The 50627-nt window shown below is 71.5% G+C and carries 44 protein-coding genes and 1 pseudogene; 35 read left to right on the forward strand and 10 right to left on the reverse strand.

The genetic code is table 11. From position 1 onward, the window contains the following. The 3 genes from GTY56_RS41010 to GTY56_RS37420 form a co-directional block, all read left to right on the forward strand. On the forward strand, nt 1-1923 hold a 1923-nt coding region (locus tag GTY56_RS41010; protein WP_237525215.1), incomplete at its 5' end, for a site-2 protease family protein. A gap of 53 nt (nt 1924-1976) precedes the next feature. Beyond that, a complete protein-coding gene (locus GTY56_RS37415) occupies nt 1977-2879 on the forward strand; it encodes a tRNA (adenine-N1)-methyltransferase (protein WP_107458194.1) in 903 nt (300 codons plus the stop codon). A gap of 318 nt (nt 2880-3197) precedes the next feature. Further along, the gene (locus GTY56_RS37420) at nt 3198-3776 is read left to right on the forward strand and encodes a hypothetical protein (RefSeq protein ID WP_161369719.1); all 579 of its coding nucleotides are present in this window, start codon (nt 3198-3200) and stop codon (nt 3774-3776) included. Between the two features lie 59 nt (nt 3777-3835). Here the strand turns inward: GTY56_RS37420 and GTY56_RS37425 are convergent, their stop codons facing one another. Next, nucleotides 3836-4141, reverse strand: coding sequence for a ferredoxin (locus GTY56_RS37425; protein ID WP_161369720.1), 306 nt, complete (start codon nt 4139-4141; stop codon nt 3836-3838). 245 nt (nt 4142-4386) lie between these two features. On the opposite strand from GTY56_RS37425, the gene arc reads away from it, so the two are divergent. From arc to prcA, 6 genes are all read left to right on the forward strand, one after another. Beyond that, entirely contained in the window at nt 4387-6153 is a 1767-nt protein-coding gene (gene arc, locus GTY56_RS37435) for a proteasome ATPase (RefSeq protein ID WP_161369721.1), read from the forward strand. Nucleotides 6154-6387: 234 nt separating this feature from the next. Then, complete coding sequence (gene dop / locus GTY56_RS37440; protein ID WP_344517937.1) at nt 6388-7899, forward strand: depupylase/deamidase Dop; 1512 nt, start codon at nt 6388-6390, stop codon at nt 7897-7899. A gap of 178 nt (nt 7900-8077) precedes the next feature. Next, nucleotides 8078-8296, forward strand: a complete 219-nt coding sequence (locus GTY56_RS37445) for a ubiquitin-like protein Pup (protein WP_019757212.1) — start codon at nt 8078-8080, stop codon at nt 8294-8296. A gap of 44 nt (nt 8297-8340) precedes the next feature. Then, a complete protein-coding gene (locus GTY56_RS37450; protein ID WP_161369722.1) occupies nt 8341-8952 on the forward strand; it encodes an endonuclease VII domain-containing protein in 612 nt (203 codons plus the stop codon). Further along, complete coding sequence (gene prcB, locus GTY56_RS37455) at nt 8904-9749, forward strand: proteasome subunit beta (RefSeq protein WP_161369723.1); 846 nt, start codon at nt 8904-8906, stop codon at nt 9747-9749. The genes GTY56_RS37450 and prcB overlap by 49 nt, the downstream gene beginning before the upstream one ends. Nucleotides 9750-9816: 67 nt before the next feature. Beyond that, complete coding sequence (prcA, locus tag GTY56_RS37460) at nt 9817-10560, forward strand: proteasome subunit alpha (RefSeq protein ID WP_161369724.1); 744 nt, start codon at nt 9817-9819, stop codon at nt 10558-10560. 213 nt (nt 10561-10773) lie between these two features. Here the strand turns inward: prcA and GTY56_RS37465 are convergent, their stop codons facing one another. After that, the gene (locus GTY56_RS37465; protein ID WP_161369725.1) at nt 10774-11790 is read right to left on the reverse strand and encodes a substrate-binding domain-containing protein; all 1017 of its coding nucleotides are present in this window, start codon (nt 11788-11790) and stop codon (nt 10774-10776) included. Nucleotides 11791-11878: 88 nt separating this feature from the next. On the opposite strand from GTY56_RS37465, the gene GTY56_RS37470 reads away from it, so the two are divergent. From GTY56_RS37470 to GTY56_RS37550, 17 genes are all read left to right on the forward strand, one after another. Beyond that, nucleotides 11879-13138, forward strand: coding sequence for an MFS transporter (locus GTY56_RS37470; protein ID WP_161369726.1), 1260 nt, complete (start codon nt 11879-11881; stop codon nt 13136-13138). Nucleotides 13139-13147: 9 nt separating this feature from the next. Next, the gene (gene pafA / locus GTY56_RS37475) at nt 13148-14509 is read left to right on the forward strand and encodes a Pup--protein ligase (RefSeq protein ID WP_031106199.1); all 1362 of its coding nucleotides are present in this window, start codon (nt 13148-13150) and stop codon (nt 14507-14509) included. A gap of 191 nt (nt 14510-14700) precedes the next feature. After that, nucleotides 14701-15681, forward strand: a complete 981-nt coding sequence (locus GTY56_RS37480) for an FKBP-type peptidyl-prolyl cis-trans isomerase (protein ID WP_161369727.1) — start codon at nt 14701-14703, stop codon at nt 15679-15681. 56 nt (nt 15682-15737) lie between these two features. Continuing rightward, the gene (locus GTY56_RS37485) at nt 15738-16109 is read left to right on the forward strand and encodes an FKBP-type peptidyl-prolyl cis-trans isomerase (RefSeq protein ID WP_010045336.1); all 372 of its coding nucleotides are present in this window, start codon (nt 15738-15740) and stop codon (nt 16107-16109) included. A 128-nt stretch (nt 16110-16237) separates the two neighbouring features. Then, on the forward strand, nt 16238-17215 hold the full coding sequence (locus GTY56_RS37490; RefSeq protein WP_161369728.1) for a helix-turn-helix transcriptional regulator: 978 nt from the start codon (nt 16238-16240) through the stop codon (nt 17213-17215). A 15-nt stretch (nt 17216-17230) separates the two neighbouring features. Further along, the gene (locus GTY56_RS37495) at nt 17231-18304 is read left to right on the forward strand and encodes a WYL domain-containing protein (protein ID WP_161369729.1); all 1074 of its coding nucleotides are present in this window, start codon (nt 17231-17233) and stop codon (nt 18302-18304) included. 100 nt (nt 18305-18404) lie between these two features. Beyond that, nucleotides 18405-18698, forward strand: coding sequence for a hypothetical protein (locus GTY56_RS37500; RefSeq protein WP_161369730.1), 294 nt, complete (start codon nt 18405-18407; stop codon nt 18696-18698). A 71-nt stretch (nt 18699-18769) separates the two neighbouring features. Beyond that, nucleotides 18770-18964 (forward strand): hypothetical protein, encoded by a 195-nt coding sequence (locus tag GTY56_RS37505; RefSeq protein ID WP_033311910.1) that lies wholly within the window; start codon nt 18770-18772, stop codon nt 18962-18964. 258 nt (nt 18965-19222) lie between these two features. Then, nucleotides 19223-19504, forward strand: coding sequence for a Sec-independent protein translocase subunit TatA (tatA, locus tag GTY56_RS37510; RefSeq protein WP_033311911.1), 282 nt, complete (start codon nt 19223-19225; stop codon nt 19502-19504). A 47-nt stretch (nt 19505-19551) separates the two neighbouring features. Further along, a complete protein-coding gene (gene tatC, locus GTY56_RS37515) occupies nt 19552-20514 on the forward strand; it encodes a twin-arginine translocase subunit TatC (RefSeq protein ID WP_033311912.1) in 963 nt (320 codons plus the stop codon). A gap of 31 nt (nt 20515-20545) precedes the next feature. Continuing rightward, a complete protein-coding gene (locus tag GTY56_RS37520) occupies nt 20546-21436 on the forward strand; it encodes a diacylglycerol kinase (RefSeq protein WP_161369731.1) in 891 nt (296 codons plus the stop codon). Nucleotides 21437-21476: 40 nt separating this feature from the next. After that, a complete protein-coding gene (locus tag GTY56_RS37525; protein ID WP_033311914.1) occupies nt 21477-24326 on the forward strand; it encodes a DEAD/DEAH box helicase in 2850 nt (949 codons plus the stop codon). A 346-nt stretch (nt 24327-24672) separates the two neighbouring features. Then, nucleotides 24673-26316, forward strand: a complete 1644-nt coding sequence (locus tag GTY56_RS37530; protein ID WP_161369732.1) for a sensor histidine kinase — start codon at nt 24673-24675, stop codon at nt 26314-26316. Then, on the forward strand, nt 26313-26720 hold the full coding sequence (locus tag GTY56_RS37535; protein WP_107458210.1) for a roadblock/LC7 domain-containing protein: 408 nt from the start codon (nt 26313-26315) through the stop codon (nt 26718-26720). Before GTY56_RS37530 ends, GTY56_RS37535 begins: the two co-directional genes overlap by 4 nt. Further along, nucleotides 26717-27115, forward strand: a complete 399-nt coding sequence (locus GTY56_RS37540; protein WP_161369733.1) for a DUF742 domain-containing protein — start codon at nt 26717-26719, stop codon at nt 27113-27115. Before GTY56_RS37535 ends, GTY56_RS37540 begins: the two co-directional genes overlap by 4 nt. Continuing rightward, nucleotides 27096-27716, forward strand: a complete 621-nt coding sequence (locus GTY56_RS37545; RefSeq protein WP_062925886.1) for a GTP-binding protein — start codon at nt 27096-27098, stop codon at nt 27714-27716. The genes GTY56_RS37540 and GTY56_RS37545 overlap by 20 nt, the downstream gene beginning before the upstream one ends. A gap of 64 nt (nt 27717-27780) precedes the next feature. Continuing rightward, entirely contained in the window at nt 27781-29325 is a 1545-nt protein-coding gene (locus tag GTY56_RS37550; RefSeq protein ID WP_161369734.1) for a cytochrome P450 family protein, read from the forward strand. On the opposite strand, the gene GTY56_RS37555 is transcribed toward GTY56_RS37550, so the two are convergent. The 3 genes from GTY56_RS37555 to GTY56_RS37565 all read right to left on the reverse strand — a co-directional run bounded on the left by GTY56_RS37555 (nt 29319) and on the right by GTY56_RS37565 (nt 32407). Further along, nucleotides 29319-30311, reverse strand: coding sequence for an RluA family pseudouridine synthase (locus GTY56_RS37555; protein ID WP_161369735.1), 993 nt, complete (start codon nt 30309-30311; stop codon nt 29319-29321). The two genes, GTY56_RS37550 and GTY56_RS37555, sit on opposite strands and share 7 nt — an antisense overlap. A gap of 220 nt (nt 30312-30531) precedes the next feature. Continuing rightward, nucleotides 30532-31374 carry a siderophore-interacting protein gene (locus GTY56_RS37560; protein WP_161369736.1) on the reverse strand — a complete coding sequence of 281 codons (843 nt, stop codon included), beginning with the start codon at nt 31372-31374 and terminating at the stop codon, nt 30532-30534. Nucleotides 31375-31477: 103 nt separating this feature from the next. Then, nucleotides 31478-32407 (reverse strand): 5'-3' exonuclease, encoded by a 930-nt coding sequence (locus tag GTY56_RS37565; protein ID WP_237525216.1) that lies wholly within the window; start codon nt 32405-32407, stop codon nt 31478-31480. A 170-nt stretch (nt 32408-32577) separates the two neighbouring features. On the opposite strand from GTY56_RS37565, the gene GTY56_RS37570 reads away from it, so the two are divergent. The 4 genes from GTY56_RS37570 to GTY56_RS37585 all read left to right on the forward strand — a co-directional run bounded on the left by GTY56_RS37570 (nt 32578) and on the right by GTY56_RS37585 (nt 37895). Continuing rightward, on the forward strand, nt 32578-33669 hold the full coding sequence (locus GTY56_RS37570; RefSeq protein WP_161369738.1) for a betaine/proline/choline family ABC transporter ATP-binding protein: 1092 nt from the start codon (nt 32578-32580) through the stop codon (nt 33667-33669). Continuing rightward, nucleotides 33662-36277: a glycine betaine ABC transporter substrate-binding protein gene (locus tag GTY56_RS37575; RefSeq protein ID WP_161369739.1), complete on the forward strand. Its 2616-nt coding sequence runs from the start codon at nt 33662-33664 to the stop codon at nt 36275-36277. Before GTY56_RS37570 ends, GTY56_RS37575 begins: the two co-directional genes overlap by 8 nt. 332 nt (nt 36278-36609) lie before the next feature. Continuing rightward, the gene (locus GTY56_RS37580; RefSeq protein WP_161369740.1) at nt 36610-37179 is read left to right on the forward strand and encodes a helix-turn-helix domain-containing protein; all 570 of its coding nucleotides are present in this window, start codon (nt 36610-36612) and stop codon (nt 37177-37179) included. Continuing rightward, nucleotides 37176-37895, forward strand: coding sequence for a helical backbone metal receptor (locus tag GTY56_RS37585; protein WP_161369741.1), 720 nt, complete (start codon nt 37176-37178; stop codon nt 37893-37895). Before GTY56_RS37580 ends, GTY56_RS37585 begins: the two co-directional genes overlap by 4 nt. On the opposite strand, the gene GTY56_RS37590 is transcribed toward GTY56_RS37585, so the two are convergent. Continuing rightward, complete coding sequence (locus GTY56_RS37590; RefSeq protein ID WP_161369742.1) at nt 37807-38958, reverse strand: TDT family transporter; 1152 nt, start codon at nt 38956-38958, stop codon at nt 37807-37809. The genes GTY56_RS37585 and GTY56_RS37590 overlap by 89 nt on opposite strands. Before the next feature lie 70 nt (nt 38959-39028). Here GTY56_RS37590 and GTY56_RS37595 point away from each other — a divergent pair, with 70 nt between their 5' ends. Beyond that, nucleotides 39029-39958 (forward strand): LysR family transcriptional regulator, encoded by a 930-nt coding sequence (locus tag GTY56_RS37595; protein WP_161369743.1) that lies wholly within the window; start codon nt 39029-39031, stop codon nt 39956-39958. Between the two features lie 120 nt (nt 39959-40078). Here the strand turns inward: GTY56_RS37595 and GTY56_RS37600 are convergent, their stop codons facing one another. The 3 genes from GTY56_RS37600 to GTY56_RS37610 all read right to left on the reverse strand — a co-directional run bounded on the left by GTY56_RS37600 (nt 40079) and on the right by GTY56_RS37610 (nt 43189). After that, nucleotides 40079-40753, reverse strand: coding sequence for a gamma-glutamyl-gamma-aminobutyrate hydrolase family protein (locus tag GTY56_RS37600; RefSeq protein WP_161369750.1), 675 nt, complete (start codon nt 40751-40753; stop codon nt 40079-40081). A gap of 37 nt (nt 40754-40790) precedes the next feature. Beyond that, nucleotides 40791-42236, reverse strand: a complete 1446-nt coding sequence (gene eat, locus GTY56_RS37605) for an ethanolamine permease (protein ID WP_161369744.1) — start codon at nt 42234-42236, stop codon at nt 40791-40793. Nucleotides 42237-42451: 215 nt separating this feature from the next. Continuing rightward, nucleotides 42452-43189 carry a FadR/GntR family transcriptional regulator gene (locus tag GTY56_RS37610; protein WP_161369745.1) on the reverse strand — a complete coding sequence of 246 codons (738 nt, stop codon included), beginning with the start codon at nt 43187-43189 and terminating at the stop codon, nt 42452-42454. Between the two features lie 98 nt (nt 43190-43287). Here GTY56_RS37610 and GTY56_RS37615 point away from each other — a divergent pair, with 98 nt between their 5' ends. The 4 genes and pseudogenes from GTY56_RS37615 (at nt 43288) to GTY56_RS37630 (ending at nt 47765) form a co-directional block, all read left to right on the forward strand. Next, nucleotides 43288-44652 carry a type I glutamate--ammonia ligase gene (locus GTY56_RS37615; protein ID WP_161369746.1) on the forward strand — a complete coding sequence of 455 codons (1365 nt, stop codon included), beginning with the start codon at nt 43288-43290 and terminating at the stop codon, nt 44650-44652. 8 nt (nt 44653-44660) lie between these two features. After that, complete coding sequence (locus GTY56_RS37620; protein ID WP_161369747.1) at nt 44661-46034, forward strand: aldehyde dehydrogenase family protein; 1374 nt, start codon at nt 44661-44663, stop codon at nt 46032-46034. After that, on the forward strand, nt 46031-46816 hold the full coding sequence (locus GTY56_RS37625; protein WP_161369748.1) for a 3-oxoacyl-ACP reductase: 786 nt from the start codon (nt 46031-46033) through the stop codon (nt 46814-46816). Before GTY56_RS37620 ends, GTY56_RS37625 begins: the two co-directional genes overlap by 4 nt. Nucleotides 46817-46864: 48 nt before the next feature. Then, nucleotides 46865-47765 (forward strand): annotated as a pseudogene (locus GTY56_RS37630) (DUF2510 domain-containing protein). A 13-nt stretch (nt 47766-47778) separates the two neighbouring features. Here the strand turns inward: GTY56_RS37630 and GTY56_RS37635 are convergent. Then, on the reverse strand, nt 47779-48981 hold the full coding sequence (locus GTY56_RS37635; RefSeq protein WP_161369749.1) for an amino acid deaminase/aldolase: 1203 nt from the start codon (nt 48979-48981) through the stop codon (nt 47779-47781). Between the last annotated feature and the right edge of the window lie 1646 nt (nt 48982-50627).

Below are 50627 nucleotides of genomic sequence, written 5' to 3' on the forward strand. Positions count from 1 at the left end.
GCCGGCGACGAGGCACCGGAAGCCGGCCCGGACGCGGCACCGGCCCACGCCGCCGCCGAGGCGCCACGACCGACACCGGCCCGCGCCGGGGGCGAGGGTGACGCTTCGCCGGAAACAGCCACACAACCCGACCGCACCCCCGCCGACGGCCCGCCCGCGGCCCCTGCCCCCGCCGACGGCGCCCCCGAGGCGCCGCGGACGGCACCTGCCCCCGCCGACGGCGCCGGTGATGATGCACCGGACGAAGCCGGCACGCACCGCGACGGCCCAAACGCGGCACCTGCCCCCGCCGAGGCCAGTGGCGACGCCTCACCGGAGGCGGACACGCACCCGGACCGGGCCTACGCCGACGGTCCGCGAGCGGCAGCCGGTGACACCGGGGCGGCGCCTGCGTCGTCGGCCTTCGCCCAGGGTGGCGGCGGCTCGCCGGAGGCCGGTACGCACCCCGACCGTGCCTACGCGGGCGACCAGCACGCGGCACCCGCCGCCGGTCGGCCCGCGGCGGATCAGCACACCGCACCCGCCGGTCGTCCCGAGACGGAGCGGCACGCCGCACCCGCAGCCGGTCGGCCCGAGGCGGACCCGCTGAGCAAGGCCCCGGCTCCGGGGCGCGTGCCGGGTGCCGGTGACGCGCATGACCGTGAGCAGCCCTCCGCCCCCGGCCCGGTTCCCGGTCACCCGAACCCCCGGTTCGACACCTCCGCCCCCGCGCACGGCGATCGGCCCCTCGCCCACTCCGCCGACGGCAAGGGCCCCGCCCCCCAGCGCCCGGAGCCTCGGGGCGGGCTGCTCATGGGGCGGCCCTTCGGCGTGCCTGTCTACGTCGCGCCGAGCTGGTTCCTCGTCGCCGCGCTGATCACCTGGGTGTTCGGTGGCCAGCTGGAGCGCGTGCTGCCCGAGCTCGGGGCCGCCCGCTACCTGGTCTCCCTCTTCTTCGCGGTCGCCTTCTACGCCTCCGTGCTCGTCCACGAACTGGCCCACACGGTCGCCGCCCTCCGCTTCAAACTCCCGGTCCGCCGCATCCAGCTCCAGTTCTTCGGCGGCGTCTCCGAGATCGAGAAGGAGGCCGAAACCCCCGGCCGGGAGTTCGTCCTGGCCTTCGTCGGGCCCCTGCTCTCCCTCGTCCTCGCCGGCGTCTTCTACGCCGCCGCGCAGACCGTGGAACCCGGCACCGTCCCCGGCGTCCTGCTCGCCGGCCTGATGATCTCCAACCTCATCGTGGCCGCGTTCAACCTCCTGCCCGGACTGCCCCTCGACGGCGGCCGCATGCTCCGTGCCGTCGTCTGGAAGATCACCGGCAAGCCGATGACGGGCACCGTCGCCGCCGCGTGGGTCGGCCGCGTCCTGGCCGTCTGCGTGCTCGTCGGACTGCCCCTGCTGACCCAGTCCGGCGCCCTCGGCACCGAGGCCGCCGACAACGTCGGCATGGACACCGTCCTGGACGCCCTCCTCGCCGCGATCCTCGCCGCGATCATCTGGACCGGCGCGGGCAACAGCCTGCGCATGGCGCGCCTGCGCGAGCACCTGCCCGAGCTGCGCGCCCGGGCCCTCACCCGCCGCGCGGTCCCCGTCGAGACCGACACCCCGCTCTCGGAGGCCCTGCGCCGCGCCAACGCTGCAGGAGCCCGCGCCCTGGTCGTCGTCGACGCCGACGGCCAGCCCCTCTCCCTCGTCCGCGAGGCCGCCATCGTCGGTGTGCCCGAGCACCGCCGCCCCTGGGTCGCCGTCGGCGGCCTCGCCCAGGACCTCACCGACGGTATGCGCGTCTCCGCGGAACTGTCCGGCGAGGAACTCCTGGACGCCCTGCGCGCCACCCCGGCCACCGAGTACCTGGTGGTGGAGGAGACCGGCGAGATCTACGGCGTCCTGTCGGCGGCCGACGTGGAGCGCGCCTTCGTGAAAGCGATGGCGAGGCCGTCCTAGGATCCGGCGCCCGAGTGGTCGGTGGCCCTCTCCGGGGCCGGTAGGCTGGTCACATGTCCGAACCGACCGGTGCCGCCCGCAGGCGCGGGCCCTTCAAGGTCGGGGACCAGGTTCAGCTGACCGACCCCAAGGGCCGCCACTACACGTTCACGCTCGAGGCCGGGAAGAACTTCCACACCCACAAGGGTTCCTTCCCCCACGACGAACTGATCGGTGCTCCCGAGGGCAGCGTTGTCCGTACCACGGGGAACGTCGCCTACCTCGCGCTGCGCCCCCTGCTCCCCGACTACGTCCTGTCCATGCCCCGCGGCGCCGCCGTGGTCTACCCCAAGGACGCGGGGCAGATCCTCGCCTTCGCCGACATCTTCCCCGGCGCGCGCGTCGTGGAAGCGGGCGTCGGCTCCGGCTCGCTCAGCAGCTTCCTGCTGCGGGCGATCGGCGACCAGGGCATGCTGCACAGCTACGAGCGCCGGGCGGACTTCGCCGAGATCGCCCAGGCGAACGTGGAGCGCTACTTCGGCGGCCCGCACCCCGCCTGGCAGCTCACCGTCGGCGACCTCCAGGACAACCTGTCCGACGCCGACGTCGACCGCGTCATCCTCGACATGCTCGCCCCCTGGGAATGCCTGGAGGCCGTCTCCAAGGCGCTCGTCCCCGGCGGCATCCTGTGCTGCTACGTGGCGACCACCACCCAGCTCGCCCGGACCGTTGAGTCCATCCGCGAGATCGGCAGCTTCAACGAGCCGAGCGCCTGGGAGTCGATGATCCGCAACTGGCACATCGAAGGCCTGGCCGTCCGCCCGGACCACCGGATGATCGGCCACACCGGCTTCCTGCTCACCGCCCGCCGCCTCGCCGACGGCGTCGAGCCGCCCATGCGTCGCCGCCGCCCCGCCAAGGGTGCCTACGGCGAGGACTACGCAGGCCCCAACGCCGACGGCGGCTCCGGCCGCTGAGGCAGCCCCTCACCGCATCCAACGCACCGGCGCCGTGCCGGAGTTCCCGGGCCCTTACCGGAACTCCGCCACGGCGCCGCCGCGTTGCCGCCCCGAGTGAATCCCGCCGCAACGCCGTTGACCTGCCGCGAAGCCCGCCGCGGCCGCGTCCCGCCGCAGCAGGGGCCCCGCCCGCACGAGCCCGCTGACACAGCGGCAGGAACCATAACCCTGCTGACTTCCCCGGCAGACGACGTGCACACCCCGCCGTTCCCTCACGGTGTGACGTGTGGCACCATGCTGGCCACCCCACCGGCACCGCCTCAGGAGACCCTCCTAGTGCAGTCTTCCGCCGTCCCGGAGCTCGCCCACACCCACACCCGCCCCATCCACTGGCTCGCCACCGCGACAGCCGTCGCGGGCGTCGTGGCCTTCTCCTCGGTCCTGCAGCCCGGCGCGGCGACCGCGGCCCAGCCGGCCGCCCCCCGGACCAAGAGCGCTCCGGCGCACACGACTCCACCCGACCCGGCCGCGGTCACCTTCCCCATCGAGTGCGGCCCGGTGAAGGCCGTGGTGAAGAAGAAGGCTTCCGGAGACCTCGACGGCGACGGCCGGCCCGAGACGGTGGCAGTCGTCCACTGCGACTCCCCGATGGGCACCCCGCCCGACGGCGTGTACGTCCTCACGCGCGGCGCCGGCGGCGGCAAGCCGCGCGTCGTGGCCACCCTGCTGGACCCCGAGGACGGCACCACCGTCACCGACTTCGCCGTCTCCCACGGCGCCGTCACGGCCACGCTCCTCGGCTACTCGTCGGCCGACGTACCGCGTTGCTGCCCCGACGTGAAGAGCGACGCGAAATGGCGTTGGCAGAACGGCTCGTTCGTCCGCTCGGCCCCGGCCGGAGCCCGCAGCGTGTGAGGCCCCTGCGACGGTGCGTGTGAGATATCAGACAGTAGTAACGGAACGTAGAGAAGTGGTCACTCTGCGTCCGGCCCGTAGACCTCGGCCCTGTCCGAAACCCGACGCACATGGATGCACTCGCCCGGACACTCCTTCGCGGAGTCGATCACGTCCGTGAGAAGCGGCAACGGAACGGGCGTTGTCGCACCCTTGTCCTGGAGCAACTCGTCGTCGGCACTCTTCACATAGGCCAGACCGTCGATGTCCAGCTCGAACACCTCCGGCGCGTACTGGGCGCAGATGCCGTCGCCGGTACACAGGTCCTGGTCGATCCAGACCTCCAGCTCCGCACCGTCGGCCCCGGCCACCTGCTGCACGCTCATCTCTCCTGCCGTTTCTCCGCCGAGCCGCATCGGGAATCCGGCCAGCTCCGGCGGGTGTTGAACAGTTCGACCCTACCTCCGGCTGGGTTCCAATCATGTTCGCTGGGTATTCCCCTGGCGTGAGGGAGAGCGCAAGGGTGAAGATCGGACACACCCCGACCGTCTTTGTGATCTAGGGGTTTCAATCGACACCCGCCCAGGTAGGGTCTGGAAGCGTCCAGCTCCCCTTGGAGGAGGTGAGGACCGTGGCAGCCCACGACGACGACATGAACCGCGGCATCCGCCCGGGACGCGGGTCCGACGACCCGGCCGGGCAGATCGCCTATCTTGAGCAGGAGATCGCCGTCCTGCGACGCAAGCTCGCCGACTCTCCGCGACACACGAGGATTCTCGAAGAGCGGATCGTCGAGCTGCAGACCAATCTGGCCGGCGTGTCCGCGCAGAACGAGCGACTGGCCAACACGCTCCGTGAGGCCCGTGACCAGATCGTGGCCCTCAAGGAAGAGGTCGACCGGCTCGCACAGCCGCCGGCCGGCTTCGGTGTCTTCCTGGCGGCCAACGAGGACGGCACCGCCGACATCTTCACCGGCGGCCGCAAGCTCAGGGTGAACGTCAGCCCCGGCGTCGAGCTCGAAGAGCTCCGGCGCGGCCAGGAACTGATGCTGAACGAAGCGCTCAACGTGGTCGAGGCCATGGAGTTCGAGCGCGTCGGCGACATCGTCACCCTCAAGGAGATCCTCGAGGACGGCGAGCGAGCCCTGGTGCTCGGGCACACCGACGAGGAACGGGTGGTGCGGCTCGCCGAGCCGCTGCTGGACGTCACCATCCGCCCCGGCGACGCCCTGCTCCTGGAGCCCCGCTCCGGATACGTCTACGAGGTCGTCCCCAAGAGCGAGGTCGAGGAACTCGTCCTCGAAGAAGTCCCCGACATCGGCTACGAGCAGATCGGCGGTCTCGGCGGCCAGATCGAGGCCATCCGCGACGCGGTCGAGCTGCCGTACCTCTACCCCGACCTCTTCAAGGAGCACGAGCTGCGCCCGCCCAAGGGCGTCCTGCTCTACGGGCCCCCCGGATGCGGCAAGACGCTCATCGCCAAGGCCGTCGCCAACTCGCTGGCCAAGAAGGTCGCCGAGGTCACCGGCCAGGCCGCCGGCAAGAGCTTCTTCCTCAACATCAAGGGCCCCGAACTCCTGAACAAGTACGTCGGCGAGACCGAGCGGCAGATCCGCCTGGTCTTCCAGCGTGCCCGTGAGAAGGCCAGCGAGGGCACCCCCGTCATCGTCTTCTTCGACGAGATGGAGTCCCTCTTCCGCACCCGTGGCTCCGGTGTCAGCTCGGACGTGGAGAACACCATCGTCCCGCAGCTGCTCGCCGAGATCGACGGTGTGGAAGGCCTGCAGAACGTGGTCGTGATCGGCGCCTCCAACCGTGAGGACATGATCGACCCCGCCATCCTGCGGCCCGGCCGCCTGGACGTGAAGATCAAGATCGAGCGTCCCGACGCCGAGGCGGCTAAGGACATCTTCGGCAAGTACCTCACCGAACGCCTCCCGCTGCACTCCGACGACCTCGGCGAGCACGGCGGCAGCAAGGCCACCACCGTCCAGAGCATGATCCAGACGGCGGTGGAACACATGTACACCGAGTCCGAGGAGAACCGCTTCCTGGAGGTCACCTACGCCAACGGTGACAAGGAAGTCCTCTACTTCAAGGACTTCAACTCCGGCGCCATGATCGAGAACATCGTCGGCCGCGCCAAGAAGATGGCGATCAAGGACTTCCTCGAGAAGAACCAGAAGGGCCTCCGCGTCTCCCACCTCCTCCAGGCCTGCGTGGACGAGTTCAAGGAGAACGAGGACCTGCCGAACACCACCAACCCGGACGACTGGGCCCGGATCTCCGGAAAGAAGGGCGAGCGGATCGTGTACATCCGCACCCTCATCACCGGAAAGCAGGGCGCGGACACCGGACGCTCCATCGACACGGTGGCGAACACCGGTCAGTACCTGTAAAAGGCAGGGCGGCTGCGGGTGCCCTCGGCGGGTACCCGCAGCCGACTGTTTTTCAGGCCACGGCTGGAGCAACGCAATGACGCAAATGATCTCCCCACCAGCGCAAAGGCGTTCTAGGCTCTTGCGTACCGCCAAGTCGCGCAGTGCGGGGACGGGCACCGCACACGCAACCGAGCGCCAGCGGTATCTGAGTGGCGCCCACGACCGAGGGTGCCGCCGGGCAAGGAGGGCCGCATGACCGTACGGCGAGTAATGGGCATCGAGACGGAGTACGGGATCTCCGTCCCCGGCCACCCCAACGCCAATGCCATGCTCACCTCGTCCCAGATCGTGAACGCCTACGCGGCGGCGATGCACCGGGCCCGCCGGGCCCGATGGGACTTCGAGGAGGAGAACCCGCTGCGGGACGCGCGAGGCTTCGACCTCGCCCGCGAGGCCGCCGACTCCAGCCAGCTCACCGACGAGGACATCGGCCTGGCCAACGTGATCCTCACCAACGGAGCACGGCTCTACGTCGACCACGCACACCCCGAGTACAGCTCCCCCGAGGTGACCAACCCCCGGGACGCCGTCCTCTGGGACAAGGCCGGCGAACGGATCATGGCCGAGGCCGCGGAACGGGCCGCCCAGCTGCCCGGTGCCCAACCGATCCACCTGTACAAGAACAACACCGACAACAAAGGCGCGTCCTACGGCACGCACGAGAACTACCTGATGAAGCGGGAAACCCCCTTCTCGGACATCGTGCGCCACCTGACGCCCTTCTTCGTCTCCCGCCAGGTCTTCGCCGGAGCCGGCCGCGTCGGCATCGGCCAGGACGGGCACGAGCACGGCTTCCAGCTCAGCCAGCGGGCCGACTACTTCGAGGTCGAGGTCGGCCTGGAGACGACGCTCAAGCGCCCCATCATCAACACCCGCGACGAGCCGCACGCGGACGCCGAGAAGTACCGGCGCCTGCACGTGATCATCGGCGACGCGAACCTGTCGGAGATCTCGACCTACCTCAAGCTGGGCACGACCTCGCTGGTGCTGTCGATGATCGAGGACGGCTTCATCGCCGTCGACCTGGCCGTCGACCAGCCCGTCCGCACCCTCCACCAGGTCTCGCACGACCCGTCCCTGAAGCGCCTGGTCACGCTCCGCAGCGGCCGCACACTCACGGCGGTCCAGTTGCAGATGGAGTACTACGAGCTGGCGCGCAAGTACGTGGAGGAGCGGTTCGGGGCCGACGCCGACGACCAGACCAAGGACGTCCTGTCCCGCTGGGAGGACACCCTCACCCGTCTGGAGCACGACCCGATGAGCCTGGCCGGAGAGCTGGACTGGGTCGCCAAACGGGAGCTCATGGAGGGCTACCGGCGCCGGGACAACCTCGACTGGGACGCGGCGCGACTGCACCTGGTCGACCTCCAGTACGCCGACGTGCGGCCCGAGAAGGGCCTGTACAACCGTCTGGTGGCCCGCGGACGCATGAAGCGGCTGCTCACCGACGCGGACGTGGAGCGGGCCCGTACGGTGCCGCCGGAGGACACCCGGGCGTACTTCCGCGGCCGCTGCCTGGAGCAGTACGCGGACGACGTCGCGGCGGCCTCCTGGGACTCGGTGATCTTCGATCTGCCGGGCCGGGACTCGCTGCAGCGCGTCCCAACCCTGGAACCGCTTCGCGGAACGCGTAATCACGTCAAGGAGCTCCTGGACCGCTGCCGCACCGCGGAAGACCTGGTCAGGGTCCTGTCGGGCGGGTGACCCCGATGAACGGGTACTCGTCCGTAACCAGCCGGACAGGGTGGAAAGTCCCTGGTCCGGGAATCATCGAGGTGGTCCCCGTACGTTGGAGCAACTGCGGGGCCACTGTCAGACCCGGCGAGTAGGGTCTGATCTTGACCGAGCAACTGTGTCGGGCGAACCGAGCGGGGTGAGGGATATGGCGACCAAGGACACCGGCGGCGGACAGCAGAAGGCCACCCGGTCCACCGAGGAGGTCGAGGAGCAGGCGGCGGAGACGCAGGCTTCCGAGGACCTCAAGGAGCGTCAGGAGAAGCTGAGCGACGACGTGGACTCGGTGCTGGACGAGATCGACGACGTACTTGAGGAAAATGCCGAGGATTTCGTTCGAAGCTTCGTGCAAAAAGGCGGGCAGTGAAGGTCGATTGCGTGCTCTAGCCTTTGATTTGAAGGTGGCGGGGGATGGAAGCGGTCAGCGAGCCGAATGCGAAGCAATGCAGGAAGTGTCGGCGGGATCTGCCGCCCGCTGCGTTCGCCCGCGACAAGAATCGGCGTGACGGCCTCCAGGTGCACTGCCGGGAGTGCGTGGCGAAGTACAGCGCCGCGCACTACCGGCGTCGCCGAGAGGCCATGGGGAAGCAGGTCCGGGAGCAGGTGAGTGTCCCGGCTGGATTCAAGATCTGCCGGACGTGTGGCGAGATCAAGCCGCACAGTGAATGGCACCGCAACGCGAGCGCATCCGACGGGCTGTCGACCCGCTGCAAGGCGTGCCGGGCGGTGCAGGGCCGGCAGGGGCACCTGAAGCGTCAGTACGGCATCACGGAAGCCGAACGCGACGGTCTGATCGCCTCCCAGGGAGGCGTGTGTTGTATTTGTCTGTCGGCTGTGCCCGAGCATGTGGATCACTGCCACAAGACGGGTAGGGTCCGAGGCGTACTGTGCTTCAGCTGCAATGCTGCGCTGGGGCAGTTCAAAGATCGGCCCGATGCCATAAGGCGGGCTGCTGCTTACGTGGAAGGAATCGCGTGGAAGCCAACACTCGTAGCACCGGGCGTCTACCGGCTGCCTTCCTGACGCCAGGGTCTTCCTCCTTCATGGACTTCCTGTCCGAGCACCAGCCGGAGATCCTGCCCGGCAACCGGCAACTGCCCCCCACCCAGGGCGTGATCGAGGCACCGCACGGGACCACGATCGTCGCCGTGACGTTCCCCGGCGGTGTGGTCCTCGCCGGTGACCGGCGGGCCACCATGGGTAACGTCATCGCACAGCGGGACATCGAGAAGGTCTTCCCGGCCGACGAGTACTCGGCGGTGGGCATCGCCGGCACGGCGGGTCTGGCCGTGGAGATGGTGAAGCTGTTCCAGCTGGAGCTGGAGCACTTCGAGAAGGTCGAGGGCGCGCAGTTGTCCCTTGAGGGCAAGGCGAACCGGCTGTCGACGATGATCCGCTCGAACCTCGGCATGGCCATGCAGGGCCTGGCCGTGGTGCCGCTGTTCGCCGGGTACGACGTGGACCGCGACAAGGGCCGCATCTTCTCCTACGACGTCACGGGCGGCCGCTCCGAGGAGCACAACTACGCGGCCACCGGTTCCGGCTCGATCTTCGCCCGCGGTGCCATGAAGAAGCTCTTCCGGGACGACCTCAGTGAGGCCGAGGCCACGACGCTGGTGGTCCAGGCGCTCTACGACGCGGCTGACGACGACTCGGCGACCGGCGGTCCCGATGTCGCCCGCCGGATCTATCCCATCATCACCGTGATCACCGACGACGGCTTCCGCCGGCTCACCGAGACCGAGGCGTCAGAGATCGCACGCTCGGTCCTGGAGCGGCGGCTGGAGCAGCCCGACGGGCCGCGGGCCGCGCTGCTGTAGCGGCGGTCGTCTTCGTGAGGGTGGTCCAGTGAACCGACGGAATCTTCAAGAGAGGGATGGATAACCGGTGTCGACGCCGTTCTATGTCTCACCCCAGCAGGCCATGGCCGACCGGGCGGAGTACGCCCGCAAGGGCATCGCCCGTGGTCGCAGCCTGGTCGTGCTGCAGTTCGCCGACGGCATCGTGTTCGTCGGCGAGAACCCGTCCCGTGCGCTGCACAAGTTCAGCGAGATCTACGACCGGATCGGCTTCGCGGCCGCCGGCAAGTACAACGAGTACGAGAACCTGCGGATCGGCGGTGTGCGCTATGCCGACCTGCGCGGTTACACCTACGACCGTGACGACGTGACGGCCCGGGGCCTGGCGAACGTCTACGCCCAGACGCTGGGCACGATCTTCTCCAGCGCCGCCGAGAAGCCGTACGAGGTGGAGCTGGTCGTCGCCGAGGTCGGGGAGACGCCCGAGGGCGACCAGATCTACCGGCTGCCGCACGACGGTTCCATCGTGGACGAGCACGGCTCGGTCGCGGTGGGCGGCAACGCCGAGCAGATCAGCAGCTATCTGGACCAGCGCCACCAGGAGGGCATGACGCTGGCGGAGGCGCTGAAGCTGGCGGTGCAGGCGCTGTCCCGGGACACCAACGGCAGCGAGCGGGAGATCCCCGCGGAGCGGCTGGAGGTCGCGGTGCTGGACCGTACCCGGCCGCAGAAGCGCAAGTTCAAGCGGATCAGCGGGTCTCAGCTGTCGCGGCTGCTCGATGCGGGTGCCGCCGGCGGTGACGCGGAGGGGGCGTCGGAGGACGCCGAGTAGTTCTTACGTGGTGTGACGCGCCCTGGCCGGCGGTTTTGTGGCCGGGGCGCGTCGCCGTGTGCGGGGGCGCGGGTGCTTGCGCCTACCGCCGGGTGGTGGGTCGGGGCCGCTCAGCCTGCGGGCATGCGTGCCGCCTGGGGCGGCACGGGTGGGCGCAGGCGGCACCCCGCTACGCCGGGCTGCGGACCCACCCGGCCTCAGCGGCCATGCCCGCTACGGCTGGCGAGGGGGCGCAGTGGAGCCCCGTAGCACCAGCTGTACGGGGATGTCCCCTTCCTCGGGAGTACGGCCCTCCAGGACGGCCAGCAGGGCCCCCATACCGTGCTCACCGAACAGCTCGGCGTTCAGGCGGACCGTGGTCAGTTCCGGGTCCATGGCCGTGGCCAGGGCCAGGTCGTCGATGCCCGTGACCGACAGGTCGTCCGGGACGCGCAGTCCGAGGCGCCGGGCCGCCTTGTACGTGCCGGCGGCGAGCTGGTCGTCGTCGCAGATCACGGCGGTGGGGCGGGCGCCGGGGGCCGAGAGGGCGGCTTCGGCGGCCGTCACCGCTCCTGCGATGGAGATCGGGGAGCGGGCTGTGCGGACCGACGTGCCCGGTACCTCCGCCAGCCGTGCGGCCAGTTCCCGGGCGCGGACCTCGAAGGTCCAGGAGGGGACGTCCGCGGCCAGGTGGAGGAAGCGGCGGTGGCCCAGGGCGAGCAGATGCGCCGCGGCCTGGCGGATCCCGTCGGCGATGTCCAGGTTGACCGTCGCGGCTCCCAGGCTCCCCTGCGGGTCGCTGTCCAGCATGACCAGCGGCAGCGCCTCGCCGCGGATCGCGGTCAGGGCGTCCGCGGCCATGGACGAGGCGATCACGCCGTCCAGCGCGGCCTGCGCGGAGGCGAAGGGGTCACGGGCGGGGCCGATTCCCTCGGGGGAGGGGTAGAGGACCACGCCGAAGCCGTGCTCGGCGGCGACGCGGGCCGCGCCCGTGTAGACGCCCGCGAAGAACTCGGTGGTGAGGGCCGGGACGACCAGGAGGACGGTGCGGGTGCGGCCCAGGCGCAGGTTGCGGGCGGCCAGGTTCGGGCGGTAGCCCAGGTCGCGGGCGGCCTCGCGGACGCGCTCGGCGGTCGCCTCCGAGACGCGGCCGCGCCACTTGTCGCCGAGGACCAGGGATACGGCCGCCTGGGAGACGCCGGCGGCCTGGGCGACGTCCCGGCTCGTGGGGCGGGTGCTGCCTCGTGCCACCGTCTGCCTGCTCCTTCGTCTGGACGCGTGAACAGCGGACATGGTACGTATGGAAGCCGACGTTATACGTAAAACTAAGGGCGGGGACATGGCCACGGGATACCTGGAGATCCTTCGGGCGCGACACGCCGCCCGGCTGCTCGTCGGCACGCTCGTGGGTCGGCTGCCCTGCGCCACGGCTGCCATCGCGATCGTGCTGTTCGTCCGGGCCGAGGGCGGCACGTACACCCTGGCGGGGGCGCTGGCGGCCGTCTACGGCGTCGCCAACGCCGTGGGCCAGCCCGTGCTGGGCAGGCTCGTCGACCTGCGCGGGCAGCCTCTTGTGCAGCTGCCGGCGGCCGTCCTGTCCGGGCTGGCGATGGCCGTCTTCGCCTTCTCCGGCATCGGGTCGCTGCCGCTCGCCTACGCCGCCGTCGCAGGGGCCGGGCTCTTCACGCCGCCGCTTGAGGGCGGGCTGCGGGCGTTGTGGCCGTCCGTGCTGCGCAGGGAGGACCAGGTGCACACGGCGTACGCCATGGACGCCGTGGCCCAGGAGGTGATGTTCACCGTCGGGCCGCTGCTCGTGACGCTGTGCGTGTCCCTGTGGTCGGCTCAGGCGGCGCTGCTCGTGCTGAACGTGGTCGGGGTGCTGGGTGCGCTGTCCGTCGTGGTGTCGGAGCCCTCGCGCGCCTGGCGGTCGGCGCCGCGCGAGGCGCACTGGCTCGGCGCGCTGCGCTCGCCCGGACTGCTCGCGCTGCTGGCGGCGTTCCTGTTCATCGGGATGGCGCTCGGATCCATCACGGTCGCCTCGGTGCCCTACGCGGACGACCACGGCGGAGACGCCGTGTACGGCTGGCTGATGGCTGCCCTGGGCTTCGGGGCCCTGGTCGGCGGCACCGTGTACGGCGCCCGGCAGTGGGCCGGTGAGCCCGCGCGGCGACTGCGGGTGCTGGTGGCCCTTCTGGTGGTGTGTTACCTCCCGCTGATGCTGATGCCGGACGCCGTGCCCATGGTGGCGCTCACCGCGCTCGCCGGGGTCTTCCTCGCGCCCGCCATCGCCTGCGCGTTCGTCCTGGTCGACCGGCACGCCCCGCGCGGCACGGTCACCGAGGCGTTCTCCTGGCTGGTGACGACGTTCACCGTGGGCCACTCGGTCGGGACGGGCGTCGCGGGGCCCGTGGTCGAGACGGGCGGGGCCCTGTGGGGCTTCGCCGTGCCGGCCGTCGCGGGTGGCGTGTCCCTGCTGGTTTTGACCGCCACAGGACGGGTAGTCGCAGCTCCCGGCCAGGGAGCGGTCGTTGCGGCCGGTTCGGAAAATGATCCAAACCGTGCCGTCGAACCCCGTTTCAGTTCAGGGGATCGGGCGTAATGTTCCCTCATGGACCGCCGCATTTTCGGGCTGGAGAACGAGTACGGCGTCACGTGCACGTTCAGGGGACAGCGCCGCCTGTCTCCTGACGAGGTGGCGCGGTACCTCTTCCGCCGTGTCGTGTCATGGGGCCGCAGCAGCAATGTCTTTCTGCGAAACGGCGCCCGCCTCTATCTCGACGTGGGATCGCATCCGGAATACGCGACACCGGAATGTGACAACGTGACCGAGCTGGTCACCCACGACAAAGCAGGCGAGCGCATTCTCGAAGGACTCCTGGTGGACGCCGAACGACGCCTGCACGAGGAGGGAATCGCGGGCGACGTCTACCTCTTCAAGAACAACACCGACTCGGCGGGCAACTCCTACGGCTGCCACGAGAACTATCTGGTGGCCCGGCACGGGGAGTTCTCCCGGCTCGCGGACATTCTCATTCCGTTCCTGGTCACACGGCAGCTGCTGTGCGGTGCCGGCAAGGTGCTGCAGACGCCGCGCGGCGCCGTGTACTGCGTCAGCCAGCGGGCCGAGCACATCTGGGAGGGCGTCTCCTCGGCGACGACCCGCTCCCGGCCCATCATCAACACGCGTGACGAGCCGCACGCGGACGCCGAGCGCTACCGCCGCCTGCACGTCATCGTGGGCGACTCCAACATGTCCGAGACGACCATGCTGCTCAAGGTCGGCGCCACCGACCTGGTGCTGCGCATGATCGAGGCGGGCACGGTGATGCGGGACCTCACCCTGGAGAACCCGATCCGGGCGATCCGCGAGGTCAGCCACGACATCACGGGCCGGCGCAAGGTGCGCCTGGCCAGCGGACGCGAGGCCTCGGCCCTGGAGGTGCAGCGCGAGTACTACGAGAAGGCCCTGGACTTCTGCGAGCGCCGGGGCATCCGCACCGGCACCGTCGAGCAGGTCCTGGAGCTGTGGGGCCGCACACTGGACGCGATCGAGGCCGAGGATCTCGACCGCATCGGCACCGAGATCGACTGGGTCATGAAGTACAAGCTCATCGAGCGGTACCGCGCCAAGCACAACATGACCATGTCGCACCCGCGGGTCGCGCAGATAGACCTCGCCTACCACGACATCCACCGCCGTCGTGGCCTGTACTACCTGCTCGAGAAGAAGGGCCAGGCGGCCCGTATCTGCAACGACTTGAAGATCTTCGAGGGCAAGTCCGTTCCGCCGCAGACCACTCGGGCCCGGCTGCGCGGCGACTTCATCCGGCGGGCCCAGGAACAGCGCCGTGACTTCACGGTCGACTGGGTCCACCTGAAGCTCAACGACCAGGCCCAGCGGACCGTGCTGTGCAAGGACCCGTTCCGTTCCGTGGACGACCGGGTGGAGAAGCTGATCGCCGGAATGTGAGCCGGCGCCGGCCCGTGCGAGAAGCGATGCCCGGAGGTTTTCGCACCTCCGGGCATCGGCCTTTTCCCGGCCGTGTCCGGCCGTTGCCGAGCGGCCCGGGCGACGCCGTGTCGCGCGGTGAGGCGGGTGCGCAGCGGGTACGCCGTAGAGTGGCGGCCATTGCCCCCACACCACCGATCCCAGTTGGACTGATGAACTACAACACGAAACGACGCGTGGCCGCGTTGCTGGCCGTTCCCGCCCTGTTGTTCACCGCCGCGTGCGGATCGGACGACGGGAACAACGGTGACACGGCGGGAGGCGTCGCCGAGATCAAGGGGAAGGTCGGGGCGAAGCCCGAGATCTCCGTGCCCAAGGACGGCAAGCCGTCCGACGAGACCGTGGTCAAGACGGTCTCCGGGGGCAGCGGCACCCCGATCAAGGGTTCGGACTTCGTCCGCCTGGACTGGACCGTCGAGAAGTGGAGCGGAGGCCAGGAGCTCGGCGGCACCTGGGCCGCGGGAGCGGCGGGTGACAAGGCTCCGCGCCGGCAGTCCATCGAGCAGATCGGCAAGCCGAGCCAGCAGCTCCCCGAGAAGGTCCTCGACGCGGTGAAGGGCAAGAAGCCCGGCAGCCGGATCCTGGTGCAGGGCACCGCGGGCGATCTGATCGGCCAGAGCCTGAACACCTCCTCCGGGATCTCCGCCAAGGACGTGCTGATCTGGGTGGTCGACCCGGTCGGTGCCGCGAGCGTCGACACCAAGGCCGAGGCGAAGGGCGAGCAGGCGCCCTCCGAGCCCGGTATGCCCGAGGTGGAGTCTCCGTCGCAGAAGGCCGCGGTCATCACCGTCCCCAAGGGCGAGAAGGCTCCCAAGGACCTCAAGGAGCAGGTGCTGATCAAGGGCGACGGCAAGAAGGTCGAGGCCGGCCAGGGGCTCATCGCCCAGTACACCGGCGTCAAGTGGGAGGACGGCAAGAAGTTCGACTCCTCCTGGGACCACGGCGGCGCCACGGCCTTCCAGATCGGCAACGGCTCCGTGGTGGCAGGCTGGGACAAGGGCCTCGTCGGCAAGCACGTGGGCGACCGGGTGCTGCTGGTGATCCCGCCCTCGCTCGGCTACGGCGCGAGCCCGCAGAGCGAGCTGTCCAAGAACACGCTGGTCTTCACCGTGGACATCCTCGGCACGGTCTGACCCGGCCGGTCTGTGAGACTGTCCCCGACGCAGGTCACGTAACAAGGAGAGATGAAGTGAGCATCGACAAGCCCGAGATCGACTTCCCGGGCGGCGAGCCCCCGGCGGACCTCGAGATCAAGGACATCTGGGAGGGCGACGGCCCGGTCGCGCAGGCCGGCCAGACCGTCACCGTGCACTACGTGGGTGTCTCCTTCAGCACCGGCGAGGAGTTCGACGCCAGCTGGAACCGCGGCACGCCCTTCCGCTTCCCGCTGGGCGGCGGCCGGGTCATCAAGGGCTGGGACCAGGGCGTGCAGGGCATGAAGGTCGGCGGCCGCCGCCAGCTGACCATCCCCGCCCACCTCGCGTACGGCAACCAGAGCCCGTCGCCTCTGATCAAGCCGGGCGAGACGCTGATCTTCGTGGTCGACCTGCTCGGGGTCTGAGCAAGCTCCGACAGACTCGATCATGTGGGGCCCATGCCTGTTCGGGCATGGGCCCTCGGCTTTTGCCGTGCCACCGTGTGGCGGTACGGTCATCGCTCGTAAGCACCATAGGGAGGCGAAGCGCGTCGATGGCCATTGCCAAGGCGGAGCGGCTCATGAATCTGGCGCTGTGTCTGCTCGGGACACGGCGACCGCTCAGCAAGCGTGAGCTGCGCGACTCCATCGAGGCCTACGTCGAGGCCTTCGGGCCGGGCAACGGCGCGTCCGGCTCCGATGATTCCTTCAACCGCATGTTCGAGCGCGACAAGGACGATCTGCGCGAGCTCGGTCTGGTCATCGAGACCGTCGAGAGCCTCGACGGCGAGATCGGCTACATGGCCCGCCGCGACAGCAACCGCCTCCCGCCCATCACCCTGGACGCCGAGGAGGCCGCCGCCCTCGGGCTCGCCGCCAAGGTGTGGCAGCAGGCCCGGCTCGCGGGTGCGGCCAGCGGCGCCCTGCAGAAGCTGCGCGCGGCCGGACTTCCCGAGGACGTCGACCCGTACGGCTCGCACGGCGCGCTGGAACCGCGCATCCCCGTGCACGAGGCCGCCTTCGAGCCGTTGATGCTGGCCTGCCGGGACCGCCGGCCCGTCGCCTTCGACTACCGCAAGGCCACCGCCGCCCACCCCGAGCAGCGGCACGTGGAGCCGTGGGCGCTGGAGTGCTGGCGGGGTCACTGGTACCTGGCGGGCTGGGACCGCGACCGGGGTGCCGAGCGGGTCTTCCGGCTGTCCCGCATCACCGGCAAGGTCCGCTCGCGCGGCGGCCGCTACACCGCTCCCGTGCCGGACGTCGTCACCGTCCGGGAGACCGTCGCGAGCTGGGCCGGGGAGATCGCCGACCGCTCGGCGCGGATCCGGCTGCGTGCGGGCGCGGGCTACCCCCTTCGGGCGAAAGCCACCTCCGTCCGGGAACTCGGCGACGGCTGGGACGAGTTGGAAATTCCGTACGGCCATGGGCTGGACGCCTGGCTGGTGGAGTTCGGGCCCGACGTGGTCGTCCTGGAGCCCGCCGAGCTGCGGGCCGACGTGGTGGACCGGCTGCGGGCCGTGGCCAAGGGCTGAGGGGGAGCGGAGACAGTGGCAGGCAAACCGGTCAGGCCCGTGAACGCCATCGACCAGACCCGGCGGATGCTCTCGCTGGTGACGTATCTGAGGGAGCGCCCCGGAGCCCGGGTCGAGGACGTCGCGCGCGCCTTCGGGATCAGCGAGGACGAGCTGGTCTCCGACCTCGACGTGCTGCCCATGTGCGGCACCAGCTTCCGCGGCGGCGACCTGCTCGACATCGACACCGACGGCGAGCGCATCTGGTGGCACAACCCGGCCGCCCTCGCGGCGGAGGCCGCCGAGCCGCTCCGGCTCGCCGCCGACGAGGCCACGGCCCTGCTCGTCGCCGCCCGGGCGGTCTCCACGCTGCCCGGACTGCGTGAGAGCGACCGGCAGGCGCTGCTGCGGGCGACGGCCAAGGTGGAGACCGCGGCCGGCGAGGCGGCGGGCGCCAGCTCGCGCCTGTCCGTGACCTTCGAGTCCGAGGGCGGTGTCTTCGCGGACGTCGACCGGGCGATCGCCGAGCGCCGCCGGCTGTGGATCCGCTACTACTCGCCGGCGCGCGACGAGGTCACCGAGCGGGAGATCGACCCCATCCGCCTGGTCAGCGTCGGGCACACGTACGTCGAGGCCTGGTGCCGCCGCTCCGAGGCGCGCCGCACCTTCCGGCTCGACCGGGTGGCCGAGATCAAGATCCTGGACGAGCCGTCGGCGCCGCCCGAGATCGAGCTGAGGGACCTCTCCGAGGCCCTGGTGCAGCCCGCGGCCGAGGACCCGGAGGTCGTGGTCGAGGTCGGGCCCGGCGGCCGCTGGGTCGCGGAGTACTACCCGCACGACAGTGCGGATGAGCTCCCCGACGGCGGGCTGCGTATCACCCTGCGGACCCCCGACCCGGCGTCGCTCCGGCGCCTGGCCCTGCGGCTCGGGCGGGACGGCCGGATCGTCTCGCCGCCCGAGCTCGCCGACAGCGCCCGGCAGGCGGCGCGGGAGGCGTTGACGGCGTACGACGGGATCGAGGAGCGGGCGGCGCGCGTCGCGGAGGCCGGCGCCCACGGGCCGCAGGCGGTGCACACGGTTCCGGACGGGCCCGGCGACGGACCCGGGTGAGCCGCGGGCGCCCGTGCGGGGTCCACGGCCGGCACGGCCGGACCGCGACACCGGCCGTGGCGCCCCGGAGGCGAACCACCCCAGAAAGAGGAGCGAGGGCTTGAGCGAGTCGGCGACGTCCGGTGTGCGGGGCATGACGGTGGAGTCCGCGTTCGCCGGGATGAGAAGCGTGGCCCCGGTCGTCTTCAAGGCGGGCTGCCCCGACTGCCGAGGGTGCTTCGAGCTCGCCGCGGGCGCCCTGCGCCTGGCCATCGGCGCCACGAGCCGCACCACCTTCTACTCCTTCACCTGCCCGGAGTGCGGCGCGTCGGTCCGCAAGCCGGCGGGGGAGCGGATCGTGGAGCTGCTCACCGGCGGCGGGGTGCGGACCCTCCGGCTGCACTCCACCGTCTAGCGGATCCTCCGGCTGCACCACCGTCCAGGGGCCGGCCGCCCGCGCGCCCGGGACGGTCTAGGCTCGGCGTCATGTTCTGGCCGATGTTCGCGGTTGCCGTGGGATTCGTGGGTCTTGTCGTGCTCGGGGTGCTCGCCGTGCGGGTGTTCGTGGAGGCACAGCGCCTGGGCAGGCAGGTCACGGACTCGGCGCGCCGTATCAACCGGGCCGCCGAGGACCTGGAGCGGGCGGCGGGGAGTGCGGCCCGGTCGGTGGACGCTCTGTGAGTCCCGAGGGCGGCAGTCATGAGTTGCTTTTGGGACACTTCGCCCTGTCACCCCGGCGGTTCGGACAGGTACTCTGCTGGTCGCGGCCCGGTTAACGAGGCACTGGTCGCGGACGGGAGTACGCACGGGGGATGCAGAGGGATTGCCTCACGTTCACCCCCGAGCGTTACGATCGCTGCCATCACGATCGTTCGGACATGTGTCCGACCGGTCGGACAGCACCCCACCACAGCCGCCTCGGTGAGAAGGTAAAGACTTATGTTCGGAAGGCTCGGAGCCCCCGAGATCATTCTCATCCTCGTCGTCATCATCCTGCTGTTCGGCGCGAAGAAGCTTCCGGACATGGCTCGGTCGCTCGGCAAGTCCGCCCGCATCCTCAAGAGCGAGGCCAAGGCGATGAAGGACGAGAACAAGTCCTCCACGACCCCGGCCGGCCCGCCCAACAACGACGAGCCCTCGCAGCGCACCATCCAGGCAGCGCCCGGTGACGTGACCAGCTCGCGTCCGGTCAACGAGCCCACGGACACGACCAAGCGCTGACGCAGGGCCGGTGACCTCCGGCCCGCCGCACGAGATGGGAACGTGGGTTGCTGAAGTCTGCCCGCAAGCAGGAGAAGGATCCCGAGGGGCGGATGCCCCTCGCGGAGCACCTTCGCGAGCTCCGCAACCGGCTCGCCAAGGCGATGCTGGCGATCGTCGCCGTCACGGTCGTCGCCGCCTTCTTCTACAACGACATCATCAACTTGATCACCAAGCCGATCCTCGACTCGGTCGGCTGTGACAAGACCTTCGCCGAGCTGGCCAAGTCGCAGGCCGGCACGAAGCCCTGTGCGCAGATCACCATCAACGGCCTGCTCACCCCCTTCACGCTGGCGCTGAAGGTGTCGCTGATGGCCGGTGTCGTGCTGGCCTCGCCGGCCTGGCTCTACCAGCTGTGGGCGTTCGTCGCGCCGGGACTGCACCGGCACGAGCGGAAGTACGCCTACGCCTTCGTCGCCACGGGCGCCCCGCTGTTCATCGTCGGTGCCTACTTCGCCTACACGGTGCTCCCCACCACGGCGAAGGTGCTCCTGGAGTTCACCCCGGGCGGCACGTCCAACCTCCTTCCGCTGGACGACCTGCTCGACCTGGTCATGCGGATGGTGCTCGTCTTCGGCCTCTCCTTCGAGCTGCCGCTGCTGCTGGTCATGCTCAACCTCACCGGCGTGCTCACCGGCAAGCGCATGCTCGGCTGGTGGCGCGGCATGATCATGGGCATCACGGTGTTCGCGGCCATCGCCACGCCCAGCACCGACCCGCTGACCATGCTGGCGCTCGCGGCGCCGATCTGGATCCTGTACTTCGCTGCCGTCGCCTTCTCCCTGCTCAACGACCGCCGACGCAGCCGTCGCGAGGCCCTGGGTCCCGCCGACGACGAGGCCTCCGAGCTGGATCTCACCCCCGACGACATCGGCGAGATCGAGCCCGTGACCACCAGCCGGGCCGCGCTGCCCGAGCAGGCGAGCTCGGAGCGCTCGGACCGGGTCAACGGTTATGACGACGTGACCTGAAGATCGGCAGGCAGATCGTAGGGTCGGTCGCGTGACCAGCGAGATCACCCTCTTCGTCAACCCCACCGCGGGCCGCGGCCGGGGTGCCCGCGCGGCGCAGCCGGCCGCTTCCGCGTTGCGGGCGGCCGGCTTCTCGGTCCGGACGGTTCTCGGAGAGGACGCCGCGGACGCCCTCGTCCGCGCGCGGGCGGCCGTCGAGGGCGGCACGGGCGCGCTGATCGTCGTCGGCGGTGACGGCATGGCGGGCCTGGCGCTGCGGGCCGTCGAGGGCACCCGCACCCCCCTCGGCCTCGTCGCCGTCGGCACCGGCAACGACTTCGCCCGCGCTCTCGGCCTGCCCGTGCGGCAGCCCGCCGCCGCGGGCCGCATGATCGCCGACGCCCTCAAGTGCGGCCGGATCCGCGACATCGACCTCGGGCAGGTGGGCGACCGCTGGTTCGGCACCGTCCTGGCCTCCGGCTTCGACTCCCGCGTCACCGACCGCGGCAACCGCATGCGATGGCCCACCGGCCGTCTCAGGTACGACCTGGCGACGGTCGCCGAACTCGCCGGATTCCGGCCCGTCCCGTACCGGATACGGCTCGACGACGGAGAGGTCCGGGAGGTCGAGGCGACCCTGGTGGCCGTCGGCAACGGCTCCTCCTACGGCGGCGGCATGCGGATCTGTCCCGGCGCCGATCTGACCGACGGGCTGTTCGACGTCACCGTCGTCGGGGAGTGCAGCCGGACGACGCTGCTGCGGGTGTTCCCGAGGGTGTACCGGGGCACACACGTGGACCATCCGAAGGTGACCGTGCTGCGGGCGGCACGGGTCGAGATCGCCGCCGAGGACGTCACCGGCTACGCCGACGGCGAGCCGCTCGGCCCGCTGCCGCTGAGCGCGCGCTGCGTCCGCGGGGGCGTGCGGGTCGCCGGCCCCTGAGCTGCGCGGATCCGAGGTTTCACAGGAACGGATCCGGATAATGATCGTCCTGTTGTCAGTGCGGCCCGGTACGCTCGAAAGCACGATGACAGAGGACCTCTCACCGGCCGAGCGGTACGCGGCAGCCCGCCTGCGGGCAGCCGAGCAGGCCACCGCGCTCGCGGGCTTCCGCGAGATGTACGACTTCGGTCTCGACCCCTTCCAGATCGAGGCCTGCCAGGCGCTCGAGGAAGGGAAGGGCGTGCTCGTCGCCGCCCCCACCGGCTCCGGCAAGACGATCGTCGGCGAGTTCGCCGTCCACCTCGCCCTGAGGCAGGGCAAGAAGTGCTTCTACACGACACCCATCAAGGCGCTGTCGAACCAGAAGTACGCCGACCTGTGCCGCCGCTACGGCACGGACAAGGTGGGCCTGCTGACCGGCGACAACAGCGTCAACTCCGAAGCGCCGGTGGTCGTGATGACCACCGAGGTGCTGCGCAACATGCTGTACGCCGGCTCCCAGACGCTCCTGGGCCTCGGATACGTGGTCATGGACGAGGTGCACTACCTCTCCGACCGGTTCCGCGGTGCCGTCTGGGAAGAGGTGATCATCCACCTCCCCGAGTCGGTCACGCTCGTCTCGCTCTCGGCGACCGTGTCGAACGCCGAGGAGTTCGGCGACTGGCTCGACACCGTCCGCGGCGACACCGAGGTGATCGTCTCCGAGCACCGGCCCGTGCCGCTGTTCCAGCACGTGCTGGCCGGGCGGCGGATGTACGACCTCTTCGAGGAGGGCGAGGGCCACAGGAAGGCGGTCAACCCCGACCTGACGCGCATGGCGCGGATGGAGGCGAGCCGGCCGTCGTACCAGGACCGCCGGCGCGGCCGGTCCATGCGCGAGGCCGACCGTGAGCGCGAGCGCCGCCAGCGCTCCCGGATCTGGACGCCGAGCCGGCCCGAGGTCATCGAACGGCTCGACGCCGAGGGGCTGCTGCCCGCCATCACCTTCATCTTCAGCCGCGCCGCCTGCGAGGCCGCCGTCCAGCAGTGCCTGTACGCGGGGCTGAGGCTCAACGACGAGGAGGCGCGCGAGCGCGTCCGGGCCCTGGTCGAGGAGCGCACGGCGTCCATCCCGACGGAGGACCTGCACGTCCTCGGCTACTACGAGTGGCTGGAGGGCCTGGAGCGCGGCATCGCGGCCCACCACGCGGGCATGCTGCCGACCTTCAAGGAGGTCGTCGAGGAGCTGTTCGTGCGGGGCCTGGTCAAGGCCGTGTTCGCCACCGAGACCCTCGCCCTCGGCATCAACATGCCCGCCCGCTCGGTGGTGCTGGAGAAGCTCGTCAAGTGGAACGGCGAGCAGCACGCGGACATCACCCCGGGCGAGTTCACCCAGCTGACCGGCCGGGCCGGGCGGCGCGGCATCGACGTCGAGGGCCACGCGGTCGTGCTCTGGCAGCGCGGCATGAGCCCCGAGCACCTCGCCGGCCTGGCCGGCACGCGTACGTACCCGCTGCGTTCCAGCTTCAAGCCGTCGTACAACATGGCGGTCAACCTGGTCGAGCAGTTCGGGCGGCACCGCTCGCGCGAGCTGCTGGAGACGTCGTTCGCGCAGTTCCAGGCGGACAAGTCGGTCGTCGGCATCTCCCGGCAGGTGCAGCGCAACGAGGAGGGACTCGAGGGCTACAAGGCCTCCATGACCTGCCACCTCGGCGACTTCCAGGAGTACGCGCGGCTGCGCCGCGAGCTGAAGGACCGGGAGAACGAGATCGCCCGGCAGGGCGTGGCCCAGCGGCGCGCGGAGGCCGCCGTCGCGCTGGAGAAGCTGAAGCCCGGTGACGTCATCCACGTGCCCACCGGCAAGTACGCGGGCCTGGCGCTGGTACTGGACCCGGGGCTGCCGGCGGGCCGTTCCAACGGGCACCGCGGCTTCGATCACCACGACGGGCCGCGCCCGCTGGTGCTGACCGCGGAGCGGCAGGTGAAGCGACTGGCGTCCATGGACTTCCCGGTGCCGGTCGAGCCGCTGGAGCGGATGCGGATCCCCAAGTCCTTCAACCCGCGCTCCCCGCAGTCCCGTCGGGATCTCGCCTCGGCGCTGCGTACCAAGGCCGGGCACATCCCCGCCGAGCGGCATCGCAAGCAGCGCTCCCAGGCGGCCGACGACCGTGAGATCGCCCGGCTGCGGACGGCGCTGCGCGCGCACCCCTGCCACGGCTGCAACGACCGTGAGGACCACGCCCGTTGGGCCGAGCGGTACCACCGGCTGCTGCGCGACACCTCGCAGCTGGAGCGGCGGATCGAGGGCCGTACGAACACGATCGCCCGGACGTTCGACCGCATCGTGGCGCTGCTGACCGAGCTGGACTATCTGCGCGCCGACGAGGTGACCGAGCACGGCAAGCGGCTCGCGCGGCTCTACGGCGAGCTGGACCTGCTCGCCAGCGAGTGTCTGCGCGAGGGTGTCTGGGAGGGGCTCGGCCCGGCCGAACTGGCCGCGTGCGTCTCGGCGTTGGTGTACGAGTCGCGGGTCGCGGACGACGCGATGGCCCCGAAGGTGCCGTCCGGCAAGGCCAAGGCCGCGCTGGGCGAGATGGTGCGGATCTGGGGGCGACTGGACGCGCTGGAAGAGGAGTTCCGGATCACCCAGACCGAGGGGGTCGGGCAGCGGGAGCCCGACCTCGGCTTCGCCTGGGCCGCGTACGAGTGGGCCTCCGGGAAGGGGCTCGACGAGGTGCTCCGGGAGGCGGAGATGCCGGCGGGCGACTTCGTGCGGTGGTGCAAGCAGGTCATCGACGTGCTGGGGCAGATCGCGGCGGCGGCCCCGCAGGGGTCCTCTGTTGTGAAGAACGCCCGCAAGGCCGTGGACCTGTTGCTGCGGGGTGTTGTCGCGTACTCGTCGGTGGGGTGAGCTTGTCGCGCGGGACACAGCCCCGCGCCCCTTGAGGCCGTCGTTCCGAGAGTCCCTCACCCGTAACGGTGGGGGATTTTCGTATGCCCGTTCGCAGCTACGCGCAGTATTCGAACGATGTCGCAGCGTGTAAACGACCGAGCGTACTATCCCTTCGCGTCCGGTTTCCGGCAGTTGCTGAATATGACACGGCGATGATCCGGTCGGACTAAGCTCGCCCGCAGCGCACCGGCTTGAGATGAATTCGTGCGCTTGTTCCCCAATGTGTGGAAGATCCCGACAGCTTCATGACATACCCCCCTGCACGTCCTTCCGAACCTCAGTCGACTCCTGTCAGAAGGCCCACATGGTGAGTGTTCAATCCCCTCCCGGTCGCCGTGAACTTCCCTACGCGCGCGTGCTGTTGCTGCCTGCCATAGTCATGGCCGCGGCGACCGGAGCCGCCGTCGCCCTGGTGACGGAGCCGGCCCGGGGCGCCGTCGGCTGGTGCGGCGGCATCGCCACGGCACTCGTGCTCGCGACGGCGGCGGAGGCGGTGCGTCGCGGCCGTGCGCTGCGCAACCAGCGTGCGGAGCATGCCCGGCACACCGAGCATCTGGAACAGCGGATCGCCGCCCACGAGAACGAACTGGTCCGCTTCTCCAGGGAGATCGTGCCCGCTTCGCTCGATCTGCTGCGCACCGGAGAATCGCCCAGGGAGGTGATTCGCAAACTCGGTCTCGCCAGCCCCGTGTTCCGCAACCTCCCGGCCCCGCAGGCCGAGACGCTGCTGACGGTCCTCAAGATCGTCGACCGCGAAGTGACCATGCGCGACGCCGCCGCGCGCTCCTTCGTCAGTGTCGCCCGCCGCGTCCAGGCGATCATCCACCAGCAGGCCGAGGAACTCCGGGAGATGGAGGAGGACCACGGGCGCAACCCGGAGGTGTTCGACGACCTGCTGCGCATCGACCACGGCAACGCTCTGATCGGCCGCCTGGCCGACTCCGTCTCCGTCCTCGGCGGCGGCCGCCCCGGCCGGCAGTGGCCCGAGCCGGTGTCCCTCTACAGCACCCTGCGCGGCGCCATGTCCCGCATCCTGGAGTACCGGCGCATCCAGCTGGCCTCCATCGCCAAGGTCAGCGTCAAGGGCATCTACGTCGAGCCCGTCATCCACGCCGCCGCCGAACTCCTCGACAACGCCACGCGCTACTCGCCGCCGCAGACCAAGGTGCACGTCACCGCCACCGAGGTGCAGACCGGCGTCTGCATCGAGATCGAGGACGGCGGTGTCAACCTCAACGAGGAGGCGCGCGCCCGGATCGAGGGCATGCTGGAGGCCGCCAAGGCGGGCGTCGACCTCCAGGACATCGGCGAGCACCCGCGTCTCGGCCTCGCCGTCGTGGGCCGCCTGTGCACGGCGTACAACATGCAGGTCTCGCTGCGCGCCTCCGCTTACGGCGGCGTCCGGGCCATCCTCATCGTGCCGAGCGAGATGATCACCCACGAGCCCGGTGTCGGACTCGCCCACGGCATCGGCGCCACCGGCATCCCCATGACCGTCGGCATCCCCGAGGGCCCGAAGCGCGCCCCCAAGAGGCGCCGCCCCACCAGCCCGAAGATCCCCGCCACGGTCTCCCTGGAGGACGACGACGTCCCCGAGGTCACCGAGTGGACGGCGAACGGCCTGCCGCAGCGCCGCAGCCGGGTGAAGACCCCGCTCGCCGAGCGGCTCGCCCAGCAGGCGGCCAATGAGAAGGCCGACCGGGAGGCCGCCGAGCGCGGCGAGTACAACCCCTGGGCGGCGACACAGGAGCCCGAGACCAAGCCCCTGCGCGACATGTCGGCGCCCGACGCCCCCGGCAAGGGCCTGGAGGCCTTCTGGGAGGGGCTCAAGCAGGGTATCGAGCCCGGCACCCACCCGACCGACTTCATTCGCAACCCGACCAAGTACCTGCACCTGATCAACGACCCGGCTCCCACTGAGGCCGACGACGAGGGGGACCTCAAGTGATCCAGCAGCGAGGCAACTTCGACTGGATGCTCAAGCAGCTCGCCGACGGCGTGCCGGGCATCGAGATGATCGTGGTGCTCTCCGCCGACGGTCTGCGCATCGCCCGCTACGGCGGTGAACCCGACGCGGCCGACCGGGTCGCCGCGGCCTGCGCAGGCCTGCAGTCCCTCGCGAGCAGCATCTGCCAGGAACTCACCGTCGGCGACGGCGAGATGAAGCTCGTCATGATCGAGATCGACCGCGGCTACTTCTACCTGATGAACGCGGGCGCCAACGCCTTCCTCGCCGTCCTGTCCGACGTGCGGTGCGAACCCGGCCGGATGAGCGCGATGATGCGCGACCTGGTCGTCCGGATCGGCGGCCACCTCACCAGTCCGCCCCGGCGGAACGGGCAGATCGTATGACGCCTCCGCAACGCCAGAGGCGCGACACCGTCCCGGAATCGCCCACGCCCCAGGACGGCGACGGCAAGCCCGGCAATCCGGAGCGGATGTACGTGGTGGCCGGCCCGGACGGTGAACGGGCCGAGCTCGACCTGGTGACGTTAATCGTGGCGCGTGCCACGGACCCGCCGCCGTCAGCCTCTCCCGAGCAGGCGGCGCTGCTCCGACTCTGCGCCGCCCCCCTGTCCGTGGCCGAGCTGTCGGCCTACCTCCACCTGCCGTTCAGCGCGATGGGCGTGCTGCTCACCGAGTTGCTGACGGCGGAACTGGTACAGGCGCGCGCCCCGATCGTCCGCAAGGCGCGCTCCGACCGTTCCCTCCTCGAAGCGGTGATGAATGGACTTCAACGGCTCTGACACCATCCCGGGCCCCCGGACCGAGGACCAGCTGCCCCATACGGCGCAGGCCGCGGCCAAGATCGTGATCGTGGGCGGCTTCGGCGTCGGCAAGACGACCATGGTCGGGTCGGTCAGCGAGATCACACCGCTGACCACCGAGGAGACCATGACGCAGGCCGGTATCGGTGTCGACGACAACTTCGGCTCCGCGTCCAAGACGGCCACCACCGTGGCCATGGACTTCGGCCGGATCAGCATCACCGACCAGCTGGTGCTGTACCTCTTCGGCACGCCCGGCCAGCAGCGCTTCTGGTTCCTGTGGAACGGCCTGTTCGAGGGCGCGCTGGGCGCGGTGGTACTGGTCGACACCCGGCGGCTGGAGGTCAGCTTCGACGTCATGGGGCGGCTGGAGGAGCGCGGCGTGCCGTTCGTGGTCGCCATCAACTCCTTCCCCGACGCCCCTCGTTACGACGTGGAGGAGCTGCGCACGGCCCTCGACCTCACACCGGACATCCCGATCATCGAGTGCGACGCGCGGCGGCGGGCCTCCAGCCGCGACGTCCTGATGACCCTCATGCGCTTCCTGCACTCGCTCGCCATGACGGGCTCGCTCACCTGACCCGCATCACCCGGCCCCCATCTTCCCCCAGACCTGGAACCACCTCAGTTTCGGAGCGATCACTGTGACGCCTGAATCCCACGCCCCGACCGGTACGGACGAACTCCGGCCCGGCCCGCCCCCCGGCTGCCCCGCGCACGGCCTCGGGCCCGGGGGGCTGCACCGGCTGCACGAGGCGGAGGACCTGGGAGCGCTGTACGAGCAACTGCGGGACCAGCACGGTCCCGTGGCGCCCGTGCTGCTCCACGACGACGTGCCGATGTGGATCGTCCTCGGCCACGCCGAGAACCTGCACATGGTGCGCTCGCCCTCCCAGTTCTGCCGGGACAGCCGTATCTGGAACCCGCTCAGGGAGGGCCTCGTCAAGCCCGACCACCCGCTGATGCCGCACATCGCCTGGCAGCCCATCGCCTCGCACGCCGAGGGCGACGAGCACAAGCGGCTGCGCGGCGCGGTCATGGGCGCCATCTCCACCATCGACTTCCGCAGCCTGCGCCGCTACATCAACCGGAGCACGCAGGCGATCGTCAACCGGTTCTGCGAGGCGGGCGAGGCGGACCTCGTCAGCCAGTTCACCGAGCACCTGCCGATGGCGGTCATGTGCGAGATCCTCGGCATGCCCGAGGAGTACAGCGACCGGCTCGTCGAGGCCGCCCGCGACGCCCTCAAGGGCACCGAGACGGCGATCGCCAGCCACTCCTACGTCATGGACGCCCTGAGCCGGCTCACCGCCACCCGCCGCGCCCGGCCGGAGGAGGACCTCGCCAGCTACCTGATCACCCACCCGGCCCGGCTCACCGACGACGAGGTCAGGGAGCACCTGCGGCTGGTGCTCTTCGCCGCCTACGAGGCCACCACCAACCTGCTCTCCAACGTGCTGCTCACCGTGCTGATCGACCCGCGCTTCCGCGCCCAGCTCAACGGCGGCCAGATGACGGTGCCGGAGGCGGTGGAGCAGTCCCTGTGGAACGAGCCGCCGTTCAGCACGGTCTTCGCCTACTTCGCCAAGCAGGAGACCGAGCTGGGCGGGCAGCGCATCCGCCGGGGTGACGGGCTGCTCTTCGCGCCGCTGCCGGCCAACGTCGACCCACGGGTGCGGCCGGACCTGAAGGCCAGCATGCAGGGCAACCGCTCCCACCTGGCCTTCGGCGGCGGACCGCACGAGTGCCCCGGGCAGGACATCGGCCGTTCCATCGCCGACGTCGGCGTCGACGCGCTGCTGATGCGGCTGCCCGATGTCGAACTCGACTGCGACGAGGAGGAGTTGCGCTGGACGGCGTCCATCGCCTCTCGGCACCTGGTGGAACTGCCGGTGCAGTTCGCGCCCAAGCCGCCGCAGGACGTGCAGGAGGTGCCGAACCACAAGCCGGTCGCCGCGCAGCGCTCGGACTGGCAGATCGGCATCGCGCAGCCGCAGCCGCAGCCGCAGCCGCAGCCGCAGGCGGCACCGGCCGCTGCTCAGCCTCAGCCGGCCGTCGCGCAGCCGCAGCCGCAGCCGGTCCCGGTCCAACCCCAGCCGGTGTCGGGGCCGCCGCAGCCCGCCGTTGCGGAACCGCTCCGGCGCAAGGGCGTCTGGCAGCGCTTCCTGAGCTGGTGGCGCGGCTACTGACCGTCTGACGGGCCGTCGTACGTCCCGGCGGCCCACTGGGAGTGGCAGGCCCAGGCCGCGAGCACCCGGCCGCTGCGGAACCGGTGCTCCTCGCCCGTGACCGGGTCGGTGAACTCCAGTGATCGCGCCAGCAGTTGGAGCGGCCGGCGGAAGTCACCGGCCGGCACGGGGGCGGTCACCACCGGGTAGAGCGGGTCGCCGAGGATCGGCAGGCCGAGCGCGGCCATGTGGACGCGCAGCTGGTGCGTCTGGCCGGTGGCGGGCGCGAGCCGGTACCGGGCGAGTCCGCCGGGCCCCTCGGGCCGGTCGCGGTGTTCGACGAGCTCGACACGGCTCACGGCGTTGGGCTCGCCCGGGACCTCCCTGGCGGTGAGCACCCCCCGCTCCTTCACGATCCGGCTGCGCACGGTCCGGGGCAGGGGGAGTGCGGGGTCGTAGGGGGCGACGGCCTCGTACTCCTTGCAGATCCGGCGGTCACGGAACAGGGTCTGGTAGGCGCCGCGCTCCTCGGGGCGGACGGTGAACAGCACGAGCCCCGCGGTGAGCCGGTCCAGGCGGTGCGCCGCGGTGAGCCCCGGGAGGTCCAGCTCGCGGCGGAGCCGGGCCAGCGCGGTCTCGGCGACATGGCTGCCGCGCGGGGTGGTGGCGAGGAAGTGCGGCTTGTCGGCGACGACGATGTGCTCGTCCCGGTGCACCACCTTCAGCGGGAAGGGCACCGGCACCTCGTCGGGCAGGTCCCGGTGGAACCACACGAACAGTCCGGGCACGTAGGGGGCGTCCGCGGCGACGGGTCGCCCGTCCGCGCCGACGATCCGGCCCGCGTCGAACATGCCGTCGACGACCCCGGCACCCGCGCCGGAGAGCCGCTCCACCAGGTGCTCGCGCACCGTCCCCCAGGCCCCCGAAGCGGGCAGCCGTACCCGCACCGGGTCCACGCCGTGGCGCTGCGGCAGGGGAGAGGGCGGGGTGTGGCTCTTGCGTCTCATCGCGGCCCAGCGTACGAGGCCGGTGAGCCGGGGCGGAAAACCGGTGGGAGAGCCGGGCCCGACCTTGTCAGGGTGCGGGAATGCCGTTCCTCATCAGCCCGGTCCTGACAGCGGGGACACGGGCAAGCGCCCTCGACCCACCCTCCCCGCCGACGGAGGGCGCACCCTTCCCCCGTGAGCCCGTGAGCCCGTGAGCCCGTGAGCCCGTCAGGAGAAGGTCTCAGGCCGCGGACACGCTCTCCTGCTCCGCCTCGATCCGGGCGTTCCACTCGCGCTTGGACTCCTGCCAGCCGTCCTCGTTGTGACCGCGGCGCCAGTAGCCGGAGATCGAGAGGGACTCGCGTGGGACGTGGCGCTCGACGCGGAGCAGATGGCGCAGCTGCTTGACGAAGTGCGCCTCGCCGTGGACGAAGGCGTGCACGCGGCCCTCGGGGAACTCCAGGTTCCGTACGGTCTCGACCAGCGCCTCACCGAGCGGGCGGGCGCCGCGGTGCAGCCAGACGACCTCCACGTCCGAGTCGATCTTCTGCTCCTCCTCGGGGCCGGAGATCTCCACGAAGGCATAGGCTCTGGCCCCGCGCGGCAGCGCCTCCAGGGCGCAGGCGATCGCGGGCAGCGCGCTCTCGTCACCGGCGAGCAGATGCCAGTCGGCGTCCGGGTCGGGCGCGTAGGCCCCGCCGGGGCCCATGAAGTGCACGGTCTCGCCCGGCCGGACGCGTGCGGCCCAGGGGCCGGCCAGGCCCTCGTCGCCGTGGATGACGAAGTCCAGCGTCAGCTCGCGGTGCTCGGCGTCCCACTGGCGAACCGTGTAGGTCCGGGTCACCGGCCACTGCTCGCGCGGCAGCTCCTCCCGGATGCGCTGCGGGTCGAAGGGCTCCGCATAGGTGACGCCCGCGGGCGGGAACAGCAGCTTCACGTAGTGGTCGGTGCACGTCTCCGCCGCGAAGTCGGCGAGGCCCTCGCCGCCGAGCACCACACGCTGCATGTGCGGCGTGAGGCGTTCGGTGCGGACGACCTGAGCGGAGTGCGCCCGGCGCGGCTGTCGTCCCGGTCGCTCAGCCATGAGGACCTCCCTGTTCGCATAGTTAGGGTTACCTAAGTTAGCACCTCGTCCCCCGATCACACCTCTCGTGCGGCAAGCTCACGTCGTTTCCTCAGTAAAGGTTTCAGGTCGCGAGAGTCGTCAGCAGGCGCTCCAGTGACCCGCCGAGCCCCCAGCGGGCCGCCAGCGCCTCCAGTGCCGCCGGGTCGCGCGGCGTCCGCGGCAGCGCCGTGGAGACGTCCGGCAGGGGCACGTCGTCCGCGACCCGGACCACCTTCGGCGCGACCGCGAGATAGGGACGCGCCTCGTCCAGCCGCCTGCGCTGCGTCGGCGTCAGCTTGGACCGCCGGTCCTCGACCGCCGCCAGGATCCCGGCCAGGTCACCGAACTCGGCCAGCAGCCTGGCTGCCGTCTTCTCGCCGACACCGGGCACGCCCGGCAGGCCGTCGCTGGGGTCGCCGCGCAGCAGGGCCAGGTCCGCGTACCCGCTGCCGCCGACCCCATACTTCTCACGCAGCACCGCCTCATCGGTGTGTTGCAGGGTGCCCACACCCTTCAGCGGGTACAGCACGCGCACCCCGCGCGCGTCGTCCACCAGCTGGTAGAGGTCGCGGTCGCCCGTGACGATGTCGACCGGGCCCTTCGCCAGCGCGGTGAACGTGCCGATCACATCGTCCGCCTCGTACCCGGCGACGCCCACGCGCGCGATGCCCACCGCGTCCAGCACCGCCTCGATGACCGGCACCTGCGGCGACAGGGTGTCGGGCACCTCCTCCTCGTCCGGGCCCACCGCGTGCTCCTCGGCGACGCGATGAGCCTTGTACGACGGGATCAGCTCCACCCGCCACTGCGGCCGCCAGTCGGCGTCCATGCAGGCCACGAGCTGGTCGGGCCGGTGGTCCCGGACCAGGCGCTCGATGAAGTCGAGCAGTCCGCGCACGGCGTTCACCGGCGTGCCGTCCGGGGCTCTGACCGAGTCCGGGACGCCGAAGTAGGCGCGGAAGTACAGGGAGGCGGTGTCGAGCAGCATCAGTCGTCCGGTCACGCCACGCATCATGCCGTACGCCACCGACAGTCAGCCGCCTCGAATGTGACGCGCCCCACTTATGCGTTTGGGGTGTGCGATCTCGGGGAGGCGCCGCCCCGGAGCGAGGCTGGTTGCGCATTTCAACTGTTTGCGCCCTGTCCTCGCTCTGTTCTGTTGCCAACGAAATAGAGGAACACGTGTCAGCGAGGCTTGAGGCAGAGAGCCTGTACAAGGTGTTCGGCAGGAGACCGGAGCGGGCGGTCGAGCGGCTCCGCGGCGGAGCCGGCCGGGACGAACTGCGTGCCGAGGGCGCGACCGCCGCCGTGATCGACGCGTCCTTCACCGTGGAGCCCGGCCAGATCTTCGTCGTCATGGGCCTCTCCGGCTCCGGCAAGTCCACCCTGCTGCGCATGCTGAACGGCCTGCTCGAACCCACCGCAGGACACGTGCGCTTCGACGGCCAGGACCTGACCACGCTCGGCGCCCGTGAACTGCGCGAGGTCCGCTCCAGGAAGATCAGCATGGTCTTCCAGCACTTCGCGCTCTTCCCGCACCGCAGCGTGCGCGAGAACGCCGCCTACGGCCTGGAAGTGCAGGGCGTGCCCCGCGCCGAGCGCGCACGCCGCGCCGACGAGGCGCTCGCCCTGTGCGGCCTGGCCGGCTGGGAGAAGTCCTGGCCCGACGAGCTGTCCGGCGGCATGCAGCAGCGCGTCGGACTCGCCCGCGCGCTCGCCACCGACGCCGACCTGCTGCTCATGGACGAGTCCTTCAGCGCCCTGGACCCGCTGATCCGCCGCGACATGCAGGACCAGCTGCTGGAACTCCAGCAGAAGCTGAAGAAGACGATCGTGTTCATCACCCACGACCTGAACGAGGCCATGCGCCTGGGCGACCGCATCGCCGTCATGCGCGACGGCCGCATCGTCCAGAACGGCACCGCCCAGGACATCCTGCTGCGGCCGGAGAACGACTACGTCGCCTCCTTCACCCAGGACGTCGACCGCTCCCGCGTCCTGACCGCGGGCGAGCTCATGGACACCTCGGTCACCGCCGGCGCCCCCGGCTGCCACTGCGAGACCGCCACGCCCGACACCCCCTTCACGGAGCTGTGCGCCATCAGCGCCCGGCTCTCCCACCCGGTCGCGGTCGTCGACGAGGACGACAAGCAGCTCGGCGTCGTCCCCCGGCAGCGCCTGGTCGGCTTCCTCGGCGACGAGCGGGACGCCACCCCGCAGCCCTGCGACTCCCCGCGGGACAAGGGCACAGAGAAGGTGACCGCCCGTGCCTAGGATCGAACTCGGCAGCTGGGTCAACGACGCGGTCGACTGGCTCACCACCCACATGGCGTGGCTCTTCGACTTCTGCAAGACCGTCTTCCTCGGCCTCTACGACGGCATCAACGCCGTCCTCCAGGCCCCCGAACCCCTGCTCCTCGCCGGCATCTTCGCGGTGATCGCCTTCTGGCTGCGCGGCACCCTCGCCGGTGTCCTCACGTTCGCCGGATTCGCGTTCATCGACTCCCTCGAACTGTGGGAGAACGCGATGATCACCTTGGCGCTCGTCCTCGTGGCGACCGTCATCGCGCTGGTGATCGCCCTGCCCGTGGGCATCTGGGCGGCCCGCTCCGACCGCGTCAGCGGCCTGGTCCGGCCCGTGCTGGACTTCATGCAGACGCTGCCCGCGATGATCTACCTCATCCCGGCGATCCTGTTCTTCGGCACCGGCGCCCCCGCCGGCATCGTCGCCACCCTGATCTTCGCGCTCGCCCCGGGCGTGCGCATGACCGAGCTGGGGATCCGGCAGGTCGACAAGGAACTGGTCGAGGCCGCCGAGGCGTTCGGCACCACGCCCCGCAACACGCTGCTGCGCGTCCAGCTCCCGCTCGCCCTGCCCACCGTCATGGCCGGCGTCAACCAGGTCATCATGCTCGGCCTGTCCATGGCCGCGATCGCCGGCATGGTCGGCACCGGCGGCCTCGGCGGCGACGTCAACGAGGCCATCGGCCAGCTCAACGTGGGCCTCGGCTCCGAGGCCGGTGTGGCCATCGTGATCCTCGCGATCTACCTCGACCGCATGACCAGCGCCCTCGGCACCCAGGTCTCCCCGCTCGGCCGCCGCGCCGCAGCCAAGCTGCGCGCCGCCCAGGGGCTGAGGATCTGGTCCTACCGGCCGCGCCCGGTCGTCGCCGTGATCGGCGTCGTCGTCCTTGCGCTCACAGCGGGCGGCATGGGCGTCCTCGGCGGCGGCACCGGCACCGAGGCCGCCGCGGACGGCAAGAACGTCGGCCAGGGCAGGAAGATCAGCATCGGCTACATCCCCTGGGACGAGGGCGTCGCCTCCACCTTCCTCTGGAAGGAGGTCCTGGAGCAGCGCGGCTACGAGGTCGAGGCCAAGCAGTTCGACGCGGGCCCGCTGTACACCTCCCTCGCCCAGGGCGACGTCGACTTCCAGACGGACGCCTGGCTGCCGACGACCCACGCCCAGTACTGGAAGAAGTACGGCAAGCAGCTCGACGACCTCGGCGCCTGGTACGACAAGACGTCCCTGGAGCTCTCCGTGCCCTCCTACATGAAGGGCATCGACTCCCTGGCGGACCTCAAGGGCAAGGCCTCCGAGTTCGGCGGCAGGATCACCGGCATCGAGTCCAGTGCCGGCGAGATGGCCCTGCTCAAGAGCAAGGTCCTCAAGGAGTACGGCCTGGACCAGGAGTACGAGGTCGTCGACAGCTCCACGCCCGCCATGCTGGCCGAGCTGAAGCGCGCCTACGCCCAGAAGAAGCCGATCGTCGTCACGCTCTGGTCGCCGCACTGGGCGTACAACGACTACGACCTCAAGAAGCTCAAGGACCCCAAGGGCGCCTGGGGCGAGGGCGACGGCGTGCACACCCTGGCCCGCAAGGGCTTCGCGGACGACGACCCGACGGTCGCCGGGTGGCTGAAGAAGTTCCGGATGAGCGAGAAGCAGCTCACCAGCCTCGAAGCCGAGATCAACAAGGCGGGCAAGGGCAAGCAGCAGGACGCCGTGCGCGCCTGGCTCAGGCAGAACCCCGGCTTCGCCGACCAGATGGCCCCGGTGAAGAACTCCGGGGGCGGCACACCCGCCGAGGCGAAGCGGCCCCTGGACGTGGCCTGGTTCCCCTGGGACGAGGACATCGCCGTCACCTACCTGTGGAAGAACGTCCTGGAGAGGCGCGGCTACAAGCTGAACCTCAGACAGATGGACGTCGGCCCGGTCTACACCGGTCTGGCCTCGGGCGACCTCGACCTCAACTTCGACGCCTGGCTGCCCTACGCCCAGAAGAACTACTGGGACAAGAACAAGGACCGCCTCAGGGACCTCGGCACCTGGTACGAGCCGACCTCCCTGGAGATCGCCGTGCCGTCCTACGTCAAGGGCGTCGACTCCCTGGCGGACCTCAAGGGCAAGTCCTCCACCTTCAAGGGGAAGATCATCGGCATCGAGCCGGGCACCGGCGAGATGGACCTCGCGAAGAACAAGGTCCTGCCCGCCTACGGCCTGGACGAGGAGTACGAGGTCGTCGACGGCTCCACGCCCGCGATGCTGGCCGAGCTGAAGCGCGCCTACGCCAAGAAGGAGCCCATCGCCGTCACCCTCTGGTCGCCGCACTGGGCGTACAGCGACTACGAGCTGACCAAGCTGAAGGACCCGAAGAAGGCCTTCGGCGAGGGCAACACGATCCGCACCATCTCCAACGCGGAGTTCCCCGAGCAGTACCCGCAGCTCACGAAGTGGATCAAGAACTTCAGGATGAGCGAGGACGAGCTCGGCAGCCTGGAGAGCGAGATCAAGGACCGCGGCCAGGGCCATGAGGAAGAGGCCGTGGCCGAGTGGCTCGAGCAGCACCCGGACATGGTGCGGCGCATGACTCCGCAGTAGGGTTCCGGGGTGGGACGCGCGACACGCCGCGTCCCGCCCCGCCCCCCGATCCCACGAACGGGATCCGGACAACCACAGAACGCTACGCCACCCCCAGAGCCCCCTCTCCCCGCCTGGTCCTCCGGCAGCCGGCAGGCCCGCCCCGCCCCCTTCGGCGGTGGATCGCCTGGCGTGAAGTGTGAGGTCGCGCACCGTCCCGTATGACGGCGATGTGACGGGCGCCTGAAACGTTTGCCGAACATGCGTAGGGTGCAGACAACTCAACAGGAGCAGTGCGCCGGGTCACCGCCGCACGGGGAGCGGACCGACGGGCGAAGGAGGGAGCCGGAGCGATGGGCGACCACAAAGAGCAACACCTCCGGGTGGGCGCGGCCGTGCGCCGACGGCGCCGCGCGCTGGAGCTCACCCTCGCCGTCGTGTCCGCGCGCAGCGGCCTGTCGGTCCCCTTCCTGAGCCAGATCGAGAACGACCGGGCGCGGCCCAGCACCAGTTCCCTGGAGAAGCTCGCCGACGCCCTGCGCACCACGGCTGTGGAGCTCCTCGCCGCGGCCGACCCGGCGTGCAGCGTGGACGTCGTCCGCGGCGACGGCAGTGAGCCGCTGTCCCAGCCCCGGTCCCGCTCCCTGGTCCGCGGCCACCATCAGATGCACGCCTCGGAGTTCATCGGCGACCACGACGCGGGCCGTGAATTCCAGTACCGGAACGACCAGTTGATGTACGTCGCCGACGGCGCGGTGGAGATCGAGGCGGAGGGCCGCGCCTACCGCCTCGGCCGCGGCGACACGCTGTACCTGACCGGCGGCGTACGGCATCGCTGGCGGGCGGCCGAGTCGGACACCCGCGTGATCGTCGTCGCCGTGGCGGAGCACATCGAGGCGGTCCGGGACCGGCCGCGCCGGTGAGGGTGGTCTCGCTGGTCCCCTCGCTGACCGAGGCCGTGGCCCGGTCCGCGCCCGAAACCCTGGCCGGCGCCACCGACTGGTGTACGCATCCCCCCGGCCTGGACGTCGTACGCGTCGGCGGTACCAAGAACCCGAAGACCGACCGGATCCTGTCCCTCGCGCCCGACCTGGTGATCGCCAACGAGGAGGAGAACCGCGCCCCCGACCTCGCCGCCCTGCGCGCGGCGGGCGTCGAGGTCCTGGTGACGGAGATCCGCGACGTGCCGCAGGCCTTCCGGGAACTGGCCCGGGTGCTGGACGCCTGCGGGGTGCCGGCCCGGCCGCGCTGGCTGGACGAGGCGGAGCAGACCTGGTCGTCCCTGCCGGAGCCCGGGACGCGGCTCACGGCGGTCGTACCGGTCTGGCGCCGGCCGTGGATGGTCCTGGGCCGCGACACCTTCGCCGGCGACGTCCTCGCCCGCCTCGGCATCGACCACGTCTACGCGACGCACCCCGACCGCTACCCGCGCGTCCCCCTGGAGGAACTGCGCGCCTGCGCCCCGGACGTGGTGGTGCTGCCGGACGAGCCGTACCGCTTCACGGCCGACGACGGCCCCGAGGCCTTCCCGGGCCTGCACTGCGCGCCCGTCAGCGGACGGCACCTGACGTGGTACGGGCCGTCACTGGCCGAGGCGCCGCGGGTCCTGGGCCGGGCCCTGCGAGCAGCTCGCCCCTGAGCAGCCCGCGCGCGGTGCCCACGACGGCGGTGCCCCACGCCGCGACCAGCACCGCGTACAGCACGACCGCCGGACCCGCGTAGGCCATGAGCCCGGTGTGCCGGGCCAGCGCCTCGGCGCCCATGACACAGGTGCCGACCGGGAAGGTGAACGACCACCAGGTCATCGAGAACCGCATCCCGTGCCGCCGGGCGCGCACCACATGGGCGGCGGCCAGGCAGGACCACAGCAGCGCGAACCCCATCACGGGCACGCCGTACAGCACGGCGAGGGCTCCGAAACCGTCGCTGTACGGCTCCGGTACGACCCCGGGCGCGACGTCCGCGAAGGCGCCCACGGCCGTCGTGGACTGCCCGAGCGGACCCAGCACCAGGAACAGCGTCGGGGTGAGGGCGAGGGGCAGCGGCCCTCCGGTGAGCGACCGGGCGAAGACCAGCGGCAGCATGACCAGGGTCGCGAGCAGACTCAGCCCGAACAGCGCGAAGCAGACGACCAGCAGCGTCTCCCGGGCCTGACCGGGCGGCAGATGCGGCACCAGCAGCGGCCCGACGGCGGCGGACACCATGGGCGCGACGAGCGGCAGCAGCCACACGGGCGTTGCCTGCCCGGGTTCCAGGCGATGCCGTACGGCCATCAGATACGGCACGCCGACGGCCGCGGCCAGACCGGTCACCGTTCCGGCGGTGAACAGCACGGCGCCGAGCGCCACGGCCGCCCGCAGGCCGGTCAGGTCCCGGCCGACGGTGAGGGCACCGCCGCCCACGGACAGCAGGGCCATGGCGAGGCAGCCGTAGAAGGGTGCCGTCGCCGGGTCGAGGAGGTGGGCGCGGGCCTGGTCCCGGTGCCTGCTCCAGTGCACGGCCCGGCCCGCGAGCAGGACCAGGAGCAGGACGAGCGAGAGGGCCCACACCCCCACGAGCGCGCCGCGCAGCCCCGGGACGTGCGGCGGGAGGGAAGCTCCGGCGGTGGCGACGACGGCGGTGCCCATCACGGTGGCGTACCAGTTGGGTCCGAGGTGACGGACGGAGAGCGGGCGCGCGAAGGGCTGGGCTGCGGTGACCATGACTCCACGGTGAGACCGGGGCAGGGGCACCACCAGGGACTATGCCTCTATGGCGGCATAAGCTGGGTTTATGAGCAACGCGGATGAGCAGGCCGGGCCGACCGTTTCCGGCTCCCTGGCGCACCGGGTGCCGGATCTGGGCGCCCTGGAGCTGCTGCTGGCGGTGGCGCGGCTCGGCAGTCTCGGCGGTGCGGCGCGGGAACTCGGCATCACCCAGCCCGCGGCCAGCAGCCGGATCCGGTCGATGGAACGGCAGCTCGGCGTGGCGCTGGTCGACCGCTCGCCGCGCGGGTCGCGGCTCACGGACGCCGGGGCGCTGGTGACGGACTGGGCGCGGCGGATCGTGGAGGCGGCGGAGGCGTTCGACGTGGGCGCGCAGGCGCTGCGCGTGCGTCGCGACTCCCGGTTGCGGGTGGCCGCGAGCATGACCATCGCCGAGTACCTGCTGCCGGGCTGGCTGCTCGCGCTGCGGGCGCAGCGGCCCGACACGGCGGTGTCGCTGCACGCGGGCAACTCGACGGTGGTGGCCGAGCGGCTGCTGTCGGACGAGGCGGATCTGGGGTTCGTGGAGGGGCTGTCGGTGCCGGCCGGTCTCGACTCGGCGGTCATCGCCCACGACCGGCTGATAGTGGTGACCGCGCCGGGGCACGCCTGGGCCCGGCGGCGGCGGTCACTGGCCGCGCGGGAACTGGCGTCGACGCCGTTGATCCTCCGCGAGAAGGGTTCCGGGACGCGGCAGGTGCTGGACGCGGCGCTCGGCGGGCTGGCCCGCCCGCTGATCGAGCTGTCGTCCACGACGGCGGTGAAGGCGGCGGCGGTGAGCGGGGCGGGGCCTGCGGTGCTGAGCGAACTGGCGGTGGGGGAGGAACTGGCGATGCGGCGGCTGGTGTCCGTGCCGGTGGACGGGGTCGCCCTGGCGCGGGACCTGAGGGCGGTGTGGCCGACGGGGCATCGCCCCACGGGGCCGGCGCGGGACCTGCTGTCGCTGACGCGGGGATAGCGGCGCACGCCGTGTCCAGGGGGCTCCGCCCCCTGGGCCCCCGGCCTGTGCCTCCCCGCCACCCGAATCAGTCGGCCGGGAAGCCGGCTCGCGGGGCACGCAGCCGGAGGCCCCCGGCGGTCAGCGCCCTGCTGCCGCCTCCACCAGCGCCCTCATCACCCGTATGTCCTCGCCCATCTCCGGATGCCACTGCACGCCCAACACCCAGTCGGCCAAGGGCAGTTCCACTGCCTCCACCGTGCCGTCCGCCGCGTACGCCGAGGGGACCAGGCCCTCGCCCAGGCGGTCGACGGCCTGGTGGTGGTACGTCGGGACGAACGTCTCCTCCGGCACGATCCCGCCGTACAGACTCCCCGGCACCGGCTTCACCGCATGCCCCCCGAAGACGCCCACGACCTCCGCGTGTCCGTCGATGTGCTGCACGAGCGTGCCTCCGAGGGCGACGTTCAGCAGCTGCATGCCCCGGCAGATCCCCAGCAACGGCACGCCCGCCGCCAGCGCCGCGTCGATGAGCGCCAGCTCCCAGGCGTCCCGGTCCGGCGCCGGCGGCCCCGTCCGCTCCTCGCGCTCCGCCCCATAGCGGACCGGCTCCACGTCCGGCCCGCCCGCGATGACCAGCCCGTCCAGCCGCGCCACGGCCTCGGTGGCCCGCTCCGGGTCGTCCGGGGGCAGCATCGCGGCCAGGCCGCCCGCCCGCTGCACCAGCCGGGGGTAGCCGACCGGCAGCAGCGCGGCCTCCAGCTCCCACACGCCCCAGCGCGCCCCGGACTCCAGATAGGTGCTGACCCCGATCAACGGCCTGGCCACGACAACTCCCTCACCACTCGAACACCTAGTCCCGTGCCAACTCTGCCTCGGCCGCCGCCAGTGCCGCGAACTCCTCCTCCGGCGCCTTCGCCACCAGCCGCTTGCGGCTGTACAGGCCGAAGTACCCGACGGCCACCGCGTAGACCACGAGCGCGATCAGCGCCGCCGTCACGTCCACGAGGAACGTGGCCACCAGCGCCGCACAGGCCAGCACCAGCGCGACCGAGGAGGTCAGGACCCCGCCGGGCGTCCGGTACGGCCGCGGCAGCTCCGGCTCGCGGCGCCGCAGCACGATGTGCGACAGGGACATCAGCGCGTAGGAGATGGTCGCCCCGAAGACCGCGATGTTCAGCATCCGCGCGCCGTTGCCGGAGACAGCGGCCAGCAGGAAGCCGATCGTGCCGGGCACCAGCAGCCCCAGGTACGGCGCCTTGCGGCGGCTGGTCAGCGACAGGAAGCGCGGCAGGTAGCCCGCCCGGGACAGGGCGAACAGCTGGCGCGAGCCCGCGTAGATCAGGGAGAAGAACGACGCCACCAGGCCGGCCAGGCCCGCGTAGTTCACGATCCGGCTCAGCGTCGTGGCCTCGCCGTTCGGCTGGAGCGCCTCGACCAGCGGGTTGCCCGCCTCCTGGATCGCGGCGGAACCGCGTGCCCCGGCCGCCGCGAAGAACGTGACCACCGCCAGCACCACCAGGATGCCCATCGACCAGCGGATCGCCTTCGGCAGCGTACGGGCCGGCTCCTTGGTCTCCTCCGCGGCCAGCGGCACGCCCTCGACGCCGAGGAAGAACCACATGCCGAAGGGGAACGCCGCCCAGATGCCGAGCAGGCCGAACGGCAGCCAGGAGCTCGACCCCGCGGCCGAGGAGTCGACCGGGATGTCGTCCAGCGATGCGAAGGAGAAGTCGGGCAGTGCCGCCAGCGCGAACACGACCAGGGCGACCACCGCGATACCCGTGACGACGAAGCTGAAGCGCAGCGCCTCGCCGACGCCCCACAGGTGGATGCCGAGGAAGATCGCGAAGCAGACCAGGTACATCGGCCAGCCGGACTCCAGCCCGAACAGGCCCAGCGACTCGACGTAGTCGCCGATGAAGATGACGATCGCGGCGGGCGCGAGGACGTACTCGATGAGGATCGCCGTGCCGGTCAGGAAGCCACCCCACGGGCCGAGCGCCCGCCGGGCGAAGCCGTAGCCGCCGCCCGCGGTGGGCAGGATCGAGGAGAGCTCGGCGAGGGCGAAGACCATGCACGCGTACATGGCGCCCATGAGGACCATGGCGATCGCCAGGCCCCCGAAGCCGCCTTCGGCCAGACCGAAGTTCCAGCCCGAGTAGTCGCCGGAGACGACGTAGGCGACGCCGAGGCCGGTCAGCAGCACCCAGCCGGCGCTGCCTCGGCGCAGCGCTCTGCGTTCCAGATAGTCGTCGCCCTCCGGGGCGGCGGGTGTGGTGGTGGGTTCCTGGGGCATGGGCAGTCTCCCGACGGTGCGGCGGCGGTCACGGGATCGAGTGGGCTCGCATTCAATGGAATGAGGCCATACCTTTGCGGGCCGACCGAGGGATGGCAAGACCCGTGCGTTAATCGCCCGTAAATCCTCACTGTGCCGGGACACCGCGCCGGGACACCGCGCCGGGACACCGTGCCGGGACACCGTGCCGGGACACCGCGCGAACCGCCGCCCCCTCAGCCGAGGAAGCCCCGCAGCAGCGCCGCCGTGCCCCCGCAGTGCTCGCGCATGATCTCCCGCGCCTGATCGGCGTCGCCCTCGATCACCGCCTCCACCAGGGCGGTGTGCTGCCGCTGGGAGTGCTCCAGGTTGCGCACCAGCAGCGGGATGCAGTCGAGCAGGTCGTTGACCCTCGCGCGCACGGCCGCGTACTGGGCGGTGAGCGTGGGGGAGCCGGACAGCTCGGCGATCGTGAGGTGCAGCAGCGTGTCCAGGCGGCGGTACTCGGTGAGCGGCGCGTCGTGCGTGCGCGTCAGGGCCTCGCGCAGCCGGTCCGCCTGCTTCTCCTCCAGCCCGTGCGCCGCGCACAGCCCTGCCGCGCCCACCTCCAGCACCTCCCGGAACCGCAGCACGTCCTCTATGTCGACCTCGGCGACCCGGCGCCGCAGCTCGTCCTCGCCGACGGCCTCCGCGCGCGGCAGCACGAACGTGCCGCCGTACCGGCCGCGCCGCGACTCGACCAGGCCCTGGTCCTGGAGCACCTTCAGCACCTCGCGCAGCGTCACCCGGCTGATCCCCAGCCGCTCCGCCAGCTCCCGCTCGGCCGGCAGCCGCTCGCCCCCCGGCACCAGACCCAGCCGTACGACTTGCAGGATCTGCTCCAGCGCCTCCTCGAAGCCGTTGCCCGCGCGCACCGGTCGCAGCACCGGCGTCAGCCCGTCCCGCACCTCACCGCCACCCGCTTCTTCCGGCATGTGGCCGCACCCCCTTCCCAAGCAATGGTTCTCCGCAATACCTTATGGCTCCCGGCGGATCCATGGCAGCGGATCCAAGGAGCCTAGGAGGCCTTCCCGTGGCAGACCGCACACCCCCGCTGAGCGTCGAGGAGCTGCACACCCTCGTCGCCGGCGGTGAGATCGACACTGTCGTCCTGGCCTTCCCCGACATGCAGGGACGACTCCAGGGCAAGCGGTTCGCCGCACGCTTCTTCCTCGACGAGGTCCTCCGGCACGGCACCGAGGGCTGCAACTACCTGCTCGCCGTCGACACCGAGATGAACACCGTCGACGGCTACGCGATGTCCTCCTGGGACCGCGGCTACGGCGACTTCGCCATGCACCCCGACCTCACCACCCTGCGCCGCGTCCCCTGGAACGAGGGCACGGCCATGCTCCACGCCGACCTCGCCTGGAACGACGGCTCCCCGGTCGTCGCCGCCCCCCGCCAGATCCTGCGCCGCCAGCTGGAGCGCCTCGCCGAACTCGGCTACACCGCCCAGGTCGGCACCGAGCTGGAGTTCATCGTCTTCAAGGACACCTACGAACAGGCCTGGGACGCCGGCTACAAGGGCCTCACCCCCGCCAACCAGTACAACATCGACTACTCCGTCCTCGGCACCGGCCGCATCGAGCCCCTGCTGCGCCGCATCCGCAACGAGATGGCCGGCGCCGGCCTCACCGTGGAGTCCGCCAAGGGCGAGTGCAACCCCGGCCAGCACGAGATCGCCTTCCGCTACGACGAGGCCCTGGTCACCTGCGACCAGCACTCCGTCTACAAGACCGGCGCCAAGGAGATCGCCGCCCAGGAGGGCATGTCGATCACCTTCATGGCCAAGTACAACGAGCGCGAGGGCAACTCCTGCCACATCCACCTCTCGCTCGCCGACGCCGACGGCACCAACGCCATGGCCGGGGACGGCGAAGGCGGCATGTCGGACGTCATGCGGCACTTCCTCGCCGGCCAGCTCGCCGCCCTGCGCGACTTCTCCCTGCTCTACGCCCCCAACATCAACTCCTACAAGCGGTTCCAGCCCGGCTCCTTCGCCCCGACCGCCGTCGCCTGGGGCCAGGACAACCGCACGTGCGCGCTGCGCGTGGTCGGCCACGGCCGCTCCCTGCGCTTCGAGAACCGCCTGCCCGGCGGCGACGTCAACCCCTACCTCGCCGTCGCCGGACTGGTCGCGGCCGGACTGCACGGCATCGAGCAGAAGCTGGAGCTGCCCGAGCCCTGCCCCGGCAACGCCTACGCCGCCGACCTCGACCACGTCCCCACCACCCTGCGCGAGGCCGCCGAGCTCTGGGAGAACAGCACCGTCGCCCGGGCCGCCTTCGGCGACGAGGTCGTCGCGCACTACCGCAACATGGCGCGCGTCGAACTGGACGCCTACGACGCCGCGGTGACCGACTGGGAGCTGCGCCGCTCCTTCGAACGCATGTGAGGTCCTTCGTGTCTTCCGAGCACCTTCTGGAAGTACTGAACCCCGCGACCGAGGAGGTCGTCGCCGCCGTCGCCGGGGCGAGTCCGGCCGACGTCGACGCGGCCGTCACCCACGCCGCCAGGGCACAGCGGATCTGGGCCGCCCTGCCCCCCGCGGACCGCGCCCGGCTGCTGCGCCGCTTCGCGGCCACCGTCGAGACGCACCTGGAGGAACTGGCCCGCCTGGAGGTCCGCGAGGCCGGCCACCTCATCGGCAACGCCCGCTGGGAGGCCGGCAACGTCCGTGACCTGCTGGACTACGCGGCCGGGGGAGTGGAGCGGCTCACCGGCCGGCAGATCCCGGTGCCCGGTGGTCTGAACGTCACGATCCTCGAACCGCTCGGCGTCGTCGGCGTGATCGCGCCCTGGAACTTCCCCATGCCGATCGCCGCCTGGGGCACCGCCCCCGCCCTCGCGGCCGGCAACGCCGTCATCCTCAAGCCCGCCGAGACCACCCCGCTCACCGCCCTGCGCCTGGCCGAACTCGCCCTGGAGGCCGGACTTCCCGAGCACCTCTTCCAGGTGCTGCCGGGACGCGGTGACATCACGGGCGACGCCCTGGTCCGGCACCCCGGAGTCGCCAAGATCGTCTTCACCGGCTCGACCCGGACCGGGACGCGCGTCGCCGCCCTCGGTGCCGAACAGGTCAAGCCCGTCACCCTCGAACTCGGCGGCAAGAGCCCCAACATCGTCTTCGCCGACGCCGACCTCAAGACCGCCGTCGACCCCTTCTCCTTCCTGGACAACTCCGGCCAGGACTGCTGTGCCCGCACCCGCGTGCTGGTCCAGGAGAGCGTCTGCGACGAGGTCCGCGAGCTGCTCGCCGAGGCGCTGGACGCCGTGGTGGTGGGCGACCCGGCCGACGAGAAGACCCAGATGGGCCCGCTGATCTCCCGGCAGCAGCTCGACCGGGTCCGCGGCTTCGTGCCGGACGGCGCCCCGGCCCTGCGCGGCAGCGCCCCCGAGGGCCCGGGCTTCTGGTTCCCGCCCACCGTCCTGACCGGCGAGAGCCCGGACTCGGCGGCGGCCTGCGAGGAGATCTTCGGGCCCGTCGCCGTCCTCCTGCCCTTCACCGACGAGCAGGACGCGATCCGGCTGGCCAACGACACCCCCTACGGCCTGTCCGGCTCCATCTGGACCCGGGACGTCGGCCGAGCCCTGCGCGTCTCCCAGGCCGTCCGCGCCGGCAACCTGTCCGTCAACTCCCACGCCAGCGTCCGCTACTGGACGCCGTTCGGCGGCTACAAGCAGTCCGGCGTCGGGCGCGAGCTCGGCCCCGACGCCCTGGCCGCCTTCACCGAAACCAAGAACGTCTTCATCAGCACGGAGGGCCCCGCACAGTGACTGCCCAGGAAAACATCTGCCGCCGCCTGGTCGGCCGCACCGCCGTCGTCACCGGAGCCGGCAGCGGCATCGGCCTCGCCGCCGCCCGCCGCCTCGCCTCCGAGGGGGCCCACGTCGTCTGCGGCGACGTCGACGAGACCCGCGGCAAGGCCGCCGCCGAGGAGACCGGCGGCACCTTCGTGAAGGTCGACGTCACCGAGCCCGACGAGGTCGAGGCCCTCTTCAGGACCGCCTACGACACCTACGGCAGCGTCGACATCGCCTTCAACAACGCCGGCATCTCCCCGCCCGACGACGACTCCATCCTGGAGACCGGCCTGGAGGCCTGGAAGCGCGTCCAGGAGGTCAACCTCACCTCCGTCTACCTGTGCTGCAAGGCCGCCATCCCCTACATGCAGCGCCAGGGCCGGGGCTCGATCATCAACACGGCGTCCTTCGTCGCCCGGATGGGCGCGGCGACCTCCCAGATCTCCTACACGGCCTCCAAGGGCGGCGTCCTCGCCATGTCCCGGGAACTGGGCGTGCAGTTCGCCCGCGAGGGCATCCGCGTGAACGCCCTGTGCCCGGGCCCGGTCAACACCCCGCTGCTCCAGGAGTTGTTCGCCAAGGACCCGGAGCGGGCCGCGCGCCGCCTGGTGCACATCCCGCTGGGCCGGTTCGCGGAGGCCGAGGAGATCGCCGCCGCGGTCGCCTTCCTGGCCAGCGACGACTCCTCCTTCGTGAACGCCACCGACTTCCTGGTCGACGGCGGGATCGCCGGGGCGTACGTCACACCCCTGTAGGCGAGCGCCCGGACGGCCCCGGTCGCGCCCTACAGTGCCGGGATGAGCATGACGCCGCCGCCCGGCTGGTATCCCGACCCGCACGCCCCGCACCTCCAGCGGTGGTGGGACGGCAGGGGGCTGGACCGAGCACCGCCGCGCGCCCGGGGCGCCCGCCGCCCCGCCACCGGACGGCGGCACCGGCCGGACGAAGGCGGTCGCCCTGACCGCCGCCGGCGCCGTCCTCGTCGCCGCGATCGTCACCGGAGCCGTCGCCCTCGACCGGGGCGGCGGCGACGGCACGGAGACCGGGACGGCCCCGACCTCCGCGCCCGGGACCACGCCCGGCTCACCGGAGCCGACCCCCGAGGCGTCCACGCCGGAACCGTCCGCCGACGACCCCGCCGTCGTCGAGGACCAGCTCAACGGCATCACGTTCCCGCTGCTCGACGGCTGGGTCCGCCCGCAGCACGTCGCCCAGGACGACGTCGTCATGACCACCGACGGCACCTACGACTGCCCCGCCGGCGTCGGCCTGTGCCGCCACGGCATGGTCTTCTCCCGCACGGTGACCGAGAACGACGAGAAGTCCCCGGAGGCCCTCGCCAAGGCCGACATCTCCGAGGCCGCCGACGAGGCCTACGACCGCGACCGGCTGGGCCGTGAGCTCCACGGCGGCCTGGAATCGCACCAGGTCGTCAAGTCCGGGCCGGTCGCGGTGGCGGGCCGTGCCGGGTACCTCGTGCGCTGGCGCGTCAAGACCGGCAAGGGCCCCGGCGGGTACGTACAGTCGCTCGTCTTCCCCTCCAGCGTCGGCACCGAGTCGCCGGTCCTCGTCCGGTACGTCTTCGACGCGGGCGAGGACGGACCGCCGCTCGCCGACATGGACCGCATCACCAAGGGCATCCGCCCGTTCGGTGACGCGGCCACGGGCGGCGGCGTCGGCAGCAGCATCGGTCCGACGGACTGACGCCGCACGAGCCTCAGAGGAACGTGTGGCCCTCGCCGCGGTAGGTGGGCACGGTCGCCGTCACCGCATCGCCCTCGACCAGGTGCAGCCGGTCGAACCGCTCGCACAGCTCACCGGCCTTCGCGTGCCGGAACCAGACCTTGTCACCGATCAGCAGATCGTCCGCGGGCGAGCCCAGCAGCGGCGTCTGCACCTCACCGGCGCCCTCCTGCGGGTCGTAACGCAGCCCCTCGGGCAGATACGGCACGGGCGACCGGTCGGCCCCGGCCGCACCGGAGGCGGGGTAGCCACCGCCGAGCACCGTCACGACCCCGACCCCCGGCCGTCGCACCACGGGCATGGCGAAGAGGGCCGACGGACGGCCGCTGAACGACGTGTAGTTGTCGAACAGACGCGGCACGTACAGCCCCGATCCGGCGGCGATCTCGGTCACCGCGTCCTCGGCCGCCGTGTGCTGCACCGAGCCGGTGCCGCCGCCGTTGACGAACTCCAGGTCCGGCACGACGGCCCGCACCGCGCGCACCACCTCCGCACGCCGCTCGGCGAGTTCACGCCGGGCCGCGGCCTGCATCAGCCGGATCGCCCGGGACCGCAGCGGACGCCCCGCCAGCGAGTCCCCGACACCGGCGACATGCCCCTCGTACGCCATGATCCCCACGACCTCGAAGCCGGGCCGCCGGGCCACCGCCCTTGCCACGTCGGCCACTTGGGCGGGGGAGTGCAGCGGCGAACGCCGGGCCCCGACCCGCACCCGCCCGCCGAGCAGCTTCAGGGACGTGTCCAACTCCAGGCACACCCGCACCACTTCACGACCCCCGCCCCGGGAGGCGTCGATCAGATCCAGCTGGGCGACGTCGTCGACCATGACGGTCACGGCGGCGGCGAGCTTGGGATCTCCGGCCAGTTCGGCGTACGCCGCACGATCGGCGGACGGATAGGCGAGCAGCACGTCCTCGAACCCCGAACGGGCCAGCCACAGCGACTCGGCGAGGGTGAACGACATGATCCCCGCGAAGCCGTCCCGGGCCAGGACGCGCTCCAGCAGCGCCCGGCAGCGCACGGACTTGCTGGCGACCCGGATCGGCTTCCCCCCGGCACGTCGGACCAGGTCGGCGGCGTTGGCGTCGAAGGCCTCCAGGTCCACGATCGCGAGGGGGGCGTCGAGATGGGCGGTGGCCCGGTCGTAACGGGCCCGGTCGGCGGCACGCGCAGTCATGAAGGCAGCCTGCCAGACTGGATTACCGCAGGGTAGGGGGACGTTCCGGGCAGATGCCCCGGCCTCGTGGACTGGTTCCCGTTCGCCCAGGAACAAGCCGTAGAGTGACGCGAACGTACGACGGACGCCGCCGGCCGGGGATCCGCGCCGGGATGACGCTCCGTCCGTACGGGTAGGTGTGCCCGGGACGATTCGGTACCGGGCCTCGGGCAGGACGGCAACGGCCCGCGGGAGACGAGCGGCCCGGGCATGAGGAAACGGGGGGTGCATGAGCACGGAAGCGCCACGCGCCTCCTTCCCCCCGCGCCCCACCACGCCGCCGCGCCCACCGCACCCGCCGGAGCCCCCGGCGGCGGACGGCCGGGAGACCCAGGGCATCACGTCCGACCCCGCGCCGGGCCAGGCCGGAGCCCCTGCCGGGACGGCAGCGGACGCGAACGGCCCGAAACGCTCCGACAGCCCGAACGACCGCCCCTACTTCCCCTCCCTCGCAACCGCCACCACCGGCTCCGCCGCACCCCGCCGCTGCGACCCTGCGGAACCTTGGCCCACCGGGCCGGCCGCACCCCGGCGCAGCGAGCCTGCGGATTCCGGGCCGTCCGGCTCTGCCGTACCCCGGCCCACCGGGCCGGCCGCATCCCGGCGCAGCGAGCCTGCGGAGTCCTGGTCCGCCAAGTCCGCTGCATCCCGGCGCAGCGAGCCTGCGGAGTCCCGGCCGCCCGGCTCTGCCGTGCCCCGGCCCACCGGGCCGGCCGCATCCCGGCGCAGCGAGCCTGCGGAGTCCCGGCCGCCCGGCTCTGCCGTGCCCCGGCCCACCGGGCCCATAGCACCCCGGCTCACCGAGCCCACCGCGCCGCCCCCGCCCCGCGCCTCCACCCGCTTCCCCGACATGCCGCCCATCATCGGCCGCGCGACGCGTGCCGACTCGGACCGGTCTTCCGGGGCCGGCCGTGATGGCGGGCCCGGGGCGGACCGGCCTTCAGGGTTCGGTCGTGAGTCCGGCTTCGGTTCGGCCAGGCCCTCCGGGGACGGCCGCGATGGCCGGCCCGGCTCGGACCGGCCTTCAGGGTTCGGCCGTGAGTCGGGCTCGGGTTCGGATGGGCGGTCCGGCGGTCGTGACGCCGGTCTCGGTTCGGACCGGTTGTCCGATGTCGGCCGTGAGGCCCGCCCCGGCTCGGACCGGCCTTCAGACGTCGGCCGCGGTACGAGCCGCGGTTCGAACGGACCGACCGGCCCGGGCCGTGAGACCCGTCCCGGCTCCAACGCTCCGTCCGGCGACGGCCGTGAGACCCACCGCGGTTCGACCAAGCCGTCCACCTCCCCGGCACCCGGCACTCCTCCGCGCCCCCGCCACCTCCCCACGCCTGGCCCCTCCGCCCGGGCGGGACGTGAGGACACTCCGGAGGAGGGGGCCTCGGCGGAGACGCCCGGCCGGCCCTTCCGCCTCTCCGCCCCCGGAGGTTCCGGCGCTCCGGCCGGAGCACCCTCGGACTCGGCCGGCCGGCCGTTCCGGCTCCCCGCGCCCCGCCGTACCGGCGCCCCCGGCGAGGAAACCTCCGCGACGACCGCCCGCCTTCGCCCGGCCCCCGCCGGCCCGGCGCCGGGCGAGCCCGTCGTACCCTTCGCCCGCCCCGCCACCCCGCCGC

It is taken from the genome of Streptomyces sp. SID5643, assembly GCF_009872555.1.
GTDB classification, from domain to species: Bacteria; Actinomycetota; Actinomycetes; order Streptomycetales; family Streptomycetaceae; genus Streptomyces; species Streptomyces iakyrus.

Excerpts from the sequence above, each read along its gene's own strand:
- GTY56_RS37525 (WP_033311914.1), top strand. The coding sequence starts at position 21,477 with ATGATCGTCCTGTTGTCAGTGCGGCCCGGTACGCTCGAAAGCACGATG.
- tatA (WP_033311911.1), top strand. The coding sequence starts at position 19,223 with ATGTTCGGAAGGCTCGGAGCCCCCGAGATCATTCTCATCCTCGTCGTC.
- GTY56_RS37505 (WP_033311910.1), top strand. The coding sequence starts at position 18,770 with ATGTTCTGGCCGATGTTCGCGGTTGCCGTGGGATTCGTGGGTCTTGTC.
- GTY56_RS37565 (WP_237525216.1), bottom strand. The coding sequence starts at position 32,407 with ATGCGTGGCGTGACCGGACGACTGATGCTGCTCGACACCGCCTCCCTG.
- GTY56_RS37480 (WP_161369727.1), top strand. The coding sequence starts at position 14,701 with ATGAACTACAACACGAAACGACGCGTGGCCGCGTTGCTGGCCGTTCCC.
- eat (WP_161369744.1), bottom strand. The coding sequence starts at position 42,236 with ATGCCCCAGGAACCCACCACCACACCCGCCGCCCCGGAGGGCGACGAC.
- GTY56_RS37415 (WP_107458194.1), top strand. The coding sequence starts at position 1,977 with ATGTCCGAACCGACCGGTGCCGCCCGCAGGCGCGGGCCCTTCAAGGTC.
- GTY56_RS37540 (WP_161369733.1), top strand. The coding sequence starts at position 26,717 with ATGACGCCTCCGCAACGCCAGAGGCGCGACACCGTCCCGGAATCGCCC.
- GTY56_RS37595 (WP_161369743.1), top strand. The coding sequence starts at position 39,029 with ATGAGCAACGCGGATGAGCAGGCCGGGCCGACCGTTTCCGGCTCCCTG.
- GTY56_RS37635 (WP_161369749.1), bottom strand. The coding sequence starts at position 48,981 with ATGACTGCGCGTGCCGCCGACCGGGCCCGTTACGACCGGGCCACCGCC.
- dop (WP_344517937.1), top strand. The coding sequence starts at position 6,388 with ATGACCGTACGGCGAGTAATGGGCATCGAGACGGAGTACGGGATCTCC.
- pafA (WP_031106199.1), top strand. The coding sequence starts at position 13,148 with ATGGACCGCCGCATTTTCGGGCTGGAGAACGAGTACGGCGTCACGTGC.
- GTY56_RS37445 (WP_019757212.1), top strand. The coding sequence starts at position 8,078 with ATGGCGACCAAGGACACCGGCGGCGGACAGCAGAAGGCCACCCGGTCC.
- GTY56_RS37530 (WP_161369732.1), top strand. The coding sequence starts at position 24,673 with ATGGTGAGTGTTCAATCCCCTCCCGGTCGCCGTGAACTTCCCTACGCG.
- GTY56_RS37580 (WP_161369740.1), top strand. The coding sequence starts at position 36,610 with ATGGGCGACCACAAAGAGCAACACCTCCGGGTGGGCGCGGCCGTGCGC.
- GTY56_RS37545 (WP_062925886.1), top strand. The coding sequence starts at position 27,096 with ATGGACTTCAACGGCTCTGACACCATCCCGGGCCCCCGGACCGAGGAC.
- GTY56_RS37560 (WP_161369736.1), bottom strand. The coding sequence starts at position 31,374 with ATGGCTGAGCGACCGGGACGACAGCCGCGCCGGGCGCACTCCGCTCAG.
- GTY56_RS37425 (WP_161369720.1), bottom strand. The coding sequence starts at position 4,141 with ATGAGCGTGCAGCAGGTGGCCGGGGCCGACGGTGCGGAGCTGGAGGTC.
- GTY56_RS37610 (WP_161369745.1), bottom strand. The coding sequence starts at position 43,189 with ATGCCGGAAGAAGCGGGTGGCGGTGAGGTGCGGGACGGGCTGACGCCG.
- GTY56_RS37590 (WP_161369742.1), bottom strand. The coding sequence starts at position 38,958 with ATGGTCACCGCAGCCCAGCCCTTCGCGCGCCCGCTCTCCGTCCGTCAC.
- GTY56_RS37490 (WP_161369728.1), top strand. The coding sequence starts at position 16,238 with ATGGCCATTGCCAAGGCGGAGCGGCTCATGAATCTGGCGCTGTGTCTG.
- GTY56_RS37470 (WP_161369726.1), top strand. The coding sequence starts at position 11,879 with ATGGCCACGGGATACCTGGAGATCCTTCGGGCGCGACACGCCGCCCGG.
- GTY56_RS37555 (WP_161369735.1), bottom strand. The coding sequence starts at position 30,311 with ATGAGACGCAAGAGCCACACCCCGCCCTCTCCCCTGCCGCAGCGCCAC.
- GTY56_RS37450 (WP_161369722.1), top strand. The coding sequence starts at position 8,341 with ATGGAAGCGGTCAGCGAGCCGAATGCGAAGCAATGCAGGAAGTGTCGG.